Origin of the sequence: Microcoleus sp. Pol11C3 (assembly GCF_036701485.1) — a bacterium.
Taxonomy (GTDB): Bacteria; Cyanobacteriota; Cyanobacteriia; order Cyanobacteriales; family Microcoleaceae; genus Microcoleus.
In genome coordinates this window covers 1-54,529 of sequence record NZ_JAUBQW010000028.1, presented here as the reverse complement: position 1 = coordinate 54,529, position 54,529 = coordinate 1, and the positions used below count along the sequence as shown (strand labels likewise).

The window sequence follows — 54,529 nt, the reverse complement described above, 5'->3', positions numbered from 1 at the left end:
TGGCACATCTCTTGATGAAATTATTCGTGCTTATTGTGCATGAATAGTGTCTCATACTTATTTGAAATGACTATATACTCGATCGGAATGGTCGAGGTTATGCTGGTATCTCATCCCCACTTTTTCCATTACCCGCCGCGAGGATCTGTTTGCGGTATCTGCAACAGCAACAATTTTTTCTAGTTTCAATACTTCAAATCCGTACTGGAGGCTAGCCGCTGCAACTTCCGATGCTAAACCTTTCCCCCAATAGGCTTTTGCTAACACGTAACTGACTTCTACTTCAGGTGTTTTGGCTAAGAAGCGAAGCCCCCCGTCGCCGATCAATTGGTTATTTTCTTTATTGACAACAGCCCACAAACCGAAAGCGTTTTTTTCCCAATCAGCGATTATCCCAAATAAATCGGCTGCTGTTTCTTCTCTATTTCTGACGCCTTCGCTCAGATACTTCATCACTTCCGAGTCGCTGTAGATGCGGTACAGATCGTCTAAGTCTTCCGGCGTAAATTGTCTCAGATACAATCGGGCTGTCTCTATCTCTTGCATGATAAATATAACTTCTACCAGTAGATTCTAATACCAGTTTTGTCTGTCTACAAACATTTTGGTTGGGTTTCGTTCCTCAACCCAACTTGCTGTTACAAGAAAACACTCTTTGTGAAATAGGCATCTTGCCTGTTACTGATAGTAGTGCCAAATATTCATTTTATTTGTTACAATTACTAACTAGATATATTGTACAGTTTTTGCCATCAATGACAATTTCCTCACCAGTAGCAGACACCAAAAACAAATCCGGCCAGGAAACAGACTGGCGGTTATTCATGAGGTTGGCATCTTACGCAACCCGCAGCAAACGCTTGCTGATTATTTCGATCGCACTATTAGTACCGCTAGCAGTCTCAGGAGCAATTCAACCCATTCTCATCGGACAGGCTATTTCCGTAATTCGCTCGGAACCTACCTACGAATTCTTGCGAGGATTGCCGCTATCTGCTGCATTGAATATTTTGGCTATTTTGCTGATGCTAACTATAACACTTAGATTAGCACTGCAATCAGTTCAAGGCTATTTCGTTACGAAAGTAGGGCAAATAATTACTACTGATATTAGAAATGATTTGTTCGCCCACGTCACATCGCTAGCAGTCAGATTTTTCGATCGCACTCCTGTAGGTAAATTGATGACTCGTCTCACCAGCGATGTAGAAGCTTTGGGAGAGGTTTTCTCTTCAGGAGCAATCGGCATTGTCAGCGACTTATTTTCAATTTTAGTAATTGCCATTTTCATGTTTACCATGCAGTGGCAACTAGCTTTAATGTTGGTGCTGATGATGATACCAATTACCGCAGTCATCATTTATTTTCAGTACCAATATCGCATAGCAAATTACACTACCCGAGAAGAACTTTCGGATCTCAACGCACAACTGCAAGAAAACTTGACTGGTATTGGCGTAGTGCAGCTATTCCGCCGCGAAAGATTCAACTCTGAATTGTTTCGCGTCACGAATAAACGCTACATTAAAGCAGTTGACAAAACTATATTTTACGACTCAGCCGTATCTGCGACATTAGAATGGATTGCTTTAGTAGCGATTGCAGCCGTTTTGTGGATGGGTGGCCAAAGGGTTTTAGCCGGTAATCTTAACTTCGGTACTCTCTCGGCATTTATTTTATTTGCTCAGCGTCTTTTCGATCCGCTGCGGCAATTTGCTGAGAAATTCACTGCAATTCAAGCCGGATTTACCGCTGTCGAACGGATTAGCGATATTCTCAACGAACCGATCGAAATTAAAGATCCAACTAGCGGGAAGAAGGAAGAAGAAATAGGGAAGAAGAAAGAAGGAAGAAGGAAAAGGGAAGAAGGAAGAAGGGCAGGTTATTTACCGTTGTTGATAACTGGACATCCAGAGGCAACGGCTTACAACTTGTCTCCGTTCGATCGAGAATTGGCAGATCATCAAAATCCACCAAGTTCCGAATATCGTTTATTGCCTAACAATCCCCAATTACCCCCCGCCAACCCCCCCAAGCTTCGGGGGGGAGAAAATGCCAAATCGCAGAATTATGAATCGGGAGAAATCCAATTTGACAACGTGTGGTTTGCTTACAAAAAAGACGAATATGTCCTGCAAAACCTCAATTTCACCATCAAATCCGGCGAAAAAGTAGCATTAGTTGGCCCCACTGGTGCAGGCAAAAGTTCAATTATCCGTCTTCTCTGCCGCCTTTACGAACCTAGCCGAGGACGGATTCTGGTTAATCATGTCGATATTCGAGATTTACCTCAAGCAGAGTTACGCAGGCACATAGGCGTAATTATCCAAGATGGCTTTCTCTTTGCTGGTGACGTGAAGAGCAATATCAGCCTGGGAGAAAATTACTCGATTGAGGAAATTCAAGCAGCAGCAGAAAAGACAAATGTTGCCCGTTTTATCGAACAGTTGCCTCAAGGTTATGATACGCAATTGCGGGAACGGGGGACGAATCTTTCGGGGGGACAAAAGCAATTATTAGCGTTTGCTCGCGCCGCTATTCGCAATCCGAGTATCTTAGTGCTAGACGAGGCAACTGCTAGTTTGGATGTGGGGACGGAAGCTTTAATTCAAGAAGCTCTAGAGCGTTTGATGGCGGACAGAACGGCGATAATTATTGCCCACAGGCTCTCGACTATCCGAAATGTCGATCGTATTTTAGTGCTCAAACGCGGGCAGCTAGTAGAATCTGGCAGCCACGAAGAATTGTTGCAGCAACAAGGGTTGTATGCCAGTTTGTACAAGTTGCAAATGCTGGGAAGTTAATATCTGAAGGAAGCAGGAAGTTCGGCAACGGATTCTGTAACGGATGTAACGGATGTCAGGAAGAGGGAAGAAGGAAGAGGGAAAATTTTCGGAATCCTCAGATACCCGACTTCTGGAAAAAGTCGGGTATCTAAAAGAATCTCAAATCTCAAATCGGATCACTTGCCCGAAATCATTTTCCACAGGGTTTCCGGCAAGTGAATTATATGTTGGAAAAGCTGATTTGGGCCGATGCCAAACAATAACTGCATCGCCAGCACAATTGCTGCTAAAGCAATCGCTGTCCCGATGCTAGCTTTCAACACTTTAAAAGCCCAATTAAACACCAGCCAAGATACAAGTAACGAGGCAATTAAGATAATTAGTTCTATTGGCATATAACATTTTTAACTTTATTTTAACTCTACATAACTTACGCATCAATACCAAAGAAACCGGGTTTTTTATCTGTGTTAAAGGCTTAAATGCAATATTTCCGTAAAAACCCGGTTTCTGCGTCCAAGATTACTCTACTTATTACTTTAAGCAATACTGCCGCGCTTCCGTGTTTCCTTATAAGAAATTCCGACATTTTTTAAGCCGGCTTTAATCATTTGCTGCTCTAACAAAGCGAAAAAGCGACTTCGATCACCCCCCGTGACTACCGCTTGATTGTGAGCTTCTGCTAGCGTCACCGGATAGCCGCCGCCTTTGTGTACCTGAGCGAGCATCATTCCCAAAGCTAAATCTAGCTGTGCTTTATCTTGTGCTACCCATTCCGGCACTTCTATTCTAGCAATTTCTGTACCGACGTGAACGTAACAGAAATAGACGGAATTAAGACCGTACAAATCTAAAATTCGAGCTTGGGATTTCCACAAAGGGCTTCTTTGTCCCGGTGAGAGGATTGTTGCCCATAATATGGCATCCCGCAGAGGTTCAAATTCTTGACAAGGTGCTTTTTCGGCGAAAGAAATTGTGGCTGCAAATCCGACGTTCGGGCAATTTGTCATGCAGTCTGGTACTTCGTGGGTGCAAGCTTCAAACCGTAAAAAAGATAAGCTTTCGCTGCTGCGAGAAGCGCTTAAGTATCCTAACAGCGGAATCCCTGCTAAACGCAACTTGTCCCAAGCTTCTAAAATTGGCAGCAAAATTTGATCGCGCGCTTCGCTGGGTAACTGTTCCAAAAACCAATAAATCAGGGAACCGTCTACCATTGCTAAAGCTGGCGCGGGCAATTTATGGTCGTTAACTTTTGCCCAATTGCAGCCCATTTCTGCTAAGGCTATTGCTTCGGAAACGGCCCGCCGATATCCCATCCATTCTTCGGTTCTAATTCCCCACTGGCGGGAACCGTACAAGTCTTCTGGCTTGTAGAAAACCTCGGGTACGCTGTCTAAAACTGGGTGGCGGCTTTGTCCGTAGTGCAGCATGACTGTGCCGACGTTTAGCAGGTAACAGTAGGCTATTTCGTGATGGTTGGGGGAAATTTGCGATCCGTCGGTGGCAAAGACTGTGTGGGCGGCGGGGGGTGCGGTGATGTAGGTACGATCGGACAATCGCTCGATCGGCGTGGCAGCATTGAATAAAGTGCGATCGCGCCAATTCTCTTGCAATTCCACCAATTTTTCCTGTTCGCCTGCAGCCTTTACCAGCAAATTCTGAGCCACTTCCAAACGCTGCCGAGCCGCTTGAGCTTCCACATTCAAATGTTGGCTCATTCCCTGCATTGCCTTGGCTGCTTTAGTTAAATCGAGCATGGGTTTTAAGTCTCAATATTAGAAAGCTTTCAAGCGGAGAAATTATCAAAACACTTTTCAATTTTTGGGTTCCGAAGCTTGGTTTTTTGTCATACACGCGGTTTGATAGACTAAAGCACTTCGTGCACGCCTGCAGAAATAGTAAAAAAAACGGTTTTTGAGGTCAAGAGTACCTGACAATAGTCTATTAAAAAAAAACCTTTTTTTTTCGTTCGATTGCCTTGCTTTTTTGAAGGATTTATGTTATATTAATCTTATTAATGGGATGGTGAAAAAAATATTATTTTTTTCACCATCCCATTAATAAGATTATACCATGTCTACGCCGCAAAAGTCAACAAAAAAGATGTAAATTTTTGTGATTTTTTTCTTGACTCTGAGAAGCGAAAAAAATCACACCTGTAAACAAATCTAACATCAACATTCGATCGGCAGCCAATCGGCAAAATCTCCGGCAAACTGCGACAGAGAAAGCAATTGAACGGGTGGATTTTGAGCCACAGATTCGCGTTCTGGCAAAGTATTGTAACCCCAATCAGCCAAAAACAACCTCACCTGAGATAAATCCGGCTGCTGCTTCACCGACAGCAAAGTTTTTAACCTATCTTCCACAAACCAAATAGTCGAATCTTTGCCAGACGCAGACAAAAATTCCCGCAAAATTTGGTGTTTAGGCTTGTTGTATTCCTTACCGAAAATCAACTCTGATGGCATTTGTACGCCTGCTAGCTGCAAAAGTTCCCGCACAAAACGGCCTTCCTTTGTAGTGACGATCGCCACTTTCACCGAACTATCCTGCAACGAGTGCAACCTATCGAGTACCCCTGGATAAAAGCGGTGCAAAGACAGCCACCCAGATAAATCCTCAGCAATCCAATTATCGCGCAATCCGTCTAACATAGCGCCGACAGACTGCGCTTTTAAATTATTTTCAGTCAATAAATACGGTACTATATTAGACCACTCCCGCAAAATTTCCTCTGGGGAAATCCCTGTCAGTAATGCGCGGATCAGCAGTGGCATTTCCCAACCAGTTTCGATGGCGGGCCTCACTCGGTAAAAACTCAAAGCTAAATCTGGATCTGGTACTGTTTCGACTGGTTTCCAGATGTGACAGTAGGTACGCCAAGCGGTTTGGAAATATTCGATTAGTCCGTCACAAATCACACCGTCAAAATCAAGAGCTAGAATTGTCGGAAAGTTATTAGCCATCAATCGATTTTAGATTTTAGATTTTAGATTTTGGATTGAAGAATTGGAGAATTTGAGAATTGAACAAAGCGATATCACTGATGAATCCGGAGACTTGTTATCGGATACTATTTTTTGGTTGTGCGAGGATAAAGACGGGGGCTTGTATCCTGGCTGCTTTCGGTCACTGGATTGAACAATTGAAGAATTGACTATGCAAACACTCAGCAATGATTGGTGAACAGTGGTTATTAAAAAGACTGAACAAGCGGTTGAGCGGCAATCGATTCTAGTCCTTGGGACTGCAACAATTGCGCCCACTCGGTCGTCAGCCGCGAATCATCGGGTGCGAGGCGCCGCATTTCGGCTAGAGTAGCAAGAGTCTCGTACCAAATCCCATTTTTAGCATAAGCAATCACCTTAGCCATAGGGTCGGGATTTACCAAATCCTTCTTGAGATTTGCCTGGGGTTCGATTCGCTGCATCCATCCTTTAACAATATAATCCCCAGAACGCTCCAGAGGATCGCAGGCTAGTGCAAACGACCACACATATCGCTTACCAACCTCAATATTTTTTGTCTTGTCTTTGTCAGAAAGGCTAACTCCAACAATTCCGGCTTTGTCATTTTTTAAAGTAGTTTCGTAAACTACTTCGGATTCATCTGCGTTTAGCAAAATAAATTCTACTTGAGCCGCCGGTTGAGAAACATATACAAAAAATGTTGGCGACTCTGTTAGCGTTAAGCCAATATTGCTTTCAGGTATTAAGGGAGTAATGAATAAACCCTCCCGTAACTTACAGCCTCGATGCGTCCCCCCTTGCCGGTTGTCGGGGGCTGTTACATCGGGAGGTTTGAAATTAACATTCTGACTCAGCAGAATGGGTGCAGGCACAGCCTGCATCGGTGTAAGCAAACTGGGGAGAGTAACGACGATCGCCAATACAGTCATCGCCAGTGCAGTAAAATGTATAAAACGTTTCATTTTTTCACCCACTTGTAGAAATATTTATAGAGCGTATTTCTAAATGTTAACCCGGAGTTTTAGCCCCGGGCGCGATCGAGTAAATGGGTCAATTTTCACATCGCCATGGGCAGACCGACCAAATTTCCGGAAATAACGAGATTTAAAGAGGTGCAACCAGTGGTTGAGCTGCAACAGATCCCAGTCCTTGGGACTGCAATAATTGCGTCCACTTGGCTGTCAGCCTCGCATCCCCCGGTGTCTGGCGCCGCATTTGGGCTAAAGTAGCGAGAGTTTCGTACCAAATCCCATTTTGAGCATAAACGTTGAGCCTAGTCATCGGGTCGGGATTTGCCAGAGCGCTCTTGAGAGTTGCCTGCGGTTCAATTCGCTGCACGAACCCTTTAACAACTACATCCGCCGATCGGTCTTGGGGGTCGCAAACCATCGAAAACGACCATACGTATCGCTTGCCAACTTCAAGGGATTTATTGTTGTCCACGGTAGCAGGAATACTAACTCCAACAATCCCGGATTTGTCAACTTTAAACGTTTTTTCATAGACCACTTTGTCCTCCTTTTCGTTGAGCAAAGTAAACTCTATTTCGGGCGAGGTGTTAGGAATATAGACAAAAATTGTGGGAGAATCTGTTAGGGTTAAACCGATATTAGTTGGAGGCACTAAAGGAGTAATAGATAAACCCGCTGGACAAAGCTTGTTGCCGCGATGTGCCCCTCCTTGTCGGTTGGCGGGGGCTGTTACGTCGGGAGGCTTGAAATTAACATTTTGACTCAGCAGAAGCGGCTGGGATTGTGCGCGCATCGGTGCAAGTGAACTGGGTATAGTAGCTGCGATCGCAGATACGGCGACCGCAAGTGTAGCCCCATGTAGAAAACGTTTCATTTTGTTGTACCTTTCACTATAATTGCAAACACAGCCATTCGCTGATGGCGACAAATATTTTTGAGATGCTAGTCGAGGGCGCAGATACACAATTTAAACCTTGACATATCATCAATAACATTAATTAATTCGAGCGGCAAGTCGATTCTCTGTCGCAAACATCAGGTTGCCTAGATCGCAAGTATCATTGTATACATTTGCTCGCCACGTACTGTAAATTTTTGTAACAAAGCGGTCGGAATTTCCGAGTGTTCTAAGATGGAGGAAGTCTCCAGCAGGCGGGAAATGTGAAACAACTGCTGTTCCAGAAACGAGTCAAACTTTTATGCTGGGATAATGAGTAAAATATCTAAAAAAATTCTATCGGCAGCGGCTCAATTGAGTCAAATGTATAAACCATCACTAGCATTTGCTAAGTCTGTATTAATTGCCAGCGCGGCAGTAACATTATCCTTGATGGGGGCCAGACAGCTAGGAATACTCGAACCAATAGAATTAAGCGCTTACGACCAAATGGTGAGGTGGCGTCCCGACGAAAAGCCAGACTCGCGCTTGTTAGTTGTGGGGATTACCGAAGCAGACATTCAGAAACTGAACCAGTGGCCGATATCCGATCGCAAAATAGCTGAAATCTTACAAAAACTGGAAAAAATGCAGCCTGCTGTCATCGGTTTAGATGTACTGCGAGACGTACCTTTAGGAAACGGGCGCGAGGAATTAACTAAAGTTTTACAAAAAAGCGATCTAATTATCGGGGTATGTTTAGTCACCGACGGGGGCCCGGACAATCCCGGTTCTCCGCCTCCGCCGGGAATGCCAGAAAACCGGGTGGGATTTGCAGATTTCGGAATCGATCCTGGCGGCATACTCCGCAGGTCTTTATTATTTATGAAACCACCGAGAATGGAGGGCAAATCCTCGGTAAAAAAACATCTTTGCAATGACAACTCTCAAGTTTTATATTCCTTCAACCTCAAGCTAGCACTCCGCTACCTGGAAGGGCAAAAAATTTATCCCAAACTGGCACCAGATCAATCTTTATGGCTGGGGAAAACCCAATTAAAACAACTAGAAAGCAATGACGGAGGATACACAAATGTCGATACCAGGGGATATCAAATATTAATTAACTATCGTTCCAGGCGGCAAGTCGCAAACCAAGTCAGAATTACGGATGTTTTAGAAGGGAAAGTTGACCCGCAGTTAGTTAAAGATAAAATAGTTCTCATCGGTTACACCACAGACAGCGTTAAAGATTTCTTTTATACTCCTTACAGTGGGCAACAGCAAAACAAGCAATTCATGCCGGGGATCGTGGCACACGCACAAGTAGTCAGCCAAATTTTGAGTACAGTTTTAGACAACAGACCGATGTTTTGGTTTTGGCCGGAATGGGCAGAAATCTTGTGGATTTCGGGATGGTCCATTGTGGGAGGAACCTTGGCATCGCGGATAGCTCACCCAGCGAAGTTGGGGGGGACATTCGCAGCAATGCTGTCCGGGTGCTGCGCGATCGGCTTTGGGATTTTTCTGTTGGGAGGGTGGGTGCCTGTGGCAGCGCCAGCCTTAGCATTAATTTTAACTGGCGGTAGCATTGTATCAGCAGAGAGATTTAATAAAGCCGGATACGGGAAAGCAATTAGCGATCGAGTAAAACAAGTCTTCAAAATCGAAATAGACCAAGCCAAAAAAGAACAGCAAGTCGCAGAAATTACAGAATCTGATTTCTTTAAAGAATTGCAGCAAAAGAAAGATAAACTGAGAATTAGCAAACAAGAAACCTCTGGAAAAACACCTTCCGAACCCCAAGAAATAACTGCCAGTACCGCAGAGATCCCCAAGGCCGAAAGTCAGACAGACGAATACCTAGCTCAGTTGCAGGAAAAAGCCAAACAGCAGAAGCAGCGCGCCCCCGTGACTGAATCGGAAAGCGGGTCAAAAAGGGGTGCGATTAATGCGGGTTACGATGCTAGTTCAGCCGAAACCCAACCAGATGAAGAGTTCAGTGATTTGCAAACCAAAGCCAAACAGATGCGGCAGCGCAGGGGCGCCCAAAAGATGATAAAAGATGAAAAGATTGATAGTTTAACAGATAAGGAGAGTTTGGGGGGCAAGGAAGAATGACAGACAACTCGACTGCACGATCGAGAATTGCATCATAATGGGTTCTCGCCGTTTCTTACCCTAATACGCAGATCATGTCCAAAATCATCTCTGTCCACTCTTACCGGGGCGGAACTGGCAAATCGAACACGACAGCAAACCTGGCATCTATTATCGCTCGCGGCGGAAATCGGGTCGCCATTGTGGACACAGACATTCAATCACCGGGGATTCACGTGCTGTTCGGTTTCAGCGAGAGCAACATGGATCACTGCCTGAACGATTACCTGTGGGGCCGGTGTCCGATCGCGGATACGGCCTACAATGTGAGTTCGCTGCTGCCCAAATTAGCCACTAACGGCAACCTCTACCTGATTCCTTCGAGCATTAAAGCAGGCGAGATAGCGCGAGTTTTGCGCGAAGGCTACGATGTGGGACTGCTTACCGACGGCTTTCAAGAACTGATCGAGGTTTTGAACTTAGACTACCTATTTATAGACACGCACCCGGGGCTCAACGAAGAAACCCTCCTCAGCATCACCATTTCCGACATCTTGCTGCTGATTCTGCGTCCGGATCAGCAAGATTTTCAGGGAACGGCTGTCACGGTAGATGTGGCCCGCAAATTAGAAGTTCCCAAGATTTTGATGACGATCAATAAAGCCCCAGAATCCCTGGATTTCGAGGATTTGAAGCAGCAAGTAGAGAGTATTTACAACATCCCAGTGGCAGGGGTACTGCCCCACAGCGACAAGATGATGCTGCTCGGCAGCAAGGGAGTGTTTGCGCTGCACTTCCCTAACGACCCTCTAACTAAGGTTGTGGAAGGGATTGCGAAACAGATTGTGGGATAATTGGTGCAGCGAATGCCGATCGCCCGCCCTGGAGTTTCGCTTTCGCTCTCAATTCCTCCGGAGCGATGTCCTCCTGCGTATCCGGCTGCCAGTGGCAGAGGAACTTTTAAAGGCGACAATATTTGCTTAAAGAGTCAGGAGAATGGCGACAAAATGAGATACAAATAGATTATGAGAATTTGTTAAAAAACTTTAGGAGGAGAACTCATGGATTTTGACTTCCGCATACTAATAGTATTGATGCCCGTATTGTTGGCGGGCGGCTGGGCTGCTTACAACGTCGGCACTATAGCTCTCAAACAAGTGCAGAAATTGTTGAACAAGCAAGCTTAAACTCAGGCTCATTTCAGGTAATCCCGCAGCCGACTGTTTTTTGAGATACAAAACAGTCGGCTGATTTGTGCATTTGATCTGCTTAAGCGATTGCTGATTTTTGGCGGGCAATTTACTACTGCAGAGAGATAGGGCGAAAGCGAAAGAAAAGTTATCTTCAAAACTTAGGCAGAAACCAGGTGCGATCGACCAAACTACTTTGTGGCAGCAAACGAGCCTGGGTAAAAAAACCTAGTTGCGAAAGCGAGGCGATCGCGTAACTCCAGATTTTGATGTTTTGGGCTCTACTCTAAACTGGTGAGTAGAACCCAAAAGAAATATTTGGCAAGCACGTTCCCGCAGAAAATATGAGACAATCACAAAAGTATTTGCCCTGATAATCGCCCTAAAAACTGCGAAGTTTAAGTGATGGGGAATATCGGTCAAATTGTCAATGTTTAAATCCTATATCTTTAGATAGATTATGCTTTTTCCCCGATCGAGCGGCATTCTACTCCACCCCACATCCTTTCCCAGTCGATTTGGCATTGGAGACATGGGAATAGAAGCATATCGCTTTATTGACTTTTTAGTAGAGAGTGACCAGCAATACTGGCAGGTATTGCCGCTGGGGCCGACAGGATACGGCAATTCTCCTTATTCGTGCTATTCCGCAATGGCGGGAAATCCGCTGCTGATCAACCCAGAACTGCTGCGGGACGATCAATTGCTCGCAGATGAAGACTTCGCTAATTTACCAGAATTTCCGCTGGATTATGTAGACTTCGAGCGGGCGATCGCTCTGAAAGTGCCTTTGCTCAAAAAAGCTTGCGAAAACTTCAAAGCAAAAGGATCGCCGATCCAGCAAAAAGAATTCTCAGCTTTTTGCGAAAGCAAAGAGAGTTGGCTGGAAGATTACGCCTTATTTATGGCACTAAAAGATAACTTTGGCGGTGTTAGCTGGAACAATTGGGAACCAGAAATTGCCCGTCGAGAACCAGAGTCGCTAGAGAAGTGGCGCCAGCAGCTAAATGCTGAGATTTCTTACTACAAATACGTCCAGTTTGAGTTTTTTCGCCAGTGGACGGAGTTGAAACGCTATGCCAACCTGCGGGACATTAAAATTATTGGCGACATTCCGATTTATGTAGCTCACGACAGCGCGGATGTGTGGTCTCATCCAGAAATTTTCTGCTTGGATGAAGCCACCGGAGAAGCAGCTTTAATGGCCGGAGTTCCCCCTGATTACTTCAGCAGTACAGGTCAATTGTGGGGCAACCCCGTCTACAATTGGGAGAAGTTGCAAGCAAATAATTTCGAGTGGTGGGTGCAGCGTTTTGAAGCGATTTTCGCTTATGTAGACGTGACTCGGATCGACCACTTTCGAGGATTTGAGGCTTACTGGGCGGTGAAGCGCGGGCAAGAAACTGCGATGTACGGAGAGTGGATTAAAGCGCCGGGAACAGCTTTGTTGGATGTAATTAACGAGAAGTTTGGCAACTTGCCGATTATCGCTGAAGATTTAGGAGTAATTACTCCAGAAGTGGAAGCTTTGCGCGATCGGTTCGAGTTTCCGGGAATGAAGATTTTGCAGTTTGCTTTCGGTGCGGGCCCTGGCGATCCTTTTTTGCCTTTCAACTACGATCGCAACTGCGTAGTTTACACCGGCACCCACGACAATGACACGACTGTCGGCTGGTTCAATCAACTGTCAAACTACGAAAGAGATGAGGTTTTGCGTTATTTGGGCTGCATCGATCCCCAAGGAATCCACTGGTCTTTAATCCGCATGGGTTGGATTTCGATTGCTAATTTGGCAATTGTGCCGTATCAAGACTTGTTGGGTTTGGGTACAGACGCGCGGATGAATTTTCCGGGGAAAGCAGAGGGAAATTGGGGTTGGCGGTATCGACCCGAAGCTTTGAATTGGGAAGTGCGGGATCAGCTCAAAAGCATGACTTACATCTCTGGGCGCGCTCCTAATAAACATTGATCGTCGGCAAGGGGTAATTGGTAATTGTTAATGGGTAATATCAAATCTGTTAGCATCGGAATTATTCCTATTTCTATACTCTTTATCTGCGTGAATCAGCGTCAATCCCTTGTCATCTGCGACCAGAGAAATTCTCTTTTTTTGCCGCAGATGAGGGCAGATGCAACACAGATAAACGCAGATGAATTAGATCGATTCCGGTTGCACCCTCCATCCGTAATTGTTGATTGTTGACTGGATTTGACTATTTCGATGCAACCGGAATTAATCTAATGGGTAATTGTTAATCGGTAATTGGTAATTGGTAATGAGTGAATCAAGACGCACATTCTAATTAAAAGCTGTGGACTACCCGCTATTACCTATTACCCATTAACACTCAACCTTCATTCTTGGGCGGTGCTGAAGGCTTGAGTTCGTTGGCTTTAAAAACAACTTCTTTGGCGACTCCAGGATCTCCGAGTGGTTCGGCTTGTCCGTTATTAACAGCAACCATTACCCCGCCGGCGTTACCTGCTACCACTACCAATTGCTTTTGAGCCCCCCAGGTGCGAACAGTCCCTGAAGGCAAAATTCCTTCAAACTCTGTTTTGCCATCGACTTCAACCTGCATCCACGAGTCTGCTTTAAAAGTGACGCTAACCATCACTGGTTTATTGCCAGATTTATCTAAATTTTTACCTGTTCTTGCTGCTTCCACCGCGGCGTAACTATCCGGTTTCTGATTTTGTGAGGATCTCGATGCCTCAGCAGCTAAACGGGCTTGTTCTTTCTGCCCAAGGGCTTGTTCTTCGGCTACCGCACCGTTTTTTGCGGTAACAGAACCGCTGATCAACTGAGATAAGACATTGACCGAACAGATAATTAGAAATGTGTAAAAGAGGTAGAGGTGCATCGGCCGCAACTGAGGCCCATCTTGCCAGGATAGCTTGGTTCTCGATCGGGCTGGCGGTTCGATCGGGAAAAATTCGCCAAACTGAGTTGGGTCCAAACCCATTGCTTCAGCGTAGCGCTTGATCAAACCCTGAGTGTAGACGGGTTCGGGAAGTTGGTCTAGTTGGCCGTCCTCGATGGCTTGCAGCAGATTCCGCCGAATCATTGTTACCACGGCTACTTTGTCTAAACAAATAGATTGCTGTTCGCGGTACTGACGGAGTTGAGTTCCAATTTCCGCTAGCTTCTTCTGAGCTGTTTCTGGTTCTTGGGAGTGCAATTTCTGCTTAGTTGTTTTGAAGAATAAAAACAATAAATTCTTTGTCATATGCTGTGCTCCTGGGAATTTACTGGCACGCTTATTGATGTTAGGTTGACTAGATTCCATAAATAAATAATTTCCGCATCTTCTAGGGGTCGGCAGCAGCCTGGTGGCAATATTGGCGAACCAGGCCGCTGCAATTGAATCGGGCCAATGGCTGTGCGGTGCAGGCGCACCACGGGATATCCCAACAGCTCGGCTGTTCGCCGAATCTGTCGGTTTCTGCCTTCTGATAGAATGACTTCTAACAGAGTTTCGTCTCGCGCGCGATCGATAACTTTAACTTTCGCGGGCAAAGTTTTTCTGCCGGACAAGATGATGCCCTGACGCCACGTTTGTAGTATGCGTTCCGGGGGATCGCCCAGTACCCAAACCTGATAAGTTTTGGCGATCGAGTGACGCGGATGGGTCAAACAAAATGTCAGCTTACCATCATTGGTGAGCAAGAGGGCGCCGGTGGAATCTGCATCTAAGCGTCCTACGGGGTGGATGCCTTGACCGGAGCGCAGTTGTGGTGGCAGCAAGTCGAGAACTTTCGATCGGGATCTGGGATCGCTGCAAGTAGAAACTACGCCTGCCGGTTTGTTGAGCAACAGATAGACTTTTGCGGGTCGATCCGTTGGTTTCACCGGGACTCCATCGACTTGGATGAGATCGTGATCGGGATTCGCTTTTTCTCCTAAGCGAACAATATTGCCATTAACTCGGACTCGTCCAGCTACAATCATCTGTTCTGCAAGACGGCGAGAGGCAATGCCCCACTGGGCGAGGATTTTTTGCAGCCTTTCATCAGACATGACGGGAGTGTGGAAATCCCCAACGAGCCAACGGTGGGGAGGAAACACGACACGGTTAATTGATTAACCGTACTAGCAATGCTCAATTCCTGGTTGGGAATAAATTATAATGCTGCCCAATTATTACAGGACGCCCGGCCTGGCACAGATTTTCCTTGTGCCCGGTGCAGATTGTCCTGATGGCATTACCCTGAATGCTGTGCAAAAACTACGAGGAAAAGACTCGTGGCAGGCACAGGTTTGCACCGTTGGTTTGCGGCTGGTTTGAAAGGTGTGGGTCTGACCCGACCATAAACCAACACTACCATAAATCCCGTACTGCTGGTTAAATTTATACGCTCGATCGCGAATTTTTCCTGGGGATCGCAAAACTCGTGAGCTACCCAAAGATCCCAAAGGGGGAAAGGTGAGAATTTTTCTGCTTCTGGCGTTGCTGATGCTAGATTTCTGCTTGATTTTGGAGTTAATCGGACTTGTTTTCATCAACCCGGTTTCTAAGGAAAATCAGAGGTTGATAGCGGTCTATCTGTGCAGAAACCGGGTTTTTGAGGCCGGATGTGCAAGTTCTAGTTAAATTTCTGTGCTTGAATATTAAGGTTTATATTCTGAAATTGTTTATGACTGTCGATCGAAACTCTCTTCAATTTGACAATAGAGATGGGGCTGGTGGCTCTGGTGGGACTGTTAATCTCGGCGAGCAGCCGGGGAGACCTTCGCCGAGTCCAGGCAGCCGGATCGCGAGCGCGGTGCTGTCTCCGGCGGTGCAGTTGTGGCTGCGATCGCAAGTTGAGCAGGTTGACGAGTTGAAGGTGAAAATTGAGGGGAGTGATCGACAACTATTCAGCGGTGCGATCCCCAAGGTAACGGCTGCCGCGAGCGGTGCTGTGTATAAAGGACTACACCTCAGTGAAGTTGCCATAGAGGGCTGCGGCATTCGCATCAACCTCGGTCAAGCTCTCAAAGGCAAACCGCTACGCCTCCTCGAATCTGTTCCCGTGGCAGGGGTTTTGAGGCTTAGCCAAGCGGATTTGAATGCCTCACTGAAAGCGCCTTTACTTGCTGATGCTTTGAGCGAATTTTTGCTGCCTATGCTGCCACTGACAGATAGGGAAAAGTCGCTGAAGTTGCAAAATTCGCAGATCGCAATTGAGGCGGGTTTGTTGACGCTTTCGGCGACAATTTTGCGCGCTGGCGGTACACAAATTCCTTTGGTATTGCGGACTGGTTTGCGGATAGCCAGCGGTCGCGAATTGATGTTTGAAGCACCAGAAATCGAACTCGATGGAGAATTAAAGAGCAGTGATTTCAAGGATTTTAAAATTGATTTTGGGCCGGAAGTTGAGATAGAAGAGTTTATTTTGAGTCCGGGGGAGATTGCTTGTCGGGGGGGAATTAGAGTTTTACCTTAGTTAGTTAACTGTTGACTGTTGACTGTTGACTGTTTTTACCAATTCCCAATTCCCAATTCCCAATTACCTATTAATTAAAAAAGAGTCGATCGCGGGCAACAGTAAAGTGACAAAATAGTAGACTAAGGGTGCGGTAAAAACATAACTGTCGGTGCGATCGAGAATGCCGCCGTGACCGGGGATCAACTGTCCCGAATCCTTAACACCGGCGTCTCGCTTCATCATCGACTCAGTTAAATCTCCCAACAAGCTAGCAACGCCAATCAACAGACCAAAAGCAGCCCCAGTATACGGCCACCCCGGCCAGTGTAAATACCAAGACCCAGCGACGGCCACGGCGATGCTGCCGCAAACTCCAAATACGGCACCTTCAACGGTTTTTTTGGGGCTGATGTGGGACAGGCTAGTGCGGCCGAAGAATTTGCCGACAAAATAAGCCCCAATGTCAGCGGCCCAGATGCAGAGGAAAGACAGCAGCAGCGAAGTCAATCCTAAAGATATGCTGCTGGAACTTGTCCAAGACGGCGACGGGTAAATGTTAACGGGCAAATTGCTTGCTACTGCTTGCGAAAGTTGGGTTGTAGCAAGATTGGCTGGATCGAGGCCGACTCGCAGCCGTATCCAATAGCTGGGCAAATAACCGCCGTAGAACAATCCTAAAATAGAAGCGGCAATATCGGCGATCGTCGATAATTTAGGTTGGAACAGCAGGTAGAAACAGATGAAGGTTCCAGCTAGGGGAAACATCGCATCTACGAGTTGCGGTGCAAGGGCGGCAGTAATTAGCAGAACTTGACTGACAACTAAGGTAGTTTTGGCAGCGGGTGCAATGCCTTTAGCCCTGGCTAATTGAAAATATTCCAATTGACCTAGGTAAACGATGATCCCGAAGCCGACGGTGAAGTACCATCCCCCCAAAATAATCATTCCCAAAGCAAGGGCGATCGCAACTATTCCACTGAGGATACGAGACCAAGGCATAAAATGAATTTCTCTTGCAGACGGCGGCGGGTCATTCGATTTTGGATTTTGGATTTTTCTAGAGCACGAGTTTCTCGCTTGCACAGTCAACCCCGCCTCCCCAATCGGTCATCCAATATTTCAACTCAGGCGTTCAATCCAGCTAGGGTCGCCCTTATTCTTAGTATGAAGGTTAAGTGAACGTAAAAAAGATTAAGAATTACATTTAGGAATGGGAATGGGGAATGGGGCATCGGGCATTGGGAATGGGGCATTGGAAATGGGGCATCGGGCATAGGAGGCCGAGCCTGGAAGGTTATTGGTTAACAATAACCAATAACAACAGTCAACTCTCAACTGTCAACTAACTTCTAATCCAGCTTTTCGCCGCTGAGAATAAATATGGGATTGACGGCGGCAAATGTTTGGCTGAGGCCACGAGTCTCCAAGCGGTTGACGGCGGACTGGACTACTTCGATGTTGCGGACTTGTAACTCGGCGAACCCTTCAGAAAGGGCGTAAAGATTCTCTAAATTCGATGCTGTGGCGACAACTCTACCGTGGGGTTGCAAGTACCGCCAGACTTCTTGGAGAATGGCTTTAATGGGGCGACCTCCTTCGATGCAGACTCGGTGGGGGGGTTGGGGCAGGTTTTTGAGGCATTCCGGGGCACTGCCTTCTATGACTTCTACGTTGTCGAGATCGAATCGATCGCAATTTCTGCGAATCAAGCTTGCTACTTCTTCGTCCCTTTCGACGGCGATAATCCGACCTTTGGGACACAGCAAACCTGTTTCTACGGCGATCGTACCAGTACCTGCACCGATGTCCCACACGACTGAATCGGCTTGCAGCCGCAGGTGGGAGAGTAACAGCAGTCGGACTTCTCGCTTACTCATGGGAATTCCCGGTAAACGTTCAAATAAGTCATCCGGGATGCCTGGAGTGACGTAGGGCCAAAGCATAGTTATATTTTGATTTTTGATTTTTGATTGAAGCAAGACCGAAGTTGGAACTCGCGGAAGAAGTAGAAATTCTCCCTATTTCCCCCAGCCTTAATCTTTACTTTCGCACAACCTTGAGAGTTTGGAGGTTTCTATCGCTACAACCTGTGATTTTTCCGCCGGCGGCAAGGATTTGTTGCAGGTAGTCAACGGCTTCTGGGGTAATGATTTCACCGGGCATCAAAACGGGTATTCCTGGGGGATAGGGACAGATGAGTTCGGCGCACAGGCGATCGAATGCTTTGTCTGCTGCTACTGTTGCGGTTGAGGAAAAGAAGGCCTCGCGGGGGGAGAGTGGGGGAGGGGAAAATCGGGGGAAGGAGAAAATCTCGTCTTCTTTCTGACTTCTTCCATCTAAGTGAGATGTTGCACGATTTTCAAGAACAGGCAAGATGCCTGTGCCACAAAGAGTGAATTTAATTGTGGGGTGGGCATCTTGCCCGCCCATCAAAGACTTATTGACAATTGTGTCAGATGTGACTTTTAAAAGAGTACAAGCTTTAACTAGATTGTCAATATCGGATTCTGTATTTCCCAAGCTGATAATAAATGTTAGATGTTGCGGCATTGGTAATTCTGCGGTGACTCCGAGTTGAGAGTGCAGAATATCATCGGCGGCAAATCCTGTGATTCCTAAATCTGATACTTTTACGGTTAGCCTGGTTCGATCTAATGCTGCAAAACCCGGTGTATTTAAGGGTTCTAAAACTGATAAGCCTGGAATTTGACTGATGCGCGATCGCGCTTTTTCTGCTAGCTGTAAAGTTTTGGTCATTAACTGTTCGCCGTGGAGTGCGATTTGTTGGCGGGCTGCGTCTAGGGATGCTAATAATAAGTAGCTGGGACTGGTAGATTGTACTAGCTGCAATGCTCTATTTAATTTTTGGATATCTATGCGATCGCCCTTGACGTGCAGCATCGATGCTTGTGTCATTGCACCGAGGGTTTTGTGGATTGATTGTACGGTTAAATCGGCGCCGGCTGATAGTGCCGATTCTGGCAAGTTTGGATGAAAGTTAAAGTGCGCGCCGTGGGCTTCGTCTACTAATAACGGTATGTTGTATTGATGAGTAATTTGGGCGATCGCCCGCAAATCTCCGCAGACGCCGTGATAGGTTGGGTAAACCATCATTACTGCTTTAGCGTCGGGATGTTGTTCTAATGCTGCGGCTGTGGCTTCTGGGGTGATGCTGTTGGCAATATCCCAATCCGGGTTGTACTCTGGATTGACAAAAATCGGAATTGCACCGGATAAAATTAAACCAGAAATTGCCGAGGAGTGGATATTTCGAGGTAGGATAATTTTATCGCCGGGGCCGCAAGTTGCTAAGATGGCGGCGATAATTCCGCAAGTCGAACCGTTTGCCAAAAACCGAGTTGATTTTGCTCCAAAAGCTTCGGCGGCTAAGTGTTCAGCTTCAGCAATTGCACCTTCTGGGTTAAAGAGATTATCTAATTCCGGCAATTCCGGCAAATCCGATCTAAATACTGCCGCACCGAATAAGTCAACTAGCGGCCCTGAGATTCCTTGTCCGCGTTTATGTCCGGGGGCGTAGAATGGGGCGTGCGGATGATTTGTGCGATCGCGCAAAGCATCTAATAGGGGAGTTTTTGTTTGAGAGTTTGCTGGTGACACGATTAATCTTGATTGCTGTATTTGATATCTAAGTAGAGCCGTATTAAAAAACCATAATATCTTGTAGCGGCGGGTTGAACCAGTATCTTTACTCTCAGGCCGTTTATTGCTTTACTCACGCGCCCTCCCCATGTAATGTTTATTTGTAACTACCTACTTAGTTTAGTGCCAAAGGCATAATTTTAGGCGGACGTAATAGTTAATTATAGCTATTTAGATAGATGTGTTCGCCGTAAGATTGCGTTTATAATTATGATATAAAACAAGGCCACAACTCAGTTATTTTTGTGGTAAAGTATAGCTAGGAGTGGCGACCAAATGTTTTTGAAACATCTCTATTAGCGAGTAAAACACTAAGATGATTTTTCCCAACCCTAGTCCGTTTCCAGGCCCGCAGATTCCCAGTACCGAACCGGGGCTGCCGACTATACCTGCATCGCCACCAGTGCCAGGCCCCGTTCCCGAACCCATTCCGGGGCTAGTACCGGAGCCGGTACCTGCGCCAATTCCGCAGCCCATTCCCGAACCGGTGCCGGAAACTGTACCCTCTCCAATTCCTCAGACAGTGCCGGGGCCAATTCCTCAGACAATCCCTGAACCTATTTAAATTAGGTTTTAGTCGATCGCGAAATTTAAGATTGTTTGTGAGGTCGATCCAATAAACCGGGTTTCTCCAAAGTCCCCACTCTTTTTGATGAATATCAGACTTGAAAAAACTCGGTTTTTGCGTAAAATATTGATTAATTGAAGTTGAGCGCAGTCTCTTTACAAAGGTCAACAGCCGCCAAATTAGTGAATTTGTGGTCAGAGTATTCGGCCCTGACATCGAAAACACAGCCCGCCTCCGAGCCGCCGTAGTCAGCTTGATCCCACTCAAAATCTGCCTTTTCCCGATCGGCAATGGGGGCCTCTAGCTCGTTTTTTCCCCAAGTATTTTTATCGGGAGGAGACATATAGACGGCTGTCATCGTCTTGCCGCTGTTGTTAACCACTGAAATGTTGAGCATCTGAGCGAAAACGCTAGCTGCTGTCAGCGCTAACAGGGGCAGCGACAGCCCCGCAGCGATCGTTAGTTTGCTTTACCACTTGTTAACCATTGAGGCATCTACCTCAAGTTGGATATTTATTCAAGCTTAGCTGGGGAAGTTAGAACACACAAGTCAGATATATTGCTGATACTTATGATATTTTGATACAGTGATATGTTTCTTAATAGCTATGCTTACTGCCGGAATTGTCGGACTGCCTAATGTTGGCAAATCTACTTTGTTTAATGCTCTGGTTGCTAATGCCAAGGCGACTGCTGCTAATTTTCCTTTCTGTACGATCGAGCCAAATACGGGTATCGTGGCAGTGCCAGACGAACGGTTGAAGGTGCTGAGCAATATTTCCAATTCCGTGCAAACTGTGCCGACGCGGATGGAATTTGTGGATATTGCGGGTTTGGTGAAGGGGGCGAGTCAGGGGGAAGGACTCGGAAATCAGTTTTTGTCTCACATCCGGGCTGTAGATGCGATCGTCCACGTTGTCCGCTGCTTTGACAATGATGATATTATTCACGTTGCGGGTTCTGTCGCTCCCCAGCGAGATATTGACATTATCAATCTCGAATTAATTTTAGCAGATTTAGCTCAAATTGAACGCAGGCTCGATCGCACTCGCAAACAAGCCCGCAACAACAAGGAAGCCCAGGCAGAAGTCGATGTCCTCGAAAAATTAGTCGTGGTTTTGAATGCGGGCAAACCAGCGCGGCAGTACAGTTTCACTGATGAGGAAGCTGAGTTAGTTAAAGGTTTAGAATTACTGACCAACAAGCCGATTATCTATGCGGCTAACGTGTCTGAAGACGATTTGGCAACGGGGAATAGCTATGTCGAACAAGTACGGGAAATAGCCGAAGCAGAAAATGCTAAGGTTGTCATAGTTTCGGCGCAAGTAGAATCAGAATTGGTGGAGTTATCCGAGGAAGAACGAACGGATTTCCTAGAATCTCTGGGGGTGAAAGAAGGTGGCTTGAAATCTCTGATTCGCGCTACTTACGAATTATTGGGTTTGCGGACTTATTTTACTAGCGGGCCGAAAGAAACTCGCGCTTGGACGATTATCGCGGGAATGTTAGCACCGCAAGCGGCGGGGGTGATTCACTCTGATTTTGAACGGGGTTTCATCCGGGCCGAAACTGTGAGTTATGAAGATTTGGTTGCTACGGGCGCGATGAATGCGGCTAAGGAAAAAGGCTTAGTTCGCAGTGAAGGAAAAGAGTATGTTGTACAAGAGGGGGATGTGCTATTGTTCAGATTTAATGTTTAGCTTTTTTAAGGAGATGAACAAATGGATATCGTTTCGCTGGCAATTGCTTGGCTGGTAACTTCGGTGAGCTTTTTTATTATTTCCAAGTTGCCCATCGGGGTGGACATTGACACTTTTGGAAAAGCAATGATTTCGGCGGCGGTTTTTGGATTGCTGAATGCTTTGGTGCGGCCGCTTTTTGTGGTTTTGGGTTTTCCATTTGTGTTGGTAACTTTTGGCTTGTTTATGATTATTATCAACGCTGCTATCTTTGGATTGGCGGCTTGGCTAGTGGATGGATTTCGCTTGCGGTGGGGAATTTGGAGTGCTTTGCTGGGGGCTATCGCCCTCGGTTTTATTAACTCTCTTCTCTATCAGGTGTTGAGTACGCTGCCAAAAGTACGGTAGATCGAGGTAACGCGGTAGAGGCGGGTTTATCTATCTTGTTAACTATAGCAAATATCTGTAGTTAACTGGTTCCTAGGCTCTGCCTAGGAATCAATGTCCAGAGGCTCTGCCTCGCTTTCGGAGCAGGCAAATAGGAGGCAGAGCCTCCGGATCTGTGTTACCAGGCAGAGCCTAGTAACGAGTAGAATCCGCCCCTAATGAGTAATGACTAATGACTAATTATCAGCAACAAAAGCCTCTCGACTGCGACTATTTTCAATGGGCCAGTTTTTATTTTCCCCGCCAATAATGAGTTTTTCAATCGTTACGAATTCTTTGCTGAGTTGCTGGAAAACATTAATTAAAACATCGAGACCAATCGCATCGCTAGTACCCAAATCAAACCAGCAGCGAGCCCAAGAACCTTGATACTCCATTTCTCCCATATTGTGCATCAAAGCCATCATGCTTTGGTCGGCTAGATTAACATCGTAATTCATCTGACTGATATCTAAGCCTTCATCTTGAACTTGCAAATTTTCCGCATTAAATCCTCCCAGTTTTCCCAAGAAAAACCAAGAGTCAAACACTTCTTCAACATACTGTTTTTCACCGTTTGAAGGTACGTTGCTGAACTTCAGCCAAATCCAGAGGTCAAAGGGGTTAAACTCGCGAAACTCTACTTTCATAGTTTTTTGGTGTTTTTATAGTGGTGGTAAGGCCGCCGGCCCCCAGATCCCATCTGCATCTCTAATTTTATCGCGCATCGGGTCGCAGTCGCGAGATTGGCTGTCGAGACGGTTGCGGGTTCTGCACTGCTGAAAGAAGATTTCGGCTACTAAACTGCGTGGCAGTTGGTCGGGTTTTGCTAAGGCGGCGTCGAAGTTTTTTCGGGCTTCCTCAAGTAAGGTTTTGTTGCTCTCTTTCCCCTGGGATTGGGAAAACAAGATTTGTGCTTTTAGATATAAAATTTCTGGATTATTGGGCGTTTCTGCTAGGGATTTGTTGGCAAACTCTAAAGCCAGATCGTACTTTTTCAAGTCTCGATAGCCTACTGCCATGCCGCGATAAGCTAAGTAGCGGGGAGAGGCTTTTTGTTCGAGTCTTTGAATTGCTTCGTTGGGGTTGGAAAAGGGCAGGTTTGTGGCTAGAATTAAGTCCATGTAGCCTTTGAGCAGGTTGAGTTCTGGATCGTTAGGCGCTATTTTATCGGCGGCATCTAGGTATTGAAATACTACTCGCAATTCACTCAAAGCTTGGGGCGCACCTTTGGCTGTTCCTTCTTTGGCTATAATGTTCGCCCCTTCTAGAAAGTGACCTACTGCTGTGTAGATATTGCCGCGCAATGGATTAGTTTTTGTCAATTTTTCGCCGACTTCGCGGGTTTTTTGTGCGTAGGAACTCATCGAGTTTAAGTCCTGCTCGATGTATGAGAGGGAGGCTGCCATTGCATAGGCTAGCGGCTCGTTTGGTTCCGCTGATAGTGCTTGTTGAACTTGAGTTTTTGCTTGTTTGTAGTTTCCTTGCTGAAACATTGTTTTGAAAGCGGTTTCGGTGTTGGGCCCGATCGCCTGCGGGTTGCTGCTGCGAAAGGGATCGCCCGCTACTGCGGAGTTAATGCAGATGCTGAGGGCGATCGCTCCTGCACAGGCGATCGCCCGCACTGTCTGTTTAGAACTTAACATTTGCTTGCCTAGCGATGCTAAAGGGGTTTTCGTCATCGTCAATTCTCTCAATGTAATATACTGTAAACTAGAAACAAGAGAGTTAAATTTTCAGACTTTCGGGCCGCGACCAAAAAAAGAGTGAAATTTGCTTGATTTTTTGTGGTTGTTGAGGTATATTTTAATAATGGAAGTGTGACTTTTAATATATTAAAGTACAGATTTCCATTATTAAAATATACCATTAAAAAACTTAAAAATCAAACGCCTATGCGGAAAAAAAAAGGAAATTTTTGTAAAGATTTATGTAAAATAATTGTGTGCGATGGGCAACAACCAGAAACAGCCTTAACTATCAATAGGACAACCAGGAGTTCCCTCATCCAACAATAACTATTTTTCTGACTGCCAACTGCCAACTGCCAACTGCCAACTAACAACTGCCATTAATGCTTTATCTAAAAAACTTAGTATATCATCCTACCGCCTGTCCGAATCCTATTCTGAAAAATATTAACTTAGAACTGCCCTCGCAGCAAATGGGGCTGATTGTGGGTCGCAGCGGTTCAGGCAAAAGTACGCTCTTAGAAATATTAGCAGGTTTAGCGGAAAAAACTAGCGGCGACATCCGTTGGCGGGAACAAGAATTAACACCGGAACACTTACAACAGTTAGGAGGGTTAGTGTTTCAGTTTCCAGAAAGGCATTTTTGCGGTGGCACAATTTTAGAAGAATTGCGGTTGGGTCATCCTGAATTGGGACAAGAACAAATTAACTCAGCAATGGCAGAAGTGGGGCTAGGACATTTGCCACTGCGCGCTTCCCCCCACGCTTTGAGCGGCGGACAACAGCGCAGGGTAGCCCTGGCGGTGCAGCTAATTCGGCAGCCGCATTTGCTACTTTTGGACGAACCGACGGCGGGTTTGGATTGGTCGATGCGGCGGCAGTTGGTAAGCTTGTTGAGTAAGTTGAAAAGTCACTGGACTTTGTTGATTGTAACTCACGATGCTAGCGATTTGTTGAGTGTAGCCGATCGATTTTGGACTTTAGACCACGGGGATTTGCAGGAGGTCGATCGGGCTAAGTTAGAAGCTAAGGAAACGAGTTTTGTCTAGAAGACCTCTTGCACAAATCTTTGATTGATTGATCGACCGCAGATGAAAGGCAGATCAACACTGATTAAGGCAGATAATTTCAAAATAGCGAATTGAATTCGCGTCTACACAAACGAAGTCTGCCTCCGCAGACTGAATAAAAGAGTGAAAATAGAATCAGATGAATGAGATTAAAATGCCTGTGTTGCCCCAGATGAACGAGTTGTGGCAAAAAACGCTGAATTGGCAACCGGATGAGTCGCAGCAGCAACAATTTCAGCGACTTTATGAGTTAATTGTTGAGGGAAATCGCTCCTTGAATTTAACTCGAATTACTGAGCCGATGGAGTTTTGGGAAAAACATTTGTGGGATTCTCTGCGGGGAATTGCCAGACTGCTGCCAGCTAATCACAATTTGGCGGAAAATCCCGAATTGTCCGCCGAGTCGGTGCTCAAAGCGATCGACATTGGGACTGGAGCGGGTTTTCCGGGTCTGCCGATCGCGATCGCCCTGCCGCATTTATCAGTTACGTTGCTCGATTCTACGCGCAAAAAAATTACTTTTTTGGAAACAGTTGTGCCGTCTTTAGGGATAGAAAATGCGGCGACTTTGTTGGGCAGAGCCGATGAAATTGCCCGATCACCACAGCACAAACAAGCTTACGATTTAGCAGTTCTCCGAGCAGTGGGAGCCGCTCCTCTCTGCGCTAAATGCGCGCTGCCTCTGCTGAAAAATGGCGGTTTAGCTGTACTTTACCGTGGAAATTGGACGGTGGAGGAAGAAACGGAGTTGCAAAGGGCGATCGAGCATTTGGGCGGCACAGTTGAGTCAGTCGAAGCATTCACAACGCCGACGAGTCAGGGGGCGCGGCACTGCGTTTATTTGCGGAAAGTTGTACAGCAGTTCGAGCGTCCCGTGCGCTAGCTATAGCCGTTTTTTAATACTAACTATGCTTGTCAATAAGATTGCACTTGTCACAGGTAGCTCGAAAGGAATTGGTGCTGGCATCGCCCTTGAATTAGCCAAATCTGGTGCCGATGTTTGTGTCAACTATTGCGATTCTCAAACATCTGCACTCGAAATAGTCAACCAGATTCAATCTGTCGGGCGTCGCGCGATCGCGATTCAAGCAGATGTCTCACAGCGCGACCAAGTGGAAAGGATGGTCGATAGGTGCGAGCAAGAACTGGGTCCAATTGATATTCTAGTGACAAATGCGATCGCCAGCGTCCGAAACACCTTGCTGGAAACTAAATTTGAAGATTTACAGCGGACACTAGAAATAGGGGTGTACGGTGTGTTTCACGTATGTCAAATAGTCGCCCGCCGTATGGTGGAAAGGAAGGCACTCGGCTCGATTATCCATATCTCTTCCCCGCACGCTCATTTTCCCTATAAGGGTGCGATTGACTACAACACCACCAAAGCAGCCTGTCATCACCTCGTTCTTTCTATGGCCAATGAACTGATGTGGCACAAAATTCGGGTCAACATCCTAGAGCCTGGGTGGACTGACACTCCGGGTGAGCGACGCTGGTACAGCGACGAATTGCTTGAGTCGTTCAGCAACCGAATGCCTCTTGGTCGGATGGGATTCCCGGAAGATTTAGGCCAAGCAGCAGTTTTCCTGGCATCTGATGCAGCTAGCTACATCACGGGTAGCGTGTTAAAGGTAGATGGTGGATTGTACATTGAGGGCAGCCCAAGTTTGACAGCAGAATCAGAAAATAAGTAGGTAGGTGGCATTAAACTGAATCATCTAACAGTATGTAAACATGGCTAAGTCAGCCACGCTTAAGGCTAAGGATATTTTACAATCGTTTACTTAATTGCGTTTTACAGCGCCTACCTACTTAAAAGAGAGTTTGTTGTTGGGCTGTCGGCGATCGATCACAACAACAAACTTTGTTGAACTAAGCGCTCGCTTTTTCGTAGCGCTTGTTAATTTCCGCCCAATTAACAACATTCCACCAAGCTTTTAAGTAGTCTGCGCGCAAATTTTGGTATTTGAGATAATAAGCGTGTTCCCAAACATCGTTACCCATAATTGGATAGTTGCCCTCCATGAAAGGAGTGTCTTGATTGGCAGTAGTTGTAATCTCAAGTTTGCCAGCTTTATTGCGGACTAGCCAAACCCAACCGCTGCCAAAACGCTTGGTGCCGGCATCGTTAAATTTTGCTTTAAAATCGTCAACACTGCCGAAAGTTTGCTTAATTGCTGTTGCAATTGCCCCTGTGGGTTCGCCGCCACCTTTGGGACTCATAATTTCCCAAAACATACTGTGATTTAGGTGTCCGCCGCCATTGTTACGCACGGTTGTGCGAATATCTTCTGGCACTTTGCTCAAATCTCGCAGCATATTTTCCGCAGTGATATTTTTGAGTTGCGGGTATTTACTGACAGCATCGTTGAGGTTTTTAACGTAAGCGGCGTGGTGTTTGTCGTGGTGAAATTGCATTGTCCGCGCATCAATGTGCGGTTCTAAAGCATTGTATTCGTAAGGCAAAGGTGGCAGTGTAAAAGGCCCGGGGGTTTGGGCTATTTTTGGACTTTCTGCAACTGGACTTGCTTGTGATACATTATTTCCTGACGCTTGGCAAGCACCTGCGGTAATAGCTCCGACGGTGGCAGTCACCAAATACAAGAAATCTCGGCGTTTGATAGTCATAAAAAGTACCTAAGTGAATTGTTAACTGTTTTATCTCAGATTAAAGCAAAATGGGAGTGAGTTGAGAACAAAAGTGGTTTCGCCCGAATGGATGAGACGGATGGGCGATGGTTGTGAGAGTTTCTCAAGTATAGGCTAATTGTGTGCGCGTAACTAACTCACGTGCTCCGGTTCACTAATCCGGTTTCTGTCTCGAAACCGGGTTTTTTTTTGATTATTCTTGGGACAAGCGCTGGATGGCTTCGCCTCCAAAAAGCCGATCGGCTGCTTGAAGAATACCGGGAATTTTAGCAGCGTGGGGACTGTGGGCTAGACAGCGGCGCAAGTCTAATTCATCGAGGCGATCGGCTTTTTGGCCGGGGAACCAGTGACTGGCATTACCTAAAAGGTTGTAGCGCATCTTGCAATAGTCGATCGTATCGTAAGCCTGCGCCAAATTCCACAGCCACAGAATCACATAAATATTAATACCTCCAGGAGTATTTTCTATAGTTGGTAAACCGACGTGCCAAGTCTTAAACCAATCTTCTCCTAATTTATCAATTGCTGCATTTTCCAACCTTGCTAATATCGGGGGCAAAATTTCATCGGCTCTATCTAATAATTCTACCGCTTTAAGATGCTCGTTAAAATCTTCAGGTTTGGCTGCGCCTAAACTCAAAGTATGTACTTGCGGATGCGACAAACAAAACAAATCGTTAAACACCATCGGACTCAGCGGATAGCACAAGTCTACCAATTTTTGTGGCGGGCTGTAAAGTTGACCGCCTTTGTCAGAAGGACTGATAATAAAAACGCCCATATCGTGACGTTTAGCAGCATCAATAGCCTGCCAATTACTTTGATTGATGTAGTACCAGTGCAAGTTAAGATAATCAAATTGATTAGTTTCAATTGTTTTGACAATCACATCCGTCGGGCCGTGGGTTGAAAAACCAATAAACCGAACTTTGCCTTCTGCTTGCAACTTTCTCGCCACATCCATGCAGCCGCTGGGGCGCATAGACTCCTCTAGCAATTCCCACGTATTAATGCCGTGCAGCGACAGCAAATCGACGTATTCTAGTTGCAAATAAGCTAAGGATTTTTCAAATTCTTCGCGAAACTCTTGGGAGTTGGGTTTGGGACTAACTTTCGTTTGCACTATCAACTTTTCGCGGGGAAAATTCGGAAAAATCCACCCCAATTGCATCTCGGAAGTGCCGTAACCGCGAGCAGTTTCTATGTGATTGATGCCGCATTCAATCGAATAGCTAATCGTCGCTTCTAGATTTTGTTGATTGTCTGGCGGAATTTCATTGGCTGGCACGTCTTGCCATTTATACTGATATCTCATGCCACCGCAGGAAAAGACGGGCATGGATAATTCTGTGCGACCGAATCGGCGATATTGCATCATCAAAAAAGAGATAGGAACTTATCAACACCTCTAACTGTAGGGCGTCCACTGTGCATCGGTCATTAGACTTATTGCATAAATCTTTGATAGCCGATCAACCGCAGATGTCAGGCAGATTAACGCAGATAATTTCTAGAAGAGCGAGGGAATCAATGCCATTCAAGTTTATATTGTAGGGTGCACAGTCAATCGGTGCGCCGAAAAGCACCCTACAAATTAAACCAGTGCTAGGTATTTTCTATTTAGAAATTTCCCGGACTACTGGTTTTCCGTCTTGAATTTCGCCGACTAAAACCCAATCTGTACAGTTGACAAACAAGCCATTTTCTAACACGCCGGGAATGTTATTCAAAGTTTTTTCTAATTCCCCAGGATTGTCCAGGTTATCAAATTGAACATCGATTACCATATTACCTTGATCCGTAATTACCGGGCCGGCTTTTTTCACACCCATGCGGAGTTCGGGTTTGCCACCCAATTTTTCAATAGCGCGCATCACTGGTGTTAATGCCATCGGTATAACTTCGATGGGCACGCGAAAAGTCGAACCCAATTTATCAACCATTTTGGAACTGTCAACTACTACAATAAACTCAGTTGCGAGGTAATCGACTACTTTTTCGCGGGTGTGGGCTGCGCCACCACCTTTTATTAAGTTGAGGTGGGGATCTACTTCGTCAGCGCCGTCAATAGCAACATCAATTCTGTCGATTTCATCTAGTGTTGTCAGCGGTACTCCGTACTGTTTGGCTAACACTTCTGATTGAAAAGATGTCGGCACTCCCTTGATATCTTTGAGTTCACCTGATTTTATGCGATCGCCCAATGCTTGAATAGTATAAGCTGTAGTTGACCCGGTGCCGAGTCCGACAATCATACCAGATTTTACGCGATCGGCAGCAGCAAACCCGACTTGCTGTTTCATCAATTTTACGGGATCTTGTTCTGTGGTCATCTTCGGTACTCCTCAATAGTTTTAAGATTATACCATTTAATGAAAATCGGATTTCTTGATACCTACACTTGGGATTACAATATTGAAACTCCTTACTGCAAACCTTTGGGCGGCACTCAGTCGGCTATTTGTTACTTAGCCGAGGCGTTGGCTGCACAGGGAAACGAGGTATTTTTGCTCAACAATACTTCCGAGTCGGGGATATGGCGTGGCGTTGATTGCAGGCGCAGGGTGGGGGACAAATCTAATTTAGAATTGCTGCGATCGCTCGATTTTTTAGTTATAGTTAATATAGTCGGCAAAGCCCTAGAAATTAAGCCAGTTTTGGGGCATCGCACTAAGTTAATTTTGTGGATTCATAACGAACCGGGCTTTGTATTCCTCCAAGATTTCAATAATCAGCGAGAAATCAATGCTTGCGATGCCTTTGTATTTGTTAGCCACTGGCAGCGCGAGCAATTTCATCGGCGGTTTGGGATAGAATTGAATCGCAGTTGTGTTTTAAGAAATGCGATCGCACCTTGTTTTGCTAACATTTTCGCCGATAATGTTTCTATCCTCTCTCATAAATATCGACCGCCCATTCTAGCTTACACCAGCACTCCATTTCGCGGACTCGATATTTTGTTAAAAGTCTTTCCCGAAATTCGTCAAGCTGTGCCCGGAACGAGATTAAAAGTATTTTCAAGCATGAAAGTACACCAAATAGACGACAATGATAACAAGCTTTTTTTCGGTCAACTTTACCGCCAGTGTCAGGAAACAGAAGGCGTCGAGTACCTCGGTTCCGTACCGCAACCCGAACTTGTCCGGCAACTGCGTTCAGTCGCGGTTTTAGCTTACCCGAATACCTATTTGGAAACCTCATCTATTGCTGTCATGGAAGCAATGGCGAGTGGTTGCCGGATTGTGACGAGTGAATTGGCAGCTTTGCCGGAAACAACTGCTGGATTTGCCCGTCTAGTTTCAATGTCAGGGGTGGAAAATTTTGCATCGATAACTAATTGGAACCGTGCCGGGAAACCAGATTGGGAGGGATATACAAGGCGGTTTTTAGAAGCGATAGTCGGAGTTTTAAATGAGAGCACGGGTGCGGGCGGCGCAACTGCTGAAAATCATCTGAGACAGCAGGTAGAATATATAAATCGAGGGTGTACTTGGTCGGTGCGATCCCGAGAGTGGGTAGAATGGTTGAATATTATTAGTGTAAAACCTGTAAGAGTGGCAGAGCAAATGATCGGGAATTCTTTAGTAGGTTTAGAGGCAGTGAGAGATTATTTTAAAAAGGGAAATTGGCTGAAAGATCAAGGTAATCTCGGTGGCGCCATCGAGAACTATCAGAAAGCTTTAGAGTTGAATCCAGGAGATGCCGAAGTCCATAAAAAGTTGGCGGAGATTTATGTTTTGCAAGGAGAATTTGAAAAGGCGATCGCCTCTTGCAATCTCGCCATTAAATTACAAGCGAATTTTGCTCCTGCTTACTTGACAATGGGGAATGCTCTACAGGCTCAAGACAAGCTGGAAATGGCAATTCAAGCTTACTTGCAAGCACTGAAAATCCAGCCGGAATTTGCTGAAGCCTGCGCTAATTTGGGCAGTATGTATTACAAGTTAGGGCAATTGGAACAGGCGGCAAGTTCTTACGAAAAAGCTCTTGAAATAAATCCTCAATTGTGCTCGGTTAATTTGATGCTGGGCAGCGTTTTGCACCAGCAAGGAAAGTTAGATGCAGCAATTGCTTGCTATCAAAAAGTGCTGCAACTGCAACCGGGAGATGCCAGCGCTGCTGAGAAACTATCGAGTTTGATCTCACAAAAACAGCGGGAAACTACGGACAGCAAATTTATCGAATTAGAAACAGAATCAGGGGCACAGCAACCAGTATCTGTCAACAAAGATGAAGGCTACGGCTTGCAGCCTTCGAGCATCAATTTGCCACCCGCGCCAACCACTGAGACTTTAAATACTCCGTTTACAAACCCGGCCGAAGTTTCTGAACAAGTTACCTCGCTCAATGTTCCAGATAGCGGACAAGTTGTCAATTTTCAAGAAGTAGAACCGTACAAAAACCTCGCCGAAAACTTTTTAGTTCAAGGTAAAATTAAAGAGGCGATCGCAGCTTGTCAGCAAGCGATAAAAATCCGACCAGATTTCATTCACGCTTACGTCACTTTAGGCAATGCTTTGCAAGCCGTAGGCAAAACTGAAGCTGCGATTCGTTCATATTCTCAAGCCCTAGAATTGCGGCCAAACTTTGCGGAAGTGCGCGCCAATATCGGCAGTATGTATTTCAAAATGGGGCGTTTGGAAGAAGCGATCGCCCATTACCAGCAAGCCATCGCCCTAAGTCCCGATTTAGCGGGCGCTCACTGGAATTTAGGGAAAGTATATCACAAACACGGCAACATCGAAGCAGCGATCGCCTGTTTTAAAAGAACATCCGAACTCAACCCGCAGCTAGTCGGTGCAGACTTCCACTTTAACTTAGGTAATCGACTTTTCAGCGAAGGAAAGCGCGAGGAAGCCATCGAAAGTTACGAAAAAGCGATCGCCATTAAACCGGATTGGGCCGAAGCTTACGGTAACATCGGCAGCGCGCGATCGCAACAAGGCAATCTCGACGCCGCCATCGCGTACTATCAGAAAGCTGTAGCTTTAAAGCCACAATTAGAAGTTTTGCACTTCAATATAGCCAATTCTTTTTTGCAGCAAAACAAGTACGATGAAGCAATTACTAATTATCAAAACACTCTGAAAATCAAGCCCAACTGGCCGGAAGTTCACGCTAACCTCGGCAGTTGTTTTTCCATGCAAGGGCGGCTAGAAGAAGCTTTAGCCAGCTATCAGCAAGCCCTGGCATTAAAACCGGATTGGGCAGAGGTTTACTGTCGCATGGGACACATTCAGAAACAAGATAAGCCGTTGGAGGCGATCGCCAATTTTGAAAAAGCGATTCAATGCAACCCCAAATATAGCGAAGCCTACCAACAATTGTGCGACTTGCTAAGCCATTCCACCAACCTCGCCGGAGCCCGTAGCGTAGCCGACAAATACTGCGAAAACTGCGGCGAAAATGCCCCTGTCATGTCAGCTACAGCCTACGTCTTTTCCTACCTGCAATCAGGTGTCAGCAAACAGGCCATTCAGAAACTCGAAGAAATCGAAAAACTATGCTACGAAAAGGTCGAAACCTTTAGCGTAATCGAACTAAAACTTCTCTACGAAATCTTCCTATTTGCAGTTTCTCACCTGCGAGACAACCGGGAAAAAAATGCCAGTTTCTACAGACTAATTGCCAAAGAATACTACCAAAAAGCTGTCCCGCAACGCCAGCAATTTAACCGAAGCAACCTAGCAAATTACCAAACCAAAGAACAGCGTCCCTTGAAAATCGGCTTCCTTTCCAAACACTTTCGCCGCCACTCAGTAGGCTGGTGCAGCGAAGCTTTAATTCGCGAATTAAGCCACATCACCCCCCACGTTCACCTTTACGTCACCGGGAAACTCCACCGAGATGAGGTTACGCAGCGGTTTGAAGACATGGCGGGCAAGTTTTACTGGCCTAAAAAATATCCAAACGGCTTTGCTGACGGCGGTGAAATCTTCGCCGAAGTAGCGCAAGACAACTTGGATGTTTTGATAGACTTAGACTCGATGACAGTGCCAACAAATGTCGAAGTGCTGTATCAATATCCTGCGGGGATTTGTGTTTCTTGGTTAGGATTTGACGCACCCTACATTTCAGATAATCACTACTTTCTGTGCGACGAACACACTCACCCCCCTGGTGTTGAAAAAAATTACTTAGAACAGTTAGTAAGATTGCCTAACTGTTCGGTAGCAATTGGCGCACTGCAAAGCATTCCTGTCAATCGAGATGCCATTAGAAATGCTCTGGGAATTGGCTTAGATCAAATGACTTATCTGTGCGTTTCTCCGGGTCGAAAAACGAATCCAGAAATGGTACGAGCTCAAGTTACAATTCTGAAGGAAGTACCAGATAGTGTGTTAATCCGCAAAGGTCAAGGCGACCCCGATGTTATTCACAGCACTTACCGCGAAGAATGCCAAATTCAGGGAGTAGATTTTGGTCGGATTAAGTTTATAGGGCAAACCAGGAGTGAGGAAGAACATCGGGCTATTTATTATGTAGCCGACGTGCTTTTAGATTCCTATCCTTACAACGGGGGGACTCACAATTTAGAGGCTTTGTGGGCGAATTTGCCAGTGGTAACTCGATCCGGCGACCAATATCTTTCGCGGATGGGTTACGCTTTTCTGAAAAGTGCAAATCTTGATGTTGGTGCGGCGTGGAGTTGGGAGGAATACACGCAGTGGGGAGTTAAGTTTGGCCGCGATGCTGGTTTCAGAAATGCGGTGAAAGAGCATTTAGTAAAATCTAAGCAGCCAGAACATCTTGCACCTTTGTGGAATCCTAAAAAGTTGGCTGAGGATATGTATGAGGTGTTTCAAAAACTGTTAGCTAAACAGGTTAGTCAGTAGTCAGCAGTCAGTAGTCATTAGTAATGAGAAGGAAAAATTTCCGCATCTCTCACTCTTCCCATCTTTCTGTGAAGTGTTGTAACAATCTTCGTGGAAATGCGTAAAAATTCCGCGCCGAGTCTGATAGATAAATAGCTGATTCATAGTGTCGCGATCGCACTAACTTTATGCCAGTTAGGGCGATCGCTTTTTTAGTAATACCAGTTTCAAAAAAGAATGCAACTGTAGACCAGCTCCAAACCAGCAGCTTCATCAGTAATTCCCCAATATAAAATCTAAAATCTAAAATAACCTGACTACTCACTAATCGCGCTCGCCACTCGATCGCGCCCGCCCGACTTAGCTCGATAAAGTGCCTTATCCGCCGCTTCAATCAACATTTTCGGGGAATTTTGACTTGGCGAAACGGCCGCAACTCCCAAGCTGAGAGTCACACAATCACTGACAACAGACTTGATGTGGGGAATTGCCAAGGCTTTGACGCGGCTGCGGATTCCCTCAGCAACAGCCTGTGCAGCGACGATATCCGTATTTGGCAAAATTACCCCAAATTCCTCGCCGCCGTACCTAGCAGCCAAATAGAGGCGTTCTGCGGGTGCGTTCGTGCAAGCATCCCCGATCATCCGCGCCACTTGCTGCAAACAAGCATCCCCGGCTTGATGGCCGTAATTGTCGTTGTAAAGTTTAAAACAGTCAATGTCACACATAATCAAAGATAGCGGTTCCGAAGAGCTCGACTGCTCCCATTCTCGGTTGATCACCTCGTCAAAACGGCGGCGGTTAGCTAGTTGAGTCAGACTGTCTAAATTCGCCAACCCGTCCAACCGCTGGTTGGCAGCAGCTAGCTGCTGGTAAAGTAGAGATTGTTCGATCGCGATCGCAACTTGAGTACCCAACTGACTCAGCAAATCCACATCAAACTGCTGCCACTGGCGGGGTGCCGAACAGTGGTGGGCAATCAGCAAACCCCACAACTTCGGCACTTGACAAGAACCGTTACCTTCCCTCGGTTCTATTCCCTGCTGGACAATCGGCACCACCAAATTTGCCTTCACCTGACAAGTCTCCAAAAATTTAAGGTGACACTCGCTCAAATTAGAAGCATGAATATCCTCTATGGCGCGAATGCGACCCTTTAAATACTGTCCGATGTAAGTAGTGGCAAAACAGCAATCATCAATTGCCATCCCCTTCAGTGGCATCCATCCTTCTCCAACCGACTCCACCACCACATTTCCGTTCCAATCGGGTCGGAAGCGGAAAACCAGCACGCGATCGGTTGCCAAAAACTCCCGCACTTCCGCTACTGTAGTGTTGAGAATATCTTGTAGATCCAGAGAAGAACGAATGCGCGATTGAATCTGTGCGATCAAGCGTTCCCGTTCTATTTGTTGCCGCAGCGCGACTTGGGCTTGCTTACTTTGAGTAATGTCCCGACCTTCCGGCAGCAACAATACTATTTTGCCCGTTTCATCCGCGACCGGTTTGAGAGAAAAATCAACAGTTGCCGTCCGATTTACACCTTGAACTTCCACTTCATAGCGGACAAATTCACCTTGTGCCGATCGAGAAATCGCCTCTTGCAACTGTTCCTGAACTTCCTCAGAATCTCCCCACCAAGGCAATAACCAAAACGGTTTATTAGCCACATCCCGTAGCTTAATTCCCGCAAAATCCAGAGAAGTTTGGTTAGCTTCCAGCAGAGTGCCGTCCGGTTTCAATAAGCTCACAAATTGGAAAGAAGAATCAAAAATTGCCCGAAAGCGTCTTTGAGAATCTCCCAACATTGCCGTCACCTTTTCGCGAGAGGTAATATCGCGGAAGCGCCACACCCTGCCAATAATATTTTGTCCGACTCGAATCGGCTGCGTGTAGCGCTCAAAAGTGCGGCCGTCTTTAAATTCTAGAATATCGCAACCTTCCGACTCCGCATCGCTATAAAATTCTTTAACTCTCTGCAAAAAAGCTCTCGGATCTTTAACTTGTTTAGTGAGAAATGCCAGCCGCACCGTTCTATCCATTGAGTTTCTAACTTCGTCATAAATGCCCCACATTTGAACTAACTTTTCGTTATAACTAATCATTTCTCCGGCGGTAGTAACGGCGAGAATGCCGTCAGCCGTTGCTTCTAAGGTAGCGTGCAGCAAAGACCGCGATCGCTCTAATTCTGCTGCGGTCAATTTGCGTTCCGTGAGGTCTCGGACTGCTTTCACCTGTACTAAACGACCTTCCCACAATACGAATTTGCTGCGAACGTCAGCGGGAAAAGCAGTTCCATCTCGCTTGAGAAAAATAGTTTCACAGACTGTATTGCTGGCAGCAGAAATCATTTGTGGCCCCTGTTTGTATGATTTCGGCGATAGTAGTTCCAGCAAGCTCATTCCCGCCATTTCCCCAGGTTCGTAACCGAAAAGTTGGGCAAAATTACTGCTGACGCTCAAAATTGTGTCGCGGTCAGCCACGGCAACTGCTTCAAAATAAGCTTCGCATTCGAGCAAGCGCGCTGCTGAGTGGCTGCTGCCATTTTCGCCAGAGGAATAACTGTTGTTAATTAGCTGTTGCAATTGCGTATTGGCAGAGTACAAAGCTGTCATGGCTTGCCTGTACATAGCAGTACGTTTATCGACTTTTTGTGCGAGGAGATCGCGATATTCTCGCAGTTCTTTTTCGACTCTAATTAAATCAGTAATATCTACTGCAAACACGATTACACCAGCGACTTTACCTGTTTCATCGCGGTAAGGTATTTTATCTGTCCGCACCCAGCATTTTTGACCAGAAACTGTTGGTAACAGTTCGACTTTGCCCTGCTTGGGAATGCCAGAATTGATTACTTCCAAATCTTCTAAATAATATTGCTCTGCTTCGTCTGGATAGATTTCATAAAAAGATTTACCTTCTAATTGAGCTGCGGGCAAACCTCTCGATGCAGCGGCGGCTTGATTAATTCGCAGTAGGCGACTTTCGGTATCTTTGAGCCAAATCATCGCCGGCACGGAATCAAAAATAATTTGCTGTTCTTGTTGCTGCAGGCGTAGTTCGGCTTCTGCTTGTTTTCTTTTAATTATTTCTTTTTGCAGTTTTTGGTTGGCTTTTTTGAGTTCAGCAGTGCGTCTTTCTACTCTTTCTTCTAGTTGATCGTAGTATTGGGTCAGCAAGTTTTGCTGCTGTTCGTGCCGCATTGCTTCTAATTTTAACTTTTCGCTAGCTGACAAACTTGAGGATACAAAATCTGCTAATATTTGGGTGAATTCGTGTTCTTCTTCCGTCCAATCACCGTGGGAACCCTGGCGTTCGGCGCTGACTATTCCCAACCTTTGACCTGCGAGTACAATCGGTACGTTTAACAAGGAAGTCGTGCCCTGACCGAGCAAATAAAGACCGACAAGTTCTCGCGTTCGGGGGTCATTTTCTGCTGCCACAGTAGCGATCACACTTGCAGATTTTAAAGCTTGAAAATATGCCGGACAGTCGGCTGCTGTGATGATTATTTGTACGGAATGGAGTTTAGTATTTTCTTCGTAAAGGTCGATGCAGTGAAGCTGGGTTTTGTCTTCGCCATACAGCCAAATACTGGCTCGATCGCAGTTGACAATACTGACAGCGGTTTCTGTTACTTCGCGGATGAATTCTTCTATATTGTGGCGTTCTTTAAGTTGACTTTTGGCTAATGTTGCGATCGCTAAAGTTGGACTGCGCCAATTTCCTCTCTGGTTGGGCGACGTGGGTGACTGCGAAGCAGCCTTAATTTCTTCGCAAACTAACAGTACAGCCGGCCGTTGGAAATTCGCCATTGAGCCACCATTGGTATTTTCCTCTATTTTCCAATCTACCGCCGGCATTGGGCGCGCGGTTGCTTTTACCCTAATAATCCTGCCGTCTTTGCAAGTCAAGCAGCCTTCCCAAAAAGCAATTTTGGGAGTTGGCGTACCGTTTTCCGGCTGGGCCAATCCGGCAAATTCTGCCTGCATTTTGCCTTGCTCTTGGCAGTAAAATATGTTAAAAATTGAATGACAAATTAATTCCTGCGATTTGTAGGCGAGGCGAGATGCGCCGAATTGATTGAGCGAAAAAACTCTTCCCAAAGCGTCTAGAACGAAGTAAATGCCCGGAAAATTCTCGTAGAGAGTTCCATACCAATCTTGTTCGACTTGTTGGCTGCACGAAAGTTTTGCTGCAGCGAACTCGCCGTCGGTGTCGATCAACTGAGAATAGTTGGTTTCTGGGTTGCTGGAATGACTTTTTTTAGCAAACACTTTTAGCTTAACTCGACTGTAATTAATTTTACTTTCTGGAATTTAACTTTTTTGTGAAACTAAATTAAACCTGTTGTTTGAAAAAAGTTACAACTTGTAACAAAAATACGACTTGTCCAGCGTGCTGGTTTTTGTTTCCCAATGCAACCACTGTGTTTGTTTGTAGTTGGTACACGCTCTGTCGGCGATATTTCCCGCTAGTTGCAATGCCAGCAGGTTTAGCTGCAATTACCCAATCTGTACTTTTAGCATCCTAGACAATAAAAAAAATCCGCAATCAATAGTTTTAAGTATATATGATAACACTCAAATACCTAGTATTGGGACTGACCTACTTCGGATTCGGTTTGGGATATTTGCCGGGGCTGCGGGTGAACCGGGCAGCGGTTGCAATTATCGGGTCAGCTTTTGTGGTGGCTTTGGGGATACTCGACCTGAAAACTGCTTGGGAGGCGATCGACCCCAATACGATCGTTTTTTTGCTCGGAATGATGATCGTTAATTCCGCTTTGGGAGCATCCGGTTTTTTTAAACTCGCTTTGGAGTTTTTAACTCGCTTTACTCGTTCTCCTTTCGGCATTATGGCTGCCATTACTTTTGGCAGCGGCATTCTATCGGCATTTTTCCTCAACGACACTACTGCTATTTTGCTGGCCCCTTTAACACTGAGTCTGACTCGCTCTTTGTCTCTCAATCCTATCCCTTATCTTTTGGCTTTAGCGGGAGGTACTAATTTAGGTTCGGTGGCCACGGTGAGTGGGAATCCGCAAAATATTCTCGTCGGTTCTTTTTCGGGAATTAGTTATTTAGAATTTGCCCGCTCTCTCGCCCCAGTCGCTTTAATTTGTTTGCTGGTTCAAGTAGCTTGGCTGTGGTTGCTTTATCCAGAAGTGCGTTCTTGCAAATCTTTGCCAGAGGTTACTCAAGTCAGGTATCGCTTGTTCAAGCCTTTACTAGCAAAAAGTTTGTGGGTGACAGCAGGACTTTTAGTAGCTTTTTTGGCGGGAGCACCTTTAGCAGAATCTGCCTGGATAGCTGCCAGTATATTGTTAATTACTAGGCGCGTCAAGTCCGATCGCCTCTTGCAGGGCGTCGATTGGAATTTGCTAGTAATGTTTGGGGGATTGTTTGTGGTGACTAAAGCCACTCAACAACTGGGTTTGTTGGACAATTTAACTAATTTGACTGGTACACCGCTGAGTTTGTTAGGAGTTACCGTAATTCTTTCTAACTTAATTTCTAACGTACCGGCGGTGTTAGTTCTGCAATCGGTGATTGTCAAAACAGATACCCAAGCTTGGCTGTTGTTGGCGGCGGGTTCTACTCTGGCGGGGAATTTAACTTTGTTGGGTTCTGTGGCTAATTTGATTGTAGCTGAAGTAGGAGGCAAATCCGGCGAGCATTTAACTTTTAAAGAACATTTGCGGTTCGGGCTGCCGCTGACTTTCGTTACTTTGGCAATAGCTTATTTTTGGCTGTACTAAAAGAGGATAATCATGGCCGTATGAGCTTCATACCATTAAATTGTAGCCTCGCGCTTTTACCTGTAAGAACAGTTTTTTTTTCATGAACCGCAGAGGGCGCAGAGGGGAGATAAGAAGACAATAGATGAGAGAAAAAGAGGTAGGTTGACAAATCCTTGCAGATTTCGGTATAAACTCTTTAGGTCTCTGTTTGGTGCACAACTGCAAAAGTCGCAATTTTCCAAGGCTCTATCTTAAATCCTCGCCCTTCCGTCACCTTTTCAGACAAATTGGCTGGTCGTTCTAATAAATCTACTGGCTCTACAATTTCTAATCCCAAATCACTATTCAATTCTAACACAGCCTCTTTACCCTCGGATTCGCAACAGCGCAAAATCCACACATTAGAATTTTCTTCCGATTGTTTAAACGCCATCAACACTAAATTGTCTGCCGACAAATCCAAGAATTTACCAACTTCGGGTAAACTCTTGTTTCCATTTTCTCCCAACTGTGGCAACACATTTACTAGCAGCGGCAAATTCAACTCATAGCCACGCCGACCTGTGCCGGCCTGTTGCCAATTTCCAGCATGGGGATAGACAGCACAAGTAAATTCCGAAACTCCTACATCTGCTTGTTCATCCGGCCAAGTCGAACCCCGAAGCAATGTCAGCCGAATTTGATTTGGTTGAAGGTCGCAACCGTATTTGCAATCATTCAGCAAACTCACTCCAAAACCGTCATTGCTGATATCAGTCCAGCGCAAAATCGGCACTTCCCATTTGGCTTTTTCTGCGGATGTTTGCGGCTTGGTTGTGCGTGCGATCGCACCGCCGGGAATTTCGCAAGTTGCAAAATCTGCTTCTACATTTAACCCAAAGGCTGCTTTTACTAAAACGTGAGTTTCTTGCCAATCTGCCACTGTCTTGATTTTCAGCAGCGGCGAACCTATTTCTACTATATAATCTTGGCAAAACTCCGATTTGCCAATTTGTCGCACTACGCGCACACTCTGCCGCAATTCCCCCTGCTCTACCCAAGAAATATCTTTGAGTGTCGGCGCTGCTAGTTGATGTTTTTGATAATTTGGGTCGATGTTCCAAGCATCCCAATATTGGCCTGTGTCTTGAAATGCTTGCAGTTGATTGCCGCCGACTGCATTCAGGACTTCTCGGTTATTTACTTTATCCCAAATGCTGGATAAATCCCCGGTTTGTCCGTCTACTGTTGCCCGAATAAATTCATTTTCTAAAACCATTTGTGCGGCTGCAAAAGGCGTTTCTTGACTAACTGTGTTTTTTTGTGCTATACCGTATGTAAGTTTTGATAACTCTATCTTTTTTTCAGTTTCTGGACTGGCGGACGCATTATCCACAGTTTGAGCGTCTTCGCGACACAGCCAAAACACCTGGTAGCCAACGGCGGGGATATTATTTGCCCAGAATAATAGTGTAGATTGTGATTGCGGTCGATCGCCCCTGACAATCTGCGACACCAGTCGCTGTCGGGACAAATCGTAAATTTGCCAAGCTGAATCAGCGGAATCGGGAAGCGGTACGGCGACAACCTCAGAGCGTGACCAATTGAGGGTATTGAAAATCAAAATTGGTTGAGCGTCGGGCGGAGGAGGATGCGGCAGAGAAATTTGCGCCGAGATTGCATCCAAAGATTTTAGCAGGATTTCGCGACAAGTGCGATCGACCTCGACCCATCCTAGATTAGCATCCGCATAAACTTGGGCGATCGCAGAACCGGGCAAAATATCGTGAAACTGGTTAAACAAAATTTGTTTCCAAGCTGATTCTAACTCAGATTTCGGATAAACCGCACCAGTACAAATCGTTGCCAGCGAAGACAGCAATTCCGCTTGGTACAGCAATTCTTCGCAGCGGCGGTTTTGGCGTTTTTGGTCGGCGCGAGTCGTGTAGCAACCCCGGTGGAATTCTAAGTAAAGTTCGTCTTTCCAAACAGGGAGAGTGCGGGGAATAGTTTTGAGTTGTGAGATGGGATGATTTGCATCCGAAATTGCCGATAAGTTTGAAAATTCTCGCGCCCGCAAAATCTCCTGATTGTCCGATTCTGAAACATCGCTTTCGGGCTTAGTTGCGGAAATTGCCGACAAATTTAACAATTCTCGCGCCCGCAAAATCTCCTGATTGTCCGATTTTGCCACATCGCTTTCCTGTGAACTTTCCGCAACTTCCGGCAAAAACTGACTCTCAATCAAAGACAAATAATCAACCGCTTTCGCAAACTCCAACTTCGGGAAAAAAGGCGACATTTTCCAGCGTTTCGCCACCTCCAACATATCACGAGTCGGGCCACCGCCGTGGTCGCCAACCCCTGGCAACCAAAAAGTATCTTGCAAACCAGTCTTAACTTGCCAGTCAAAAGCATAACTTGCCATTTTCACAGCTTCTATACTTTCGCCAATTGCAGGAGACATCATGCTAAATATTTTAGTCCCGTCCAACCCTTCCCACCAAAACGCACCGTGGGGAAATTCCGTTGTATCATTCCAGCGCAACTTTTGCGTCACAAAATAATCAACTCCACCTTGCCGCAAAATCTGAGGTAATTGCCACCCAAAACCGAAAGTATCCGGTAGCCAAGCTACCCGCATCAATTCCCCAAATTTTTCTTTTGCGTAACGCTGTCCGTAAAAAACTTGCCGTACCATTGATTCAGCGGAAATCAAGTTTAAATCCGGTTCTACCCACATCCCGCCGACAACTTCCCAACAACCCGCCGCCACCTGTTTTTTAATCACAGCAAATAAGTCCGGCCGATGTTCTTCCATCCAAGCATAAAGCGCGGGAGTTGAATGGCAGAAAATTAAATCGGGAAACTCCGATTGCAATTTTAATACCGACTCAAAAGTTCGCTTTGCCGCTTCCCAAGTTTCCGGGACAGGCCACAGCCAAGCTAAATCTAAATGAGCGTGACCGACCAAATAGATTGTACCTGTATATATAGATGTCTGTTCACCAATTTCTCCTATATATATAGATGTAGCATTGCTATTTTCTCCAACCTCAAAAACCTCATCTTTTCTTCCTCCCTCTGCGGCCTCTGTGGCCTCTGCGGTTCCCTCATCTAAATCTTCAGAAAAAGCCCGCAGATATCCCAGTAAATTGTGCCGCAAAACAGACAACGAGCGATCGAACTTTTCGCGATCGCCCACAGCCGACCAATCAATCAAATCCATCGCCAAATCAATCGCAGATTTCAGCGTTTCCCCCTTGACAAACCTGGAGCGACTTGCTATTATTTCGGTGGAGAGGTATTGGGAATTTAAATTTTGTAAATTTTGAGTTAGCGAATTTTGCAAAATCTCTAATTCGGCAGCCACAAAACCCGGATCGAAACAAGAAGAGTTAGCAGCTTCGTACAAACAAATCGATCGTACTAAAGCACCGCTATCGTGACCCGGACTTACCAACCGTAAAATTACTAAAAATTCATCTCCGGGATTGGCCGACGAACTCAACAAAACTCGATCGGCAAAATCAAATAAATCTCCCTGTCCGACTAACTCGCCGTTCACAAAAATTTGAGCATCTTCTGCCCACCAAGTCAACCCCAGCAGCAACCGCAAACCAACCACAGGATAGCCGTGCAAATTGTCAGGAATTACAAATTGCTGGCCCAAATACAAAACTTGCTTCCCAGACGGCCAAGCAATATGTCCTTTGCTGTTAAGTTCGGCAACAGGGCTGTTACAAATATTTACTGAAGATAGCGCCGAGTCAGAATCGCAGTACCTCCAACCAGACTGAACCTCCACTTGACTGAGGCGGCGCAACTTTTCTACAACTTCAGAAATATTATTGCTAGCAGGTGACACAGAAGCGCTCATATTTCGCTAAAATAGGAATTGTGTATTAATCAAAAATCGGATTGAACCGCGAAGACGCAAAGGACGCGAAGAAATAAAGGTTTCAGAGGGTTTGAAGCTGCGATTAAGATCTCGCTTTGATTTTACAGCAATATTCAGCAATTCCGGCGCGAATCAAAAATCTGAATTCAAGAATAAAACTTATGTCCAACGGTTACTACGGCCCCTACCAAAGCCGACTATTAAATTTTATATCGAAACAGTCCCGCCAAGTCGCTGACAATTGCGATCGAACTTGGCGTCAAATCAAAGAAGCAACTCTCACCGCCACCCAAATTTTGCTTTATCCAGCTTACTTGCTGGTGCAAAGTTCCAGAATGCTGGGCCGACAGTTGCGGGAATCAAGTCAAAAAGTAGATTTACCGGAACTGCAAGAATTTGTCGGCGACGAAAATCCCGATGGGCAACAAAATTGGTATCAGGGCGAAACTTCCGAGGAAAGTTCGATCGCCGAAATTTTGCACCTCGCCGAAAATTTACTAACCTCGTCGCAAACTGCGAAAACTTTAGCCAGCTTCCCGCTGTTAATTAATCAGGGAAATACTGCTAACAATTTACCTCCGGAAATCCATTTAAGCGGAAAAATCACAAAGCATCAAACAACTTCCGTCTTAGAACACCCGCTTGCTAAAACTCAATTAAAACCGCAACCGAAACTTGAGGGAATTGCCAGTTTTATCCCAGCCCGCACTTTAGTATTGGTAGGAAGAGAAAATCAGATATTAGATATTTTGACACCCCAACAGCAGGAACTGCTTGAAGGTCGCATAACTTGGGAAGTAGCAAACTGCGGGCCCGAACGGCGAGAAATTACCCAAAAAGAATTAAAATTTAATCTCGGTTTGGAGTCGGCAGCCCAAAAAGCGCAGTTGCCGCCGGTGCGTCGTTTTTGGGAATTGATGGCATGGCTTCAGACGAGCCCGGTTGCTCTGAAAAGAAATCAGTTTGGAGAATCAATCCTCGCAGTTAAAAAATCGATCGACCGCAATTCAATCCTAGTCGAAAAAGCCCGCGCGCAGCTCGAAGCAAAAACCGCACAGCAGTCAATTGTGGCATCGAATTCGCTCAACCACAATACCCCAAAACTAGAAACTAATTTTAACAGCAAGTTCGATCGACCCCCTAGTCCTCTCTCCTTTGTTACCTTACTCGATCGCGCCGCCGTCAACCTCGAAGAATTTACCCTACCGCCCTCGGCAAAAACAATCGCCGCACCCACAGAAGAAAACCTCGGAGTCAAAATTGACACATCCGGCACCGAAACCAATTTAGATTTGTCCGCCCGCGATATCCTCGAAAAATACGCTCGAAACATCGAAAAAGTTATTTGGTCGTCAGTAGACCACCTCCTGGGCAAAGAAACGGCAGCGAGTGATAATACTGAGAAAGCTGTCGCAATTCAGTATTATTTGAAACAAAGACAAGAACAAGAAAACACGCAAAAAAGCCCAGAGGTTGATCGACCTTGGCTGAACTGGCAAGACTTATTCGGAGAAGCAGCACCGCAGCATTTAACCGACGGAAGTTCCGAACCCCATGCAGAATCACAAAGCAGCGCCAAAGTCAAAGACAAAATAGCAGAATTAGGAGAATTGGCAGAAGGTCGATCGACCGCAGTCTCAATATCCCCTTACCCAGAAGCACTTCACAGCCTGCTGGGGCAGCTAAAACAGAGCTTGCTGGCAAAAAGCTCAAAAAGCCAACCCCAAACAGCATCTCATTTATCTGATTTAGCAGTTACTCAAAAAAATAGCTCTACACTCGCAGCAGAATCAACCCCAGGGCGCGCGCCGGAAACCCAAGTGCCAAAAAACACCAACCCGAACACCGCACAAAACGGCCAATCCCCAGCCGCAATCACCGCGCAAACCAGCCGATACAGCGCCGCAACCCCCGCCGCAGCAGAACCAAAAAATCAGAGCGCAGGCGTCCCACCCGAGGGCGACTACTTAGAAACAAAATCAGAATCAATGGGATACATTAAGCACCCCCTAGAACAAGTGCTCGAATGGCTCGATCGAGTTATGCTGCGGCTAGAAAACATCGCCGAGCAACTCTGGAATTGGGCAAAAATCAACTTGCCCAAAATCCTCAAAAGCAAAGAGAAAATTGACTAATCTTTAGCTTATGATAAAAAAGTTGCCGCAACAGCAGCAAATCAGCTCAGTATTATGCCATCTTTGGAGACTCCCACAGTGCTAACCCTCAAAATCGTAGTTAATGTAGTTGTTTTATTTTTTGTTTCCCTGTTCATATTTGGATTTTTGTCCAATGACCCAGCCCGGAACCCCAACCGCAGAGACATGGAATAAACAAGTTATCCCGCCTGCTGGCTGGGGGTTACGCCACCGCTGCCCCCCAGCCAGCCGGCAAACTCGCAAAAATTAGTCGAACAAAACTTGACCTCGCACCAGCAGCGAGGTTATCTTGTGGCGAAAGCAAGTTCTCAAATCAGCCATATTTCGACCCGCCAAAGCCACTGCAAATTTTAGATGTCAGATTAATGTCTAAACAGTTGCCTTTTAGAGGCAAAAATTATCAATAATTTGCACCCTATAAAATCTAAAATCTAAAATCTAAAATCTAAAATCGGATGACTTACCTGTTGTAACTATGCCCTATCCGGTACCGCCGCCCGAACCCTCTGCCATCATCTACATCGCAAAGCCAAAAAAAGTCGCCCTCACTGTGGCGGCCGGCGATGGAGACACCCGCAGCAACCCCGCAGAAATACCGGAACCAAGCCCAGATATCGTTCAGCCAGAACCCGCACCAGCCCCAGCAGAACCTGCCGCCACACTCCTCGGCACTACGCCAGCCACAGACCAGCCTCCAGAAATCGCAGACCCCCTAGCCGCCGTGGAAAGTGGCGACGCAGTGGTGGGATTTCAGCGTCGGGTTCCTGTGGGAGAACCCAAAACTGCGGAAACTCCGAAAGATTCCTCGTTTACGTCTTACCAATTGGGTTCGGTAGAAAATGCCATTGCCCTTCGCAATCGGGAACGAACCGCACAGGGGCAGAAACAACAGGAGAGGAATGTTGTCGGAAAGCAGGAAAGTTGGTATCAGGCCAAAGGCCGGCAGTTAGAAGATAACTCTCCCCAACCTGCTGAAATTCCCGTTCCCGAACCGCCGGAATCAGCACCTAGCGGGCAACAGCAGTTCGAGATTCCAACTCCGGGAACTGGCCCCGCACCCAGAACGCCCCCTGCGCCCAAACCAAAGCCTAAACCAGCCGCGCCGGGAGTCCGCACCGCACCTTCTCAGCGGACGGTGCCTTTTCCGGTGACTCCGGCCGATACTATTGAAGTTAAGGCTGACAGCCAAGAATTCGACGACAAGCAGCAAATTGTCACGGCGGTGGGTAATGTCGTTGTCCGGTTCCGGCAAACTGTGATTGATGCCGATCAAGCGATCGTCAACTTAGTCACCCGCCAAGTGGTAGCATCCGGCAATGTCGCCTATACCCGCGGCCAACAAGTAGTACGCGGCCAGCGGATGGAGTTCAATCTCGGCCTCAACAGCGGGGCCGTCGAACAAGCAAGGGGCGAAATTTTCCTGCCCGCAGCAGGTAGCGAATTGACCCCCACACTGCCGACGGATATCAGTGCAGGGACAATTCTCGAACAGCCGCTGAGCGATCGAATTACCAGCCAGCAGCCCCTGCGCGGAGTCAAATCCCCCGGCGCTGCTACAGTGACTATCGGCGGCGGCGGACAGCTAGCAGCCCCCCAAGTTACTGGTGCCGTCAACCGCGTCCGCTTTGAAGCAGAACGCATCGAACTGCTGCCAGACGGCGCAAGGGTAGCAACCAACATTCGGATTACTAACGACCCGTTTTCCCCGCCGGAATTTGAATACAGGGCCCGGACGGCGACGATTAGAAGGATTTCGCCCACGGCAGAGGAATTGGTCACAACTAAACCCCGCTTGGTGTTCGATAACCGGGTGAAAATACCCGTGTATCCCCGCAGGCAAGTGTTTGACAGCAGGCAGCAGAACGGCCCGTGTTTGACATTTGGCTACGATGCAGGCGACAGAGGCGGCTTGTATGCCGAGTGCGGTTTGGAGGTGTTGCAAAATGGGCCGGTGCGGCTGACCCTGACACCCCAAATTTACCTGCAGCGGGTTGTGGAAAAGCACGGCGGTAATCCGTTTTCTCCCGATAGCTACGGGCTGAAAGCGAGGTTGGGCGCTAGTCTCGGCCCGCGCACCAGGCTGGACGGATCGGCAATATTTCTGAGTTTTGAAAATTTCCCGAATTTGCCGGAAAACAGCTTTCGGGGCAATTTGCGCCTCCGACAGTTGATCGGCACTCACTCTCTGGCTGCAGAATACAGTTATCGCGATCGACTGTTTAACGGTTCTCTGGGCTATCAAACCGTGCAGAGCAGTCTCGGGGCAGTCCTCACTTCCCCAGTCATCCCACTCGGAAGCACTGGCATCAATCTCAGCTACCAAGCCGGGTTTCAATTTATCAATGCTGACACCGATCGAGCAGACTTGCTCGAACCAGTGCGGGAAAACAACCGGATCGATCTAGGCCGTTCCCAACTCAGCTTTGCCTTAAGCCGCGGCTTCAACCTCTGGGAGGGCGAACCGCTACCCCGCACTCCCACCCAGGGTTTGAGGTATACGCGGACGCCGGTGGTTCCTTTCTTGCAACTGGCCTTGGGACTCCGAGGAGTTGGCACTTATTACAGCAGTGGCGATCGACAAAATTCGATCGCCCCCAGCGTCGGCATTCAAGGGCAGTTCGGTCATTTCTCCCGCCCTTTCCTCGATTACACTGGGTTTAACGTGACTTATACCCAGGTGGGGCGCGACGGTATCTCGCCGTTTTTATTCGATCGCTTAGTAGATTTGAGAGTCCTCTCTTTTGGACTTGTCCAGCAAGTTTACGGAGGCTTTCGAGTGGGATTTCAAAGTGCTATTAATTTAGAAAGCGGGGAAACAATCAGTACGAATTACACTTTAGAATACAGTCGCCGCAGCTACGCAATCATTTTGCGTTTTAATCCTGAGCGTCAAGTCGGCAGCCTGACTTTTAGAATTAGCGACTTCAATTGGAATGGGACTCCCCAACCTTTTTCCGGGGACGCGCGAACTGTAGAAGGAGGCGTGCGTTTATCCGATTAATTCAATGGGTAATTGGTAATAGGTAATTACTGATTGGTAATGGATAATGGATCATGGGTAATGGGTAGTTGGTAATTGGTAATTCTTCCTTCTATCGGTTACATCCATTAAATCCCGTAAACTGCTCGTTACCGAATATCCATCCGTTACATCCGTTAAACAATCCGTTGCCGAACTTCCTTCTTCCCTCTTCCTTCTTCCTTCAACATCCCAATTCCCAAGTTCCCATGACAGAAGTGACGGCAATATCTGCACAAGCAGCGGCTCTGCTGGTTCACTACGGTTTTGACCTAGGTGGCAAAAAAGCCGAGAAATTGGCGGGTGAATGGCTGACCAAGTATCCCGGCTATTGGCTGCGTTTAGCAGTGGTTGAAGCGCTTTATCAAGGCCGCTACAAGGCTGTTTCTGTGGGACAGCTATTGAGTATGTGGCATCGGATAGGTCAACCTCTCTATCATTTCAATCGCGAGTTTGAACGCTTGGTATGCAATAATTTTCCTCAAAATTTAACCGGGGAAAGTGCTGCTAAACTGTCACCGGAAGATATACTTTTATCGAATCAGGAATCGGAAGTAACTGCCGCAGAGTTAGATGTGCATGGGCCGTCAGAGGCGCAACTTGATGTGGCGCTTCATGCAGAAGTCCCAAACACAGAGGCAGAGGAAACAGGAAAATTACCTACAGCCGACGATCGTACAAAAGAAAATACAGAATTTGTAGTATATGAAGATGTGGCTGTTACCGCCCTCGCCGATCGAGCCGAAGCTGAGCACAAATTAGCTGACAAACCTGTAGCCAAATCATTCCCAGTTGTCAAACACACTGATTTTCATACCAAGTTAAAAGCGATTGCCCGAGAAGGCAAAAGAAAGAAGGGAGAAAGCAGAAATAGAGTGTAATACCCTTTTCGATTTTCGATTAAAGAATTAGGAATGACTGATGAAGATCGTGATTTGGATCTGCCTACAGTTGCATTATTTTTGGGAAGTGGTGTAATGTTTGGGAATTACATCGTTGTTTGTGAGAGTTAAGTTTTCGGACTTACTCCCATCCGAATTTCCGAACAAAAAGATGCTTGTTCGGTACCGTTAGCTTGCTTAACAACGCTAGTCCGCAGCCGCAGGTTGGGCATGAGATACCACAGCCTTTCTTCGGCATGGAGGGTGTCTGATTCTGTAATCAATGTCAGTACGTCGTCGCCCATCACGTAGCGGCTGTTACCCTTGTCTTGCAACACTTTGCCTTCGCTGGGATTGTCGGGATTTGGTACGATCGCGAGTATGGTAGAACCGATTTGTTTAGCTTTGTCGCGATCGGGAATACCGTCCCAACTAATCCGAACGCCCTGTAGCCCAGTTGAAGCCGGGTTAATCGAGTTTTGTTGGCAAAGTTTGACGACGGCTGCATCGCTAGCTGTCAGTATTTCTATTTTGAGGTCGGATTTACCTGCCTGCAATTCCCCAGAATTGAGATTGTGTACGGTACGCTGAGAAAACCATTTACCTGCACTTAACTCGAAAAACTCGATAACATCCATGAAATTTGTCTCTAAAGTCAATACTGCTTTATTTGCGATCGTGACTTGCGGGCTATGGAGTCAGAAACCCGGTTTCTTCCTACGTACCTAGCGGTCAAACCAATGATTTTGTCTAGAAACCCGGTTTAAGAGTGCAAGTCATTTTCTATATTTTAGAGGAAGGGGGCGCACCTGCAAAGCTTTCTGAGAGCTTTGGGCGAAACAGATTGCAGATGCCGTTGAGGTACGAAACCCAACCAGGGGGACATCTGCCTCGCTGATGCGGCCGACTTGACAGAATATTAGAGCATCCGCCATCATATTTCGTTATAAAAAGTCTTTTTCGCACATTAAATAGGATTACGATACCTGAAACTTTTTAGTTGTGACAGTGTTGATCGATCGACCATCATCGCCCAAATACCAGCTAGGTTAAGAAAAACAACGATATATGTGAGCTTTTGTCGATTGAGCGGTAAATTGGGCGTTACTGAGTTGAATTATATTGGTGGCGATTTATTGTAATCGCACTGCTTGAAAATTCTCAAAGCAGACTCAGACTAAAAAACCAGCAATTCATCGAACCATCACCAAACCGAGGACAGCAAGCCCGTAGCACATAGCATTCAAATATGTCATGCTAAGTCAAGAGAAAAGATTCTCGATCGGCTTTTCGGTAGGGTGCAGCTAGCGATCGTATACATTTAAAAAACACATCCGTAAATTTATGAGCGAGTTTACACAAGGGCTGGATAAAATGCAGCCCGCAGAACAGACGCACTACCTGGGAATCCTGCCAAGTCAGCTAGCAGCGACTTCAGACTACGAAAAATTATACAGCTTACTAACAGATTACAATTTTATTAAAGCCAAGCTGTCAGCATCGGGAGTACAGGCGCTAATAGAAGATTACGATTTAGCAACAAGTCCCGATATTATTATCTCATACCAAAAAGCCGACCTACTCAAATTAATCCAAGAAACAATTCGGCTGTCTGCCCACATTCTAGCCCAAGACAAAAGCCAACTAGCCACCCAACTAATAGCCCGCTTAATGTGCTTTGAAAGTCCAGAAATTCAAGCACTGCTAGCACAGGCACAACACCAAACAACCCCCTGGCTGCGACCGCTAACGCCCAGCTTTACTCCTCCCGGCGGGAGATTATTGCGTACCCTCACCGGACATACAGACTGGGTACAAGCTGTAGCAATCACCCCCGACGGCAAGCGCGCAATTTCTGCGTCCTCCGACCACACTCTCAAAATTTGGCACTTAGAAACAGGAGAAGAACTTGCCACCCTCAAAGGTCATCTTACCTACGTCAATGCTGTAGCTGTCACCCCCGACGGCACTAAAGTAATTTCCGGTTCTTGGGACAATACGATTAAAATTTGGGATTTAGAAACTGGACAAGAAATATTTACTTTTGCCGGCGATACTTTTGCCGTAGAAGCAGTAGCAGTAACTCCCGACGGCAAGCTAGTAATTTCTGGTTCTTGGGATGGCAGTATTAAAGTTTGGGATTTCACAAGCAGGGAAGTAATTTTTAACTTCAAAGGTCACAGCAGTTTTGTGCAGTCCGTAGCCGTAAGTCCTGATAGCAAACGGTTAATTTCCGGGTCGGGAGACAACAGCCTTAAAGTCTGGAACCTAGAAACCGGAAAAGAACTTTTTACTCTTACGGGTCATGCAGACTGGGTAAAAAGTGTAGCAGTTACTCCCGACGGCGAACAAATAATTTCCGGCAGTTACGACGGAACAGTTCAAGTCTGGAGTTTGTCAGAAAAAAAGCAACTTTTTACTTTAGGAAAACACGGCAGTTTCGTTCAAGGGGTGGCAGTCAGTCCCGACGGCAAACGGGTAATTTCGGCTTCCGGCGACAAAACGCTGAAAGTTTGGAATCTGGAAACAAAAGAAGAACTTTTCACTTTTACCAATCACATCGCGCCAGTGAATGCTGTGGCTGTTACCCCCGACGGCCAGCGGATAGTTTCTGGTTCCTCTGACAAAACTCTCAAAGTTTGGCACTTAGAAACAGGCAAAGAAAGTTTATCATTTGCAGGTCACGATGACTGGGTAAATGCTGTAGCAGTGACGGCAGACGGTACGAAAGCAATTTCCGGTTCAGGAGACAACAGCATTAAAGTCTGGAATCTCAAAAACGGACAGGAAATTTTTACTATTTCGGGACATCAAGATTGGGTAAAAGCGATCGCAGTAACACCGGATAGCAAGCTAGTAGTTTCTGGTTCCGGCGACAAAACTGTGAAAGTTTGGAATCTAGAAACGGGAAAGGAAATATTTACTTTGACTGGTCATACAGACTGGGTAAATTCTGTGGCAGTGACGGCAGACGGAACGATGGCGATTTCCGGTTCGGGAGACAAAACTATTAAAGTTTGGAATCTAGAAACAGGAGAGGAACTTTTTACTTTTTCCGGTCATGAGGACGGGATAAAAGCTGTGGCAGTTACTCCCGACAGCAAGCGGGTTATTTCGGCTTCCGGCGACAAAACTCTGAAAGTTTGGAGTTTGGGGAAAGAAAAGAATATTTTGGCAAATTTATGGAATTTAGCCGTCAAAAATCTACTTTTCACTCTCAACGGTCATGAGAGTTTTGTGAATGCTGTGGCAGTTACGGCGGATGGCAAATGGGCGATTTCTGGGGGGCGGGAACACAATTTGAAAGTTTGGGATTTGTCAAGTAGAAAAGAAGTTTTTACTTTGGCAGGTCATGCTGATGCGGTAACATCTGTGGCGACTATGGGGACAAAGGCAATTTCTGTTTCGGACGATAATACTCTCAAAGTTTGGGATTTGTTAAGTCGAGAAGTAATTGCTAGTTTCCGGGGAGATAGTGCTTTGAAAGCTTGCGCTATTGCACCTGATGGGGTGACAATTGTGGCGGCAGAGGCTTCGGGACAGGTGCATTTTTTGAGGTTAGAAGAGGGGAAATAGTTATTAGTCATTAGTCATTAGTTATTAGTTATTAGTCATTAGTCATTAGTCATTAGTCATTAGTCATTAGTCATTAGTCATTAGTCATTAGTCATTAGTCATTAGTCATTATGCCGATCGCAGTTTTGCTAAAATTTAAAAGTGCGATCGCTCTTTTCCCCCATCTAGTTTACAATTGTTCCGGGTCAATTCCCATGGCTCGCAGTCTTTCTGCCAGTAAAGCCGCCCGCTGTTCGGCTTGTTCCAAGCTGCGAGAAACCTCCTCATAACTTCTAACCCACATTCCGCACCCCAACTGGCACATACGCAAATTCAGGGGATAATAGTGAGTAAAAACACCCAAAAATCTCTGTAATGCTCGCATCACTCAGTTAGGAATTCCTAAAAATTGACGTGAGGGCATGAATT

General features: G+C 46.2%; 42 protein-coding genes. 20 read left to right on the top strand and 22 right to left on the bottom strand.

The features are described 5' to 3' along the window. Positions 1-57 precede the first annotated feature (57 nt). The gene (locus QUA40_RS09560) at positions 58-546 is read right to left on the bottom strand and encodes a GNAT family N-acetyltransferase (protein ID WP_333124491.1); all 489 of its coding nucleotides are present in this window, start codon (positions 544-546) and stop codon (positions 58-60) included. A gap of 209 nt (positions 547-755) precedes the next feature. On the opposite strand from QUA40_RS09560, the gene QUA40_RS09555 reads away from it, so the two are divergent. Beyond that, positions 756-2,804, top strand: coding sequence for an ABC transporter ATP-binding protein (locus tag QUA40_RS09555; protein ID WP_333124488.1), 2,049 nt, complete (start codon positions 756-758; stop codon positions 2,802-2,804). 158 nt (positions 2,805-2,962) lie between these two features. On the opposite strand, the gene QUA40_RS09550 is transcribed toward QUA40_RS09555, so the two are convergent. The 5 genes from QUA40_RS09550 to QUA40_RS09530 form a co-directional block, all read right to left on the bottom strand. After that, on the bottom strand, positions 2,963-3,181 hold the full coding sequence (locus QUA40_RS09550; RefSeq protein ID WP_333124485.1) for a hypothetical protein: 219 nt from the start codon (positions 3,179-3,181) through the stop codon (positions 2,963-2,965). A gap of 144 nt (positions 3,182-3,325) precedes the next feature. After that, positions 3,326-4,543: a DNA double-strand break repair nuclease NurA gene (locus tag QUA40_RS09545; RefSeq protein ID WP_333124483.1), complete on the bottom strand. Its 1,218-nt coding sequence runs from the start codon at positions 4,541-4,543 to the stop codon at positions 3,326-3,328. 417 nt (positions 4,544-4,960) lie between these two features. Next, entirely contained in the window at positions 4,961-5,755 is a 795-nt protein-coding gene (locus tag QUA40_RS09540; RefSeq protein WP_333124481.1) for an HAD hydrolase-like protein, read from the bottom strand. 230 nt (positions 5,756-5,985) lie between these two features. Further along, entirely contained in the window at positions 5,986-6,720 is a 735-nt protein-coding gene (locus tag QUA40_RS09535; RefSeq protein WP_333124478.1) for a DUF928 domain-containing protein, read from the bottom strand. 142 nt (positions 6,721-6,862) lie between these two features. After that, positions 6,863-7,603: a DUF928 domain-containing protein gene (locus QUA40_RS09530; protein ID WP_333124476.1), complete on the bottom strand. Its 741-nt coding sequence runs from the start codon at positions 7,601-7,603 to the stop codon at positions 6,863-6,865. Between the two features lie 336 nt (positions 7,604-7,939). Between QUA40_RS09530 and QUA40_RS09525 the strand changes: the two genes are divergently transcribed. The 4 genes from QUA40_RS09525 (at position 7,940) to malQ (ending at position 12,865) form a co-directional block, all read left to right on the top strand. Next, complete coding sequence (locus tag QUA40_RS09525) at positions 7,940-9,727, top strand: CHASE2 domain-containing protein (protein ID WP_333124473.1); 1,788 nt, start codon at positions 7,940-7,942, stop codon at positions 9,725-9,727. A gap of 74 nt (positions 9,728-9,801) precedes the next feature. Next, positions 9,802-10,560: a MinD/ParA family protein gene (locus QUA40_RS09520; protein WP_333124470.1), complete on the top strand. Its 759-nt coding sequence runs from the start codon at positions 9,802-9,804 to the stop codon at positions 10,558-10,560. 207 nt (positions 10,561-10,767) lie between these two features. After that, positions 10,768-10,893: a photosystem II protein Y gene (locus QUA40_RS09515; RefSeq protein ID WP_333124467.1), complete on the top strand. Its 126-nt coding sequence runs from the start codon at positions 10,768-10,770 to the stop codon at positions 10,891-10,893. Positions 10,894-11,356: 463 nt separating this feature from the next. Further along, the gene (gene malQ, locus QUA40_RS09510; RefSeq protein ID WP_333124464.1) at positions 11,357-12,865 is read left to right on the top strand and encodes a 4-alpha-glucanotransferase; all 1,509 of its coding nucleotides are present in this window, start codon (positions 11,357-11,359) and stop codon (positions 12,863-12,865) included. 379 nt (positions 12,866-13,244) lie between these two features. On the opposite strand, the gene QUA40_RS09505 is transcribed toward malQ, so the two are convergent. After that, positions 13,245-14,126, bottom strand: coding sequence for a RodZ domain-containing protein (locus tag QUA40_RS09505; protein WP_333124461.1), 882 nt, complete (start codon positions 14,124-14,126; stop codon positions 13,245-13,247). Then, complete coding sequence (locus QUA40_RS09500; protein WP_333124496.1) at positions 14,123-14,917, bottom strand: pseudouridine synthase; 795 nt, start codon at positions 14,915-14,917, stop codon at positions 14,123-14,125. The genes QUA40_RS09505 and QUA40_RS09500 overlap by 4 nt, the downstream gene beginning before the upstream one ends. Positions 14,918-15,026: 109 nt before the next feature. On the opposite strand from QUA40_RS09500, the gene QUA40_RS09495 reads away from it, so the two are divergent. Both QUA40_RS09495 and QUA40_RS09490 read left to right on the top strand, forming a co-directional pair. Continuing rightward, complete coding sequence (locus QUA40_RS09495) at positions 15,027-15,185, top strand: hypothetical protein (RefSeq protein ID WP_333124458.1); 159 nt, start codon at positions 15,027-15,029, stop codon at positions 15,183-15,185. Between the two features lie 349 nt (positions 15,186-15,534). After that, positions 15,535-16,326, top strand: a complete 792-nt coding sequence (locus QUA40_RS09490) for a DUF2993 domain-containing protein (protein WP_333124456.1) — start codon at positions 15,535-15,537, stop codon at positions 16,324-16,326. A gap of 63 nt (positions 16,327-16,389) precedes the next feature. On the opposite strand, the gene QUA40_RS09485 is transcribed toward QUA40_RS09490, so the two are convergent. From QUA40_RS09485 to QUA40_RS09475, 3 genes are all read right to left on the bottom strand, one after another. Continuing rightward, the gene (locus tag QUA40_RS09485) at positions 16,390-17,307 is read right to left on the bottom strand and encodes a phosphatidate cytidylyltransferase (RefSeq protein WP_333124454.1); all 918 of its coding nucleotides are present in this window, start codon (positions 17,305-17,307) and stop codon (positions 16,390-16,392) included. Positions 17,308-17,657: 350 nt separating this feature from the next. Further along, positions 17,658-18,251: a precorrin-6Y C5,15-methyltransferase subunit CbiT gene (gene cbiT, locus QUA40_RS09480; protein WP_333124451.1), complete on the bottom strand. Its 594-nt coding sequence runs from the start codon at positions 18,249-18,251 to the stop codon at positions 17,658-17,660. 97 nt (positions 18,252-18,348) lie between these two features. Beyond that, positions 18,349-19,926, bottom strand: coding sequence for an aminotransferase class I/II-fold pyridoxal phosphate-dependent enzyme (locus QUA40_RS09475; RefSeq protein ID WP_333124449.1), 1,578 nt, complete (start codon positions 19,924-19,926; stop codon positions 18,349-18,351). Positions 19,927-20,284: 358 nt separating this feature from the next. Between QUA40_RS09475 and QUA40_RS09470 the strand changes: the two genes are divergently transcribed. Then, positions 20,285-20,533: a gamma-aminobutyric acid A receptor, epsilon-like protein gene (locus tag QUA40_RS09470; RefSeq protein WP_333124446.1), complete on the top strand. Its 249-nt coding sequence runs from the start codon at positions 20,285-20,287 to the stop codon at positions 20,531-20,533. 133 nt (positions 20,534-20,666) lie between these two features. Here QUA40_RS09470 and QUA40_RS09465 read toward each other — a convergent pair whose 3' ends face one another. Next, a complete protein-coding gene (locus QUA40_RS09465; RefSeq protein WP_333124443.1) occupies positions 20,667-20,933 on the bottom strand; it encodes a hypothetical protein in 267 nt (88 codons plus the stop codon). Between the two features lie 211 nt (positions 20,934-21,144). Here QUA40_RS09465 and ychF point away from each other — a divergent pair, with 211 nt between their 5' ends. Both ychF and QUA40_RS09455 read left to right on the top strand, forming a co-directional pair. Next, positions 21,145-22,236 (top strand): redox-regulated ATPase YchF, encoded by a 1,092-nt coding sequence (gene ychF / locus QUA40_RS09460; RefSeq protein ID WP_333124441.1) that lies wholly within the window; start codon positions 21,145-21,147, stop codon positions 22,234-22,236. A 21-nt stretch (positions 22,237-22,257) separates the two neighbouring features. Further along, the gene (locus QUA40_RS09455) at positions 22,258-22,623 is read left to right on the top strand and encodes a phage holin family protein (RefSeq protein ID WP_333124438.1); all 366 of its coding nucleotides are present in this window, start codon (positions 22,258-22,260) and stop codon (positions 22,621-22,623) included. A 215-nt stretch (positions 22,624-22,838) separates the two neighbouring features. Here QUA40_RS09455 and QUA40_RS09450 read toward each other — a convergent pair whose 3' ends face one another. Continuing rightward, on the bottom strand, positions 22,839-23,291 hold the full coding sequence (locus QUA40_RS09450; protein WP_333124435.1) for a DUF3531 family protein: 453 nt from the start codon (positions 23,289-23,291) through the stop codon (positions 22,839-22,841). Between the two features lie 15 nt (positions 23,292-23,306). Next, on the bottom strand, positions 23,307-24,323 hold the full coding sequence (locus tag QUA40_RS09445) for a Sll0314/Alr1548 family TPR repeat-containing protein (protein WP_333124433.1): 1,017 nt from the start codon (positions 24,321-24,323) through the stop codon (positions 23,307-23,309). Between the two features lie 392 nt (positions 24,324-24,715). On the opposite strand from QUA40_RS09445, the gene QUA40_RS09440 reads away from it, so the two are divergent. From QUA40_RS09440 to QUA40_RS09430, 3 genes are all read left to right on the top strand, one after another. After that, positions 24,716-25,381, top strand: a complete 666-nt coding sequence (locus tag QUA40_RS09440; protein WP_333124430.1) for an energy-coupling factor ABC transporter ATP-binding protein — start codon at positions 24,716-24,718, stop codon at positions 25,379-25,381. Positions 25,382-25,541: 160 nt separating this feature from the next. Beyond that, entirely contained in the window at positions 25,542-26,285 is a 744-nt protein-coding gene (gene rsmG, locus QUA40_RS09435; protein ID WP_333124427.1) for a 16S rRNA (guanine(527)-N(7))-methyltransferase RsmG, read from the top strand. A gap of 25 nt (positions 26,286-26,310) precedes the next feature. After that, positions 26,311-27,096, top strand: a complete 786-nt coding sequence (locus QUA40_RS09430; protein WP_333124425.1) for an SDR family oxidoreductase — start codon at positions 26,311-26,313, stop codon at positions 27,094-27,096. A gap of 178 nt (positions 27,097-27,274) precedes the next feature. On the opposite strand, the gene QUA40_RS09425 is transcribed toward QUA40_RS09430, so the two are convergent. The 3 genes from QUA40_RS09425 to rpiA all read right to left on the bottom strand — a co-directional run bounded on the left by QUA40_RS09425 (position 27,275) and on the right by rpiA (position 30,384). After that, a complete protein-coding gene (locus tag QUA40_RS09425; protein WP_333124420.1) occupies positions 27,275-28,030 on the bottom strand; it encodes a Fe-Mn family superoxide dismutase in 756 nt (251 codons plus the stop codon). A 214-nt stretch (positions 28,031-28,244) separates the two neighbouring features. Then, entirely contained in the window at positions 28,245-29,429 is a 1,185-nt protein-coding gene (locus tag QUA40_RS09420; RefSeq protein ID WP_333124417.1) for an aldo/keto reductase, read from the bottom strand. 238 nt (positions 29,430-29,667) lie between these two features. Beyond that, entirely contained in the window at positions 29,668-30,384 is a 717-nt protein-coding gene (gene rpiA / locus QUA40_RS09415; protein WP_333124415.1) for a ribose-5-phosphate isomerase RpiA, read from the bottom strand. Between the two features lie 39 nt (positions 30,385-30,423). Between rpiA and QUA40_RS09410 the strand changes: the two genes are divergently transcribed. After that, positions 30,424-34,887 carry a tetratricopeptide repeat protein gene (locus tag QUA40_RS09410; RefSeq protein WP_333124413.1) on the top strand — a complete coding sequence of 1,488 codons (4,464 nt, stop codon included), beginning with the start codon at positions 30,424-30,426 and terminating at the stop codon, positions 34,885-34,887. 49 nt (positions 34,888-34,936) lie between these two features. Here QUA40_RS09410 and QUA40_RS09405 read toward each other — a convergent pair whose 3' ends face one another. Then, entirely contained in the window at positions 34,937-35,191 is a 255-nt protein-coding gene (locus QUA40_RS09405) for a hypothetical protein (RefSeq protein ID WP_333124411.1), read from the bottom strand. Next, positions 35,184-39,143, bottom strand: coding sequence for a PAS domain S-box protein (locus QUA40_RS09400; RefSeq protein WP_333124408.1), 3,960 nt, complete (start codon positions 39,141-39,143; stop codon positions 35,184-35,186). Before QUA40_RS09400 ends, QUA40_RS09405 begins: the two co-directional genes overlap by 8 nt. 296 nt (positions 39,144-39,439) lie before the next feature. On the opposite strand from QUA40_RS09400, the gene QUA40_RS09395 reads away from it, so the two are divergent. Continuing rightward, the gene (locus QUA40_RS09395) at positions 39,440-40,627 is read left to right on the top strand and encodes an anion transporter (RefSeq protein WP_333124406.1); all 1,188 of its coding nucleotides are present in this window, start codon (positions 39,440-39,442) and stop codon (positions 40,625-40,627) included. 178 nt (positions 40,628-40,805) lie between these two features. On the opposite strand, the gene QUA40_RS09390 is transcribed toward QUA40_RS09395, so the two are convergent. Then, positions 40,806-44,468, bottom strand: coding sequence for an alpha-mannosidase (locus QUA40_RS09390; RefSeq protein WP_333124403.1), 3,663 nt, complete (start codon positions 44,466-44,468; stop codon positions 40,806-40,808). A 182-nt stretch (positions 44,469-44,650) separates the two neighbouring features. Here QUA40_RS09390 and QUA40_RS09385 point away from each other — a divergent pair, with 182 nt between their 5' ends. The 4 genes from QUA40_RS09385 (at position 44,651) to QUA40_RS09370 (ending at position 50,545) form a co-directional block, all read left to right on the top strand. Then, positions 44,651-46,624 (top strand): hypothetical protein, encoded by a 1,974-nt coding sequence (locus tag QUA40_RS09385; protein WP_333124400.1) that lies wholly within the window; start codon positions 44,651-44,653, stop codon positions 46,622-46,624. Positions 46,625-46,702: 78 nt separating this feature from the next. Beyond that, positions 46,703-46,819 (top strand): photosystem II reaction center protein I, encoded by a 117-nt coding sequence (locus tag QUA40_RS09380; protein WP_039887172.1) that lies wholly within the window; start codon positions 46,703-46,705, stop codon positions 46,817-46,819. Positions 46,820-47,120: 301 nt separating this feature from the next. Continuing rightward, the gene (locus QUA40_RS09375; RefSeq protein ID WP_333124397.1) at positions 47,121-49,646 is read left to right on the top strand and encodes a DUF3769 domain-containing protein; all 2,526 of its coding nucleotides are present in this window, start codon (positions 47,121-47,123) and stop codon (positions 49,644-49,646) included. Positions 49,647-49,873: 227 nt separating this feature from the next. Beyond that, on the top strand, positions 49,874-50,545 hold the full coding sequence (locus tag QUA40_RS09370) for a hypothetical protein (protein WP_333124394.1): 672 nt from the start codon (positions 49,874-49,876) through the stop codon (positions 50,543-50,545). Between the two features lie 128 nt (positions 50,546-50,673). Here the strand turns inward: QUA40_RS09370 and QUA40_RS09365 are convergent, their stop codons facing one another. After that, entirely contained in the window at positions 50,674-51,183 is a 510-nt protein-coding gene (locus tag QUA40_RS09365) for a phycobiliprotein lyase (RefSeq protein WP_333124391.1), read from the bottom strand. A gap of 694 nt (positions 51,184-51,877) precedes the next feature. Between QUA40_RS09365 and QUA40_RS09360 the strand changes: the two genes are divergently transcribed. Continuing rightward, positions 51,878-54,121, top strand: coding sequence for a beta-propeller domain-containing protein (locus tag QUA40_RS09360; protein WP_333124494.1), 2,244 nt, complete (start codon positions 51,878-51,880; stop codon positions 54,119-54,121). A 169-nt stretch (positions 54,122-54,290) separates the two neighbouring features. Here QUA40_RS09360 and QUA40_RS09355 read toward each other — a convergent pair whose 3' ends face one another. After that, complete coding sequence (locus QUA40_RS09355; protein WP_333124388.1) at positions 54,291-54,488, bottom strand: hypothetical protein; 198 nt, start codon at positions 54,486-54,488, stop codon at positions 54,291-54,293. Between the last annotated feature and the right edge of the window lie 41 nt (positions 54,489-54,529).

What these genes read in the sequence shown, in the direction of transcription:
- QUA40_RS09365 (WP_333124391.1), bottom strand. Translation starts at nt 51,183, where the DNA reads ATGGATGTTATCGAGTTTTTCGAGTTAAGTGCAGGTAAATGGTTTTCT.
- QUA40_RS09500 (WP_333124496.1), bottom strand. Translation starts at nt 14,917, where the DNA reads ATGTCTGATGAAAGGCTGCAAAAAATCCTCGCCCAGTGGGGCATTGCC.
- QUA40_RS09560 (WP_333124491.1), bottom strand. Translation starts at nt 546, where the DNA reads ATGCAAGAGATAGAGACAGCCCGATTGTATCTGAGACAATTTACGCCG.
- QUA40_RS09540 (WP_333124481.1), bottom strand. Translation starts at nt 5,755, where the DNA reads ATGGCTAATAACTTTCCGACAATTCTAGCTCTTGATTTTGACGGTGTG.
- QUA40_RS09410 (WP_333124413.1), top strand. Translation starts at nt 30,424, where the DNA reads ATGAAAATCGGATTTCTTGATACCTACACTTGGGATTACAATATTGAA.
- QUA40_RS09370 (WP_333124394.1), top strand. Translation starts at nt 49,874, where the DNA reads ATGACAGAAGTGACGGCAATATCTGCACAAGCAGCGGCTCTGCTGGTT.
- QUA40_RS09530 (WP_333124476.1), bottom strand. Translation starts at nt 7,603, where the DNA reads ATGAAACGTTTTCTACATGGGGCTACACTTGCGGTCGCCGTATCTGCG.
- QUA40_RS09485 (WP_333124454.1), bottom strand. Translation starts at nt 17,307, where the DNA reads ATGCCTTGGTCTCGTATCCTCAGTGGAATAGTTGCGATCGCCCTTGCT.
- QUA40_RS09390 (WP_333124403.1), bottom strand. Translation starts at nt 44,468, where the DNA reads ATGAGCGCTTCTGTGTCACCTGCTAGCAATAATATTTCTGAAGTTGTA.
- QUA40_RS09545 (WP_333124483.1), bottom strand. Translation starts at nt 4,543, where the DNA reads ATGCTCGATTTAACTAAAGCAGCCAAGGCAATGCAGGGAATGAGCCAA.
- QUA40_RS09445 (WP_333124433.1), bottom strand. Translation starts at nt 24,323, where the DNA reads ATGACGAAAACCCCTTTAGCATCGCTAGGCAAGCAAATGTTAAGTTCT.
- QUA40_RS09470 (WP_333124446.1), top strand. Translation starts at nt 20,285, where the DNA reads ATGATTTTTCCCAACCCTAGTCCGTTTCCAGGCCCGCAGATTCCCAGT.
- QUA40_RS09395 (WP_333124406.1), top strand. Translation starts at nt 39,440, where the DNA reads ATGATAACACTCAAATACCTAGTATTGGGACTGACCTACTTCGGATTC.
- QUA40_RS09430 (WP_333124425.1), top strand. Translation starts at nt 26,311, where the DNA reads ATGCTTGTCAATAAGATTGCACTTGTCACAGGTAGCTCGAAAGGAATT.
- QUA40_RS09385 (WP_333124400.1), top strand. Translation starts at nt 44,651, where the DNA reads ATGTCCAACGGTTACTACGGCCCCTACCAAAGCCGACTATTAAATTTT.
- QUA40_RS09505 (WP_333124461.1), bottom strand. Translation starts at nt 14,126, where the DNA reads ATGACAAAGAATTTATTGTTTTTATTCTTCAAAACAACTAAGCAGAAA.
- QUA40_RS09420 (WP_333124417.1), bottom strand. Translation starts at nt 29,429, where the DNA reads ATGATGCAATATCGCCGATTCGGTCGCACAGAATTATCCATGCCCGTC.
- QUA40_RS09450 (WP_333124435.1), bottom strand. Translation starts at nt 23,291, where the DNA reads ATGAAAGTAGAGTTTCGCGAGTTTAACCCCTTTGACCTCTGGATTTGG.
- QUA40_RS09375 (WP_333124397.1), top strand. Translation starts at nt 47,121, where the DNA reads ATGCCCTATCCGGTACCGCCGCCCGAACCCTCTGCCATCATCTACATC.
- ychF (WP_333124441.1), top strand. Translation starts at nt 21,145, where the DNA reads ATGCTTACTGCCGGAATTGTCGGACTGCCTAATGTTGGCAAATCTACT.
- malQ (WP_333124464.1), top strand. Translation starts at nt 11,357, where the DNA reads ATGCTTTTTCCCCGATCGAGCGGCATTCTACTCCACCCCACATCCTTT.
- QUA40_RS09425 (WP_333124420.1), bottom strand. Translation starts at nt 28,030, where the DNA reads ATGACTATCAAACGCCGAGATTTCTTGTATTTGGTGACTGCCACCGTC.
- QUA40_RS09465 (WP_333124443.1), bottom strand. Translation starts at nt 20,933, where the DNA reads ATGCTCAACATTTCAGTGGTTAACAACAGCGGCAAGACGATGACAGCC.
- QUA40_RS09525 (WP_333124473.1), top strand. Translation starts at nt 7,940, where the DNA reads ATGAGTAAAATATCTAAAAAAATTCTATCGGCAGCGGCTCAATTGAGT.
- rsmG (WP_333124427.1), top strand. Translation starts at nt 25,542, where the DNA reads ATGAATGAGATTAAAATGCCTGTGTTGCCCCAGATGAACGAGTTGTGG.
- QUA40_RS09555 (WP_333124488.1), top strand. Translation starts at nt 756, where the DNA reads ATGACAATTTCCTCACCAGTAGCAGACACCAAAAACAAATCCGGCCAG.
- QUA40_RS09515 (WP_333124467.1), top strand. Translation starts at nt 10,768, where the DNA reads ATGGATTTTGACTTCCGCATACTAATAGTATTGATGCCCGTATTGTTG.
- cbiT (WP_333124451.1), bottom strand. Translation starts at nt 18,251, where the DNA reads ATGCTTTGGCCCTACGTCACTCCAGGCATCCCGGATGACTTATTTGAA.
- QUA40_RS09520 (WP_333124470.1), top strand. Translation starts at nt 9,802, where the DNA reads ATGTCCAAAATCATCTCTGTCCACTCTTACCGGGGCGGAACTGGCAAA.
- QUA40_RS09550 (WP_333124485.1), bottom strand. Translation starts at nt 3,181, where the DNA reads ATGCCAATAGAACTAATTATCTTAATTGCCTCGTTACTTGTATCTTGG.
- QUA40_RS09535 (WP_333124478.1), bottom strand. Translation starts at nt 6,720, where the DNA reads ATGAAACGTTTTATACATTTTACTGCACTGGCGATGACTGTATTGGCG.
- QUA40_RS09440 (WP_333124430.1), top strand. Translation starts at nt 24,716, where the DNA reads ATGCTTTATCTAAAAAACTTAGTATATCATCCTACCGCCTGTCCGAAT.
- QUA40_RS09455 (WP_333124438.1), top strand. Translation starts at nt 22,258, where the DNA reads ATGGATATCGTTTCGCTGGCAATTGCTTGGCTGGTAACTTCGGTGAGC.
- QUA40_RS09495 (WP_333124458.1), top strand. Translation starts at nt 15,027, where the DNA reads ATGCTGCCCAATTATTACAGGACGCCCGGCCTGGCACAGATTTTCCTT.
- rpiA (WP_333124415.1), bottom strand. Translation starts at nt 30,384, where the DNA reads ATGACCACAGAACAAGATCCCGTAAAATTGATGAAACAGCAAGTCGGG.
- QUA40_RS09490 (WP_333124456.1), top strand. Translation starts at nt 15,535, where the DNA reads ATGACTGTCGATCGAAACTCTCTTCAATTTGACAATAGAGATGGGGCT.